55 protein-coding genes (2 of these 55 only partly in view) are annotated in these 54,866 nt (G+C 65.1%); 36 read left to right on the top strand and 19 right to left on the bottom strand.

The annotated features are described in order from the left end of the window. The 9 genes in view from KQ693_RS07475 to KQ693_RS07435 are tightly spaced (at most 18 nt apart) and all read left to right on the top strand, a layout consistent with a single transcriptional unit that may run on beyond the window. Nucleotides 1–921 carry the 3' portion of a class I adenylate-forming enzyme family protein gene (locus KQ693_RS07475; RefSeq protein ID WP_267260792.1) on the top strand. Its footprint begins 558 nt before the window's first position, so 921 of the gene's 1,479 nt are visible here — the last part of the coding sequence; its start codon lies beyond the left edge, outside the window; it ends in the stop codon at nt 919–921. Continuing rightward, complete coding sequence (locus tag KQ693_RS07470) at nt 908–1,681, top strand: alpha/beta fold hydrolase (RefSeq protein ID WP_267260791.1); 774 nt, start codon at nt 908–910, stop codon at nt 1,679–1,681. The genes KQ693_RS07475 and KQ693_RS07470 overlap by 14 nt, the downstream gene beginning before the upstream one ends. Further along, nucleotides 1,674–2,423, top strand: coding sequence for an alpha/beta fold hydrolase (locus tag KQ693_RS07465; protein WP_267260790.1), 750 nt, complete (start codon nt 1,674–1,676; stop codon nt 2,421–2,423). The genes KQ693_RS07470 and KQ693_RS07465 overlap by 8 nt, the downstream gene beginning before the upstream one ends. Beyond that, nucleotides 2,401–2,826 (top strand): MaoC family dehydratase, encoded by a 426-nt coding sequence (locus tag KQ693_RS07460; protein ID WP_028493220.1) that lies wholly within the window; start codon nt 2,401–2,403, stop codon nt 2,824–2,826. Before KQ693_RS07465 ends, KQ693_RS07460 begins: the two co-directional genes overlap by 23 nt. A gap of 16 nt (nt 2,827–2,842) precedes the next feature. After that, nucleotides 2,843–4,018: an ABC transporter substrate-binding protein gene (locus KQ693_RS07455; RefSeq protein WP_038029116.1), complete on the top strand. Its 1,176-nt coding sequence runs from the start codon at nt 2,843–2,845 to the stop codon at nt 4,016–4,018. 18 nt (nt 4,019–4,036) lie between these two features. Then, nucleotides 4,037–4,894: a branched-chain amino acid ABC transporter permease gene (locus KQ693_RS07450; RefSeq protein WP_038068818.1), complete on the top strand. Its 858-nt coding sequence runs from the start codon at nt 4,037–4,039 to the stop codon at nt 4,892–4,894. Further along, the gene (locus tag KQ693_RS07445) at nt 4,891–5,808 is read left to right on the top strand and encodes a branched-chain amino acid ABC transporter permease (protein ID WP_267260789.1); all 918 of its coding nucleotides are present in this window, start codon (nt 4,891–4,893) and stop codon (nt 5,806–5,808) included. The genes KQ693_RS07450 and KQ693_RS07445 overlap by 4 nt, the downstream gene beginning before the upstream one ends. Further along, nucleotides 5,801–6,526, top strand: a complete 726-nt coding sequence (locus KQ693_RS07440) for an ABC transporter ATP-binding protein (RefSeq protein ID WP_267260788.1) — start codon at nt 5,801–5,803, stop codon at nt 6,524–6,526. Before KQ693_RS07445 ends, KQ693_RS07440 begins: the two co-directional genes overlap by 8 nt. After that, entirely contained in the window at nt 6,523–7,227 is a 705-nt protein-coding gene (locus KQ693_RS07435; RefSeq protein WP_267260787.1) for an ABC transporter ATP-binding protein, read from the top strand. Before KQ693_RS07440 ends, KQ693_RS07435 begins: the two co-directional genes overlap by 4 nt. A gap of 23 nt (nt 7,228–7,250) precedes the next feature. Here the strand turns inward: KQ693_RS07435 and KQ693_RS07430 are convergent, their stop codons facing one another. Next, on the bottom strand, nt 7,251–8,189 hold the full coding sequence (locus tag KQ693_RS07430) for a PucR family transcriptional regulator (protein WP_219758713.1): 939 nt from the start codon (nt 8,187–8,189) through the stop codon (nt 7,251–7,253). Between the two features lie 207 nt (nt 8,190–8,396). Here KQ693_RS07430 and KQ693_RS07425 point away from each other — a divergent pair, with 207 nt between their 5' ends. The 8 genes from KQ693_RS07425 to KQ693_RS07390 all read left to right on the top strand — a co-directional run bounded on the left by KQ693_RS07425 (nt 8,397) and on the right by KQ693_RS07390 (nt 16,165). Further along, nucleotides 8,397–9,821 (top strand): CoA-acylating methylmalonate-semialdehyde dehydrogenase, encoded by a 1,425-nt coding sequence (locus KQ693_RS07425; protein WP_267260786.1) that lies wholly within the window; start codon nt 8,397–8,399, stop codon nt 9,819–9,821. Next, nucleotides 9,821–10,915: a zinc-binding dehydrogenase gene (locus KQ693_RS07420; RefSeq protein WP_267260785.1), complete on the top strand. Its 1,095-nt coding sequence runs from the start codon at nt 9,821–9,823 to the stop codon at nt 10,913–10,915. The genes KQ693_RS07425 and KQ693_RS07420 overlap by 1 nt, the downstream gene beginning before the upstream one ends. Nucleotides 10,916–10,918: 3 nt before the next feature. Continuing rightward, nucleotides 10,919–12,145 carry an ABC transporter substrate-binding protein gene (locus KQ693_RS07415; protein ID WP_267260784.1) on the top strand — a complete coding sequence of 409 codons (1,227 nt, stop codon included), beginning with the start codon at nt 10,919–10,921 and terminating at the stop codon, nt 12,143–12,145. 2 nt (nt 12,146–12,147) lie between these two features. Further along, a complete protein-coding gene (locus tag KQ693_RS07410) occupies nt 12,148–13,020 on the top strand; it encodes a branched-chain amino acid ABC transporter permease (protein ID WP_038029439.1) in 873 nt (290 codons plus the stop codon). Beyond that, the gene (locus KQ693_RS07405) at nt 13,017–13,946 is read left to right on the top strand and encodes a branched-chain amino acid ABC transporter permease (RefSeq protein ID WP_267260783.1); all 930 of its coding nucleotides are present in this window, start codon (nt 13,017–13,019) and stop codon (nt 13,944–13,946) included. Before KQ693_RS07410 ends, KQ693_RS07405 begins: the two co-directional genes overlap by 4 nt. A 62-nt stretch (nt 13,947–14,008) precedes the next feature. After that, nucleotides 14,009–14,698, top strand: a complete 690-nt coding sequence (locus tag KQ693_RS07400) for an ABC transporter ATP-binding protein (protein WP_267260782.1) — start codon at nt 14,009–14,011, stop codon at nt 14,696–14,698. Further along, complete coding sequence (locus KQ693_RS07395) at nt 14,695–15,423, top strand: ABC transporter ATP-binding protein (RefSeq protein WP_038029434.1); 729 nt, start codon at nt 14,695–14,697, stop codon at nt 15,421–15,423. Before KQ693_RS07400 ends, KQ693_RS07395 begins: the two co-directional genes overlap by 4 nt. Continuing rightward, the gene (locus KQ693_RS07390; protein ID WP_267260781.1) at nt 15,413–16,165 is read left to right on the top strand and encodes a 3-hydroxybutyrate dehydrogenase; all 753 of its coding nucleotides are present in this window, start codon (nt 15,413–15,415) and stop codon (nt 16,163–16,165) included. The genes KQ693_RS07395 and KQ693_RS07390 overlap by 11 nt, the downstream gene beginning before the upstream one ends. Here KQ693_RS07390 and KQ693_RS07385 read toward each other — a convergent pair. Genes KQ693_RS07385 through KQ693_RS07365 form a run of 5 tightly spaced genes read right to left on the bottom strand, consistent with a single transcriptional unit; the run spans nt 16,162 to nt 20,940 of the window. Then, entirely contained in the window at nt 16,162–16,995 is an 834-nt protein-coding gene (locus tag KQ693_RS07385) for a CoA transferase (RefSeq protein WP_267260780.1), read from the bottom strand. The two genes, KQ693_RS07390 and KQ693_RS07385, sit on opposite strands and share 4 nt — an antisense overlap. Then, nucleotides 16,967–17,698 carry a 3-hydroxyacyl-CoA dehydrogenase gene (locus tag KQ693_RS07380; protein WP_267260779.1) on the bottom strand — a complete coding sequence of 244 codons (732 nt, stop codon included), beginning with the start codon at nt 17,696–17,698 and terminating at the stop codon, nt 16,967–16,969. The genes KQ693_RS07385 and KQ693_RS07380 overlap by 29 nt, the downstream gene beginning before the upstream one ends. A 9-nt stretch (nt 17,699–17,707) precedes the next feature. Further along, entirely contained in the window at nt 17,708–18,862 is a 1,155-nt protein-coding gene (locus tag KQ693_RS07375; RefSeq protein WP_267260778.1) for a thiolase family protein, read from the bottom strand. Further along, a complete protein-coding gene (locus KQ693_RS07370; RefSeq protein WP_416376375.1) occupies nt 18,847–19,959 on the bottom strand; it encodes an acyl-CoA dehydrogenase family protein in 1,113 nt (370 codons plus the stop codon). Before KQ693_RS07370 ends, KQ693_RS07375 begins: the two co-directional genes overlap by 16 nt. Before the next feature lie 57 nt (nt 19,960–20,016). Further along, nucleotides 20,017–20,940: a GGDEF domain-containing protein gene (locus KQ693_RS07365; protein WP_267260777.1), complete on the bottom strand. Its 924-nt coding sequence runs from the start codon at nt 20,938–20,940 to the stop codon at nt 20,017–20,019. Between the two features lie 69 nt (nt 20,941–21,009). Between KQ693_RS07365 and lepA the strand changes: the two genes are divergently transcribed. Together lepA and KQ693_RS07355 are read left to right on the top strand one after the other, a co-directional pair. Next, on the top strand, nt 21,010–22,836 hold the full coding sequence (lepA, locus tag KQ693_RS07360) for a translation elongation factor 4 (protein WP_267260776.1): 1,827 nt from the start codon (nt 21,010–21,012) through the stop codon (nt 22,834–22,836). Beyond that, nucleotides 22,826–23,809 carry a sensor histidine kinase gene (locus KQ693_RS07355; RefSeq protein WP_267260775.1) on the top strand — a complete coding sequence of 328 codons (984 nt, stop codon included), beginning with the start codon at nt 22,826–22,828 and terminating at the stop codon, nt 23,807–23,809. The genes lepA and KQ693_RS07355 overlap by 11 nt, the downstream gene beginning before the upstream one ends. Here KQ693_RS07355 and sdaAB read toward each other — a convergent pair. Beyond that, nucleotides 23,806–24,468, bottom strand: coding sequence for an L-serine ammonia-lyase, iron-sulfur-dependent subunit beta (gene sdaAB, locus KQ693_RS07350; RefSeq protein ID WP_267260774.1), 663 nt, complete (start codon nt 24,466–24,468; stop codon nt 23,806–23,808). The genes KQ693_RS07355 and sdaAB overlap by 4 nt on opposite strands. Before the next feature lie 17 nt (nt 24,469–24,485). On the opposite strand from sdaAB, the gene KQ693_RS07345 reads away from it, so the two are divergent. From KQ693_RS07345 to KQ693_RS07335, 3 genes are read left to right on the top strand one after another with little or no spacing between them, the layout of a single operon-like run. Further along, complete coding sequence (locus tag KQ693_RS07345) at nt 24,486–26,417, top strand: hypothetical protein (RefSeq protein ID WP_267260773.1); 1,932 nt, start codon at nt 24,486–24,488, stop codon at nt 26,415–26,417. Next, nucleotides 26,414–27,268 (top strand): dihydrodipicolinate synthase family protein, encoded by an 855-nt coding sequence (locus tag KQ693_RS07340; RefSeq protein WP_267260772.1) that lies wholly within the window; start codon nt 26,414–26,416, stop codon nt 27,266–27,268. Before KQ693_RS07345 ends, KQ693_RS07340 begins: the two co-directional genes overlap by 4 nt. Continuing rightward, nucleotides 27,256–27,924 (top strand): hypothetical protein, encoded by a 669-nt coding sequence (locus KQ693_RS07335; RefSeq protein ID WP_267260771.1) that lies wholly within the window; start codon nt 27,256–27,258, stop codon nt 27,922–27,924. The genes KQ693_RS07340 and KQ693_RS07335 overlap by 13 nt, the downstream gene beginning before the upstream one ends. Here KQ693_RS07335 and cdd read toward each other — a convergent pair. Both cdd and KQ693_RS07325 read right to left on the bottom strand, forming a co-directional pair. Then, the gene (cdd, locus tag KQ693_RS07330; protein ID WP_267260770.1) at nt 27,921–28,289 is read right to left on the bottom strand and encodes a cytidine deaminase; all 369 of its coding nucleotides are present in this window, start codon (nt 28,287–28,289) and stop codon (nt 27,921–27,923) included. The genes KQ693_RS07335 and cdd overlap by 4 nt on opposite strands. Then, nucleotides 28,276–29,601 (bottom strand): hemolysin family protein, encoded by a 1,326-nt coding sequence (locus tag KQ693_RS07325; RefSeq protein ID WP_219759963.1) that lies wholly within the window; start codon nt 29,599–29,601, stop codon nt 28,276–28,278. Before KQ693_RS07325 ends, cdd begins: the two co-directional genes overlap by 14 nt. 81 nt (nt 29,602–29,682) lie before the next feature. Here KQ693_RS07325 and KQ693_RS07320 point away from each other — a divergent pair, with 81 nt between their 5' ends. From KQ693_RS07320 to acnA, 7 genes are all read left to right on the top strand, one after another. Further along, the gene (locus KQ693_RS07320; protein ID WP_267260769.1) at nt 29,683–30,117 is read left to right on the top strand and encodes a MarR family winged helix-turn-helix transcriptional regulator; all 435 of its coding nucleotides are present in this window, start codon (nt 29,683–29,685) and stop codon (nt 30,115–30,117) included. After that, nucleotides 30,110–31,378, top strand: coding sequence for a TolC family protein (locus KQ693_RS07315; protein WP_267260768.1), 1,269 nt, complete (start codon nt 30,110–30,112; stop codon nt 31,376–31,378). Before KQ693_RS07320 ends, KQ693_RS07315 begins: the two co-directional genes overlap by 8 nt. Beyond that, nucleotides 31,375–32,343, top strand: a complete 969-nt coding sequence (locus KQ693_RS07310) for a TolC family protein (RefSeq protein WP_267260767.1) — start codon at nt 31,375–31,377, stop codon at nt 32,341–32,343. The genes KQ693_RS07315 and KQ693_RS07310 overlap by 4 nt, the downstream gene beginning before the upstream one ends. Nucleotides 32,344–32,353: 10 nt before the next feature. Then, nucleotides 32,354–33,541, top strand: coding sequence for an efflux RND transporter periplasmic adaptor subunit (locus KQ693_RS07305; RefSeq protein WP_416376353.1), 1,188 nt, complete (start codon nt 32,354–32,356; stop codon nt 33,539–33,541). Continuing rightward, entirely contained in the window at nt 33,538–36,837 is a 3,300-nt protein-coding gene (locus tag KQ693_RS07300) for an efflux RND transporter permease subunit (RefSeq protein WP_267260766.1), read from the top strand. The genes KQ693_RS07305 and KQ693_RS07300 overlap by 4 nt, the downstream gene beginning before the upstream one ends. 3 nt (nt 36,838–36,840) lie before the next feature. Further along, a complete protein-coding gene (locus tag KQ693_RS07295) occupies nt 36,841–37,593 on the top strand; it encodes an alpha/beta hydrolase (protein ID WP_267260765.1) in 753 nt (250 codons plus the stop codon). A gap of 162 nt (nt 37,594–37,755) precedes the next feature. Further along, entirely contained in the window at nt 37,756–40,461 is a 2,706-nt protein-coding gene (gene acnA / locus KQ693_RS07290) for an aconitate hydratase AcnA (protein WP_267260764.1), read from the top strand. 63 nt (nt 40,462–40,524) lie between these two features. Here the strand turns inward: acnA and atpD are convergent, their stop codons facing one another. Genes atpD through KQ693_RS07245 form a run of 9 tightly spaced genes read right to left on the bottom strand, consistent with a single transcriptional unit; the run spans nt 40,525 to nt 48,898 of the window. After that, complete coding sequence (gene atpD / locus KQ693_RS07285) at nt 40,525–41,196, bottom strand: V-type ATP synthase subunit D (RefSeq protein WP_267260763.1); 672 nt, start codon at nt 41,194–41,196, stop codon at nt 40,525–40,527. A 9-nt stretch (nt 41,197–41,205) separates the two neighbouring features. Then, nucleotides 41,206–42,642 carry a V-type ATP synthase subunit B gene (locus KQ693_RS07280; RefSeq protein WP_019550082.1) on the bottom strand — a complete coding sequence of 479 codons (1,437 nt, stop codon included), beginning with the start codon at nt 42,640–42,642 and terminating at the stop codon, nt 41,206–41,208. A gap of 11 nt (nt 42,643–42,653) precedes the next feature. Beyond that, complete coding sequence (locus KQ693_RS07275) at nt 42,654–44,390, bottom strand: V-type ATP synthase subunit A (protein WP_267260762.1); 1,737 nt, start codon at nt 44,388–44,390, stop codon at nt 42,654–42,656. A gap of 12 nt (nt 44,391–44,402) precedes the next feature. Continuing rightward, nucleotides 44,403–44,717, bottom strand: a complete 315-nt coding sequence (gene atpF, locus KQ693_RS07270) for a V-type ATP synthase subunit F (protein WP_172640102.1) — start codon at nt 44,715–44,717, stop codon at nt 44,403–44,405. Between the two features lie 2 nt (nt 44,718–44,719). Continuing rightward, a complete protein-coding gene (locus KQ693_RS07265) occupies nt 44,720–45,691 on the bottom strand; it encodes a V-type ATPase subunit (RefSeq protein ID WP_267260761.1) in 972 nt (323 codons plus the stop codon). Between the two features lie 3 nt (nt 45,692–45,694). Then, the gene (locus KQ693_RS07260; protein WP_267260760.1) at nt 45,695–46,261 is read right to left on the bottom strand and encodes a V-type ATP synthase subunit E; all 567 of its coding nucleotides are present in this window, start codon (nt 46,259–46,261) and stop codon (nt 45,695–45,697) included. Nucleotides 46,262–46,316: 55 nt separating this feature from the next. Then, the gene (locus KQ693_RS07255; protein ID WP_038029369.1) at nt 46,317–46,616 is read right to left on the bottom strand and encodes an ATP synthase subunit K; all 300 of its coding nucleotides are present in this window, start codon (nt 46,614–46,616) and stop codon (nt 46,317–46,319) included. Between the two features lie 12 nt (nt 46,617–46,628). Further along, complete coding sequence (locus KQ693_RS07250) at nt 46,629–48,587, bottom strand: V-type ATP synthase subunit I (RefSeq protein WP_267260759.1); 1,959 nt, start codon at nt 48,585–48,587, stop codon at nt 46,629–46,631. Next, nucleotides 48,584–48,898 (bottom strand): V-type ATPase subunit subunit G family protein, encoded by a 315-nt coding sequence (locus tag KQ693_RS07245; RefSeq protein ID WP_219759951.1) that lies wholly within the window; start codon nt 48,896–48,898, stop codon nt 48,584–48,586. The genes KQ693_RS07250 and KQ693_RS07245 overlap by 4 nt, the downstream gene beginning before the upstream one ends. A 101-nt stretch (nt 48,899–48,999) precedes the next feature. Here KQ693_RS07245 and KQ693_RS07240 point away from each other — a divergent pair, with 101 nt between their 5' ends. Further along, nucleotides 49,000–50,145, top strand: a complete 1,146-nt coding sequence (locus tag KQ693_RS07240; protein WP_267260758.1) for a 23S rRNA (cytosine(1962)-C(5))-methyltransferase — start codon at nt 49,000–49,002, stop codon at nt 50,143–50,145. On the opposite strand, the gene KQ693_RS07235 is transcribed toward KQ693_RS07240, so the two are convergent. After that, nucleotides 50,093–50,506 (bottom strand): hypothetical protein, encoded by a 414-nt coding sequence (locus KQ693_RS07235; RefSeq protein WP_267260757.1) that lies wholly within the window; start codon nt 50,504–50,506, stop codon nt 50,093–50,095. The two genes, KQ693_RS07240 and KQ693_RS07235, sit on opposite strands and share 53 nt — an antisense overlap. A 39-nt stretch (nt 50,507–50,545) precedes the next feature. On the opposite strand from KQ693_RS07235, the gene KQ693_RS07230 reads away from it, so the two are divergent. The 6 genes in view from KQ693_RS07230 to KQ693_RS07205 are tightly spaced (at most 21 nt apart) and all read left to right on the top strand, a layout consistent with a single transcriptional unit that may run on beyond the window. Further along, complete coding sequence (locus KQ693_RS07230; protein ID WP_015716772.1) at nt 50,546–50,755, top strand: DUF3248 domain-containing protein; 210 nt, start codon at nt 50,546–50,548, stop codon at nt 50,753–50,755. Continuing rightward, nucleotides 50,752–51,123, top strand: coding sequence for a DUF3809 family protein (locus KQ693_RS07225; RefSeq protein ID WP_267260756.1), 372 nt, complete (start codon nt 50,752–50,754; stop codon nt 51,121–51,123). The genes KQ693_RS07230 and KQ693_RS07225 overlap by 4 nt, the downstream gene beginning before the upstream one ends. A gap of 21 nt (nt 51,124–51,144) precedes the next feature. Continuing rightward, nucleotides 51,145–51,819 carry a metal-dependent hydrolase gene (locus tag KQ693_RS07220; RefSeq protein WP_267260755.1) on the top strand — a complete coding sequence of 225 codons (675 nt, stop codon included), beginning with the start codon at nt 51,145–51,147 and terminating at the stop codon, nt 51,817–51,819. Continuing rightward, nucleotides 51,812–52,648 carry a serine/threonine-protein kinase gene (locus KQ693_RS07215; RefSeq protein ID WP_267260754.1) on the top strand — a complete coding sequence of 279 codons (837 nt, stop codon included), beginning with the start codon at nt 51,812–51,814 and terminating at the stop codon, nt 52,646–52,648. The genes KQ693_RS07220 and KQ693_RS07215 overlap by 8 nt, the downstream gene beginning before the upstream one ends. After that, nucleotides 52,649–54,547, top strand: a complete 1,899-nt coding sequence (locus tag KQ693_RS07210) for an AMP-binding protein (protein WP_267260753.1) — start codon at nt 52,649–52,651, stop codon at nt 54,545–54,547. A gap of 3 nt (nt 54,548–54,550) precedes the next feature. Further along, a protein-coding gene (locus KQ693_RS07205; protein WP_267260752.1) for a tetratricopeptide repeat protein crosses the window boundary here: on the top strand, nt 54,551–54,866 show its start. 2,048 nt of this gene lie beyond the right edge of the window; the window shows 316 of its 2,364 coding nt (coding positions 1–316); the start codon lies at nt 54,551–54,553; its stop codon lies beyond the right edge, outside the window.

Genomic DNA, 54,866 nt, shown 5'->3' with positions numbered 1-54,866 from the left:
GCCACCCCCATGTTCCACGCCGCCTTGAACGCCCTGGCCACTCCCCTCCTCTATCTGGGCGGGAGCGTGGTGATCCAGGAGCGTTTCCGGCCCGAGGAGTACCTGGACCTCGCCCTGACCCACCGCCCCACCCTCCTCTTCCTGGTACCCACCATGTTCCAGATGCTCCTGGAAACCCCGGGCTTCGCCGAGGCCGATCTCTCCTTCGTGCGTTTCGCCATCTCCGGCGGGGCTCCTTGTCCGGCCCCGGTCCGGGAAGCCTTTCGCAGGAAGGGCGTCCGCTTCAAGCAGGGGTACGGCCTCACCGAATGCGGGGTGAACTGCTTCACCCTGGAGCTGGAGGAAGCAGAGGCGTATCCCGAAAGCGTGGGCCGCCCCATGCCCCACCTGAAGGCCCGGCTGGTGCGGGAGGATGGGGAGGAGGCCAAGGCAGGGGAAACCGGAGAACTTTGGCTTTCGGGAAGCGTGGTCATGAAAGGGTATTTCCGCCGCCCCGAGGAGAACGCCAAGGTCTTTGCTCACGACGGGGAAAGGCTCTGGCTCAGGACCGGGGACCTGGCCTTTCAGGATGAGGGGGGGCGTTTCTACATCGTGGGGCGCAGGAAGGAGATGTTCATTTCCGGAGGGGAAAACGTCTACCCCGTGGAAGTGGAGCGGGCCTTATACGACCACCCGGCGGTGCGGGAGGCAGCGGTGGTGGGCGTGCCGGATCCCAAGTGGGGCGAGGTGGGGGTGGCCTTCGTGGTCCTTAAGGAACCCCTGGAGGCGGAAGCCCTCCGCGCCTTTCTCCGGGAGCGGCTGGCGGGGTACAAAGTACCCAAGCACATCCTCTTCTTGCCGGAGCTACCCAAGTCCGGGCCCGGGAAGGTGCAGAAGGAGGCTCTGAAAAGGATGTGGGAGGCGGAACATGGCCAGGCTTAGGTACCGCGTGGAGGGAGAGGGGCCAAAGGTAGTGCTCCTCAACGGGCTCTTCCAACGCCTGGAAAGCTGGGACCCCGTGGTGCCCCTCCTTGGGGGCTACACCCTCCTCCGCTACGACATGCGGGGCCAGGGGGAAAGCGAGGCCCCCGAGGGCCCCTACACCCCAAAGGCGCACGCTCAAGATCTCCTCGCCCTCTTGCAGGAACTGGGCTGGGAGGAGGCCTCCTTGGTAGGTCTTTCCAACGGGGGCATCGTGGCCCTGCAGGCCGCCCTCATGGCTCCTACACGCTTCCGGGGCTTGGTCCTGGCCTGCACCACCCCTTACCTGGACCCCGCCCTAAGGGCCAAGGTGGGTAGCTGGCTTCACGCCCTGAAGGCCGGAGGCACCCCCTTGCGCCTAAGGGTGGCCATGCCTTGGGTCTATGGGGCAGGCTTCCTCAATGCCCATCCCGAACTCCTCGCGGAGGAAGGCCTCGCTTCCCTCATCGCCCAGGCCCCGGACGAGAGGGCCCAGGAAAGGCTCCTTCAAGGGTTTCTTAGCCTCGAGGACCTCAGGCCCCGCCTTCACAGCCTGGCCCTGCCCGCCCTGGTCCTCTACGGAAAGGAGGACCTGCTCTTCCCCAAGCCCTACGCCCAGGCCCTGGCCGAGGCCCTGGGAGCGGAGCTTCAAGCCCTGCCCACAGGCCACGCGGCCCCCCTGGAGGACCCCTTGGCCTTCGCCCAAGCCGCAAGGAAGTTTCTGGAGGAGATCCATGCTTAGCTACCTAGAAAGCGGAAAGGGAGTCCCCGTGGTGCTGGTCCATGGAAACTTTGCCTGCAAGGAGTGGTGGCGGGAGGTTTTGCAGAACCCTCCCGAGGGGACCTGGCTTCTGGCCCCCGACCTCCCGGGTTTCGGGGAAAGCCAGGCACCCCGGGATTTCACCCCTTCCATCCCCGCCTACGCCCAGGCCCTAAGGGCCTTCCTCCGGGAAAAGGGTGCGGAAGAAGCCATCCTGGTGGGCCACTCCCTGGGGGGTGCGGTGGTGATGGAAGCAGCGGGCGAGAAGACCCGGGGACTCGTCCTCATCAACCCCGCCCCGCCCTCCGGGTTGCAAACCCCTGAGGCCTACTACCCCATCCTGGAAGGCTACCGGCACAACCGGGAGGCCCTGGCCCAGGCCCTGGCGGCCATGGCGCCCACCCGCAGGCCTCCCTGGTTCCCTGAGCTGGTGGAGAAGGCGCAGGGGATGCACCCCGCCCACTTCCAGGGCAACGCCCGGGCCCTGGCGGCCTGGCGGCTGGAAAGGGCCTATCCCGGGCCGGTCCTGGTGGTCTACGGCACCCTGGACCCCCTCGTCACCCGGGTTATGGCGGAGGAAACCGCAGCCTTCTTCCCCAGGGGGAGGCTTCTTGTCCTCGAGGGGGTGGGCCACTCGGTGAACCTGGAAAGCCCGGAACTCTTGAAAGACATTCTGAAGGACTTTGTAAAGGAGGTGTACGGTGAGGTTCAAGGTAGGGGATAAGGCCAGTTACACCCAGACCATCTCCGAGGCCCACGTGGCCCTCTTCGTGGGGGCGGTGGGGGACACCAACCCCCTGCACGTGGACGAGGCCTATGCCAAAGGAAGCCGCTTCGGCAAACGCATCGCCCAGGGCATCCTGGTGGCGGGCCTCATCTCCACGGTGATCGGCACGAAACTGCCGGGCACCGGGGCCATCTACCTCTCCCAGACCCTGCGCTTCCTTAAACCCACCTACCTGGGGGACACCATCACCGCCACCGCCATCGTCAAGGCGGTGCGGGAGAGGGAGAAGGGCGGCCTGGTCCTCACCCTGGATACCTTCTGCGAAAACCAGCGGGGGGAGAGGGTTATCGAGGGTGAGGCGGTGGTGCTCTACGAGGAACCTACGGGCGCAAGGCCCTAGGGAAAGGAGGTACGGGATGCGAAAGGTGTTGGGATTTCTGGCTCTCGTGACAGGTCTGGCCTTTGCCCAGACCTCCCTGAAGGTGGGGGTCATCCTGCCCCTCTCCGGGGCTTCGGCGGTTTCGGGCAAGGCGGCGCTGAACGGCATCCAGCTGGCCGCCGACGAGGTGAACACCGCCGGCAAGGTCCGGTTGGAGCTGGTGGTGGTGGACGACGGCACCGATGCGGCCAAAGCCGTCCCTGCCTTCACCAAGCTCATGACCGTGGACAAGGTGGACATCGTGATCGGAGGCCTGGCTAGCGGCGTCACCTTTGCCCTTTCCGGCCCCGTGAAGCAGTACGGGCCCCTCTTCTTGGCCATCGGGGCCGCCAGCTCCGTGGTGGAGCAGGCCTTCGAGGGGTACCCCCTCCTCTTCCACTACCACCCCTGGGACTACCACAACGTGGCCGCCGCCCTGCAGTTCTTCCAGTACCTAAACCGGGAGCACGGGGCAAGAAAGGTGGCCATCCTCTACGAGGATGGGCCCTTTGGTTCTGCGGGCATCGGGGTCTACAAACAGCAGCTGGAAAAACTGGGCTACCAGGTCCAGGCGGAACCCTTCAAGGCGGGAAGCGGCCAGTTCACCGCCATCCTCACCCGCTTCCGGGCCTTCGCCCCGGACATCCTCTATTGGATCGGGTACGACGTGGATGCCTTGCCCATCGCCACCCAGGCAAGGCAGGTGGGGCTCAGGCCCAAGCTGATCTACGGCGCCCCGCCCTCCTGGCCCATCGGTTTCGAAAAGAACCCGCTTTCCAATGACATCGCCGGCATGACCGCCTGGTTGCCCACGGTGGCCAACCCCGAGTCCCGTCGCTTCGTGGACGCCTACCGCAAGAAGTACGGGGAGGTCACGGAGGAATACATGGCCCCCATGGGCTACACCATTGTCAAGAGCCTGGCCCTGGCGGCGGAAAAGGCAGGTAGCGCCGACAAGAACCGCATCGCCGAGGCCCTGGCCAGCCTCAAGATGAACACCCCCTTCGGCCCTCTATCCTTTAAGCCCTCGGACACGGGCCGCACCAAGTACCAGGGGTTTGGTCCGGAGATCTGGTTCCAGTTCCAGTACCTGCAGGGAAGCCGCCGGCCCGTGTTCCCTAAGGAAGTGGCCACAAGGCCCTTGCGCTACCCCGGGGAGTACTACCTGAGATAAGGAGTTGGCGGGAAGACCATGGAGCTCCTGCTGCAAACCCTCCTGAACGGCCTCCTCATGAGCGGGATCTACGCCTTGGTGGCCACGGGATTAGCCCTCTCCTTGGGGGTGGTGGGGATCGTTAACTTCGCCCACGGGGAGTTTTTGATGATGGGGGCCTTCCTCTCCTACCTCCTCTTCGCCTTCCGGGGGGTGGACCCCCTCCTCTCCTTGGGCCTCGCCTTCCTGGCTGCCTTTTTGGTGGGAGGCCTGGCCTACCAGGGCCTGATCCGGCCGGTGCTAAAGGCCCCAGAACTCAACCAAATGCTCCTCACCTTCGGGCTGGCCATCCTCCTGCAAAACCTAGCCCTCCTCCTTTTCGGTGCCGACACCCGGGTGGTGGCCCCACCCTACCAGGCAACCACCCTCTCCCTGGGTCCCTTCTTCTTGGGAGCCGTACCCTTGGGGGCCTTTTTGCTCTCCCTCGCCATCCTCTTGCTGCTCCAGGTCTTCCTCACCCGAAGCCGGCTAGGCCTGGCCATGCGGGCCGTGGCCCAAAACCGCCTGGCCCCCGGGCTTCTGGGGATTGAGGCGGAAAGGGTCTACCTCCTGGCCTTCGGCCTGGCCGCTGCCTTGGCCGGGGTAGCTGGGGTCATGCTCTCGGTGATGCTGTACGCCAGCCCCACCGTGGGCTTCACCTTTACCCTCAAATCCTTCGCCATCGTGGCCCTGGCCGGGCTTGGCAACCTCAAGGGGGTGGTGCCCGCCAGCTTTGTTCTGGCCCTGGCCGAGGCCTTGGTGAGCACCTATCTACCGGGAGGCGGAGGGCTCGTGGAGGCGGTCTTCTTTTTGGTGCTCTTCCTCGCCCTGGTGGGCCGGGCCTGGAGGGAGGCATGAAGGGTTTCGGCCACCTCACCCTGATCCTCCTCTTCCTGCTCTTCTTCGCCTTGCTACCCTACCTTCCCTTAGGGATCTGGCGGGCCTTCCTCCTGGACGTGGGTTTTTTCGTCCTCCTCTTTACCGCATTGGCCCTCTCCTGGGACCTGGTGGCCCGCACCGGCCAGCTTTCCTTGGCCCACGGTGCCTTCTTCGGTTTAGGGGCGTATGGAGCCGGGCTCTTGGCCCCCCAGGTGGGCACGCTCCCCGCCCTTTTCCTGGGAGCCCTGGCAGCGGGGGCCGGGGCCCTGGTCCTGGGGTGGGTAACCTTGCGCCTCCACGGCCTGTACTTCGCCATGGCCAGCCTGGCCTTCAGCGAGGTGCTCCGCACCCTGGCCCTGAAACTCCCCTTTACCGGCGGACCCATCGGCCTTCCGGTCTTGCCCCCCTTTGGAGGGAATTGGCCTTTGGCCGCTTATTACCTGGGCTTCAGCGTACTCCTCCTGGCCACAGCCCTAAGCCTTTGGGCGGAAAGGAGCCCATTCCGCCTCGCCCAGGCGGCTACCCGGCAATCGGAGGCGGTGGCCCGGGTCCTGGGCGTGCAGGTGGTGCGGGTAAAGCTCTGGTCCCTGTTCTTGGGAAGTGTTGTGGCCGGGCTCGCTGGCGGCGTCTATGGGATGAAAACCCTCTTCCTCTCCCCTTATGACGCCTTCAGCCTGGCAAGAGCCGTGGAAGCCCTGGTTATCCCCATCTTCGGCGGGCTTTACACCACCTTGGGGCCCCTGCTGGGCGGCGTGGCCTTGGTAAGCCTCGAGCAGGCCCTTAGGCTTTGGATCCAGGAGGGATACCTGGTGGTCTACGGAGCCATCCTCATCCTGGTCATCCTCTTCCTGCCCCGCGGCCTGGTGGGCGTTTTGGGGAGGCACCGTGGGTAAGGTTCTGGAAGTCATAAGGGTGAGCAAACGCTTCCTGGGGCTACAGGCCCTTAAGGAAGTGAGCCTTCACCTGGAGGAAGGGGAGATCCTGGCGGTCATCGGCCCCAACGGAGCCGGAAAAAGCACCCTCTTGAACCTTCTTTCAGGCCTACTAAGGCCCGACTCGGGCCGGATCCTATTCCAAGGGCAGGACATCACCCATCTCCCCCCGGAGGCCCGCACCCACCTGGGTCTCGGACGGGCCTTCCAGATCGTGCAGCCCCTCCCCGAGCTCACCGTGCGGGAGAACCTGCTGGTGGGGGCGCGCTTTGGCAAACCCAAGGTGCGGCAGATGGAGGCGGAGGCCTGGGTGGAGGAGGTGCTGCGCCTCACGGGATTGAAGGCACGGGCGGAGGCTTTGGCCGGAGAGCTCACCCTTCTAGAGGACAAGCGGCTAGAGCTGGCCCGGGCCCTGGCCACCCGGCCCAGGGTGCTCCTCCTGGATGAGGTCATGGCCGGCCTGCGCCCCAAGGAAGCCGAAGAAGCCGTGGCCCTGGTGCGGCGGATCCGCGACGCCGGGGTCAGCATCCTGTTCATCGAGCATCTCATGCCCGTGGTGCGCGCTTTGGCCGACCGGGTGGTGGTTCTGGACTACGGCGAGGTGATCGCCGAGGGAACCTACCAGAAGGTAGCCCAGGACCAGAGGGTACGGGAGGCCTACCTGGGGAGGGGAGCATGAAGCTCAGGGTAGAGGGCCTGGAAACCGGCTATGGCAAGGCCCAGGTGCTCTTCGGCATGGACCTCGAGGTGCGCGAAGGGGAACTGGTGGCCCTCCTAGGGGCCAACGGGGCGGGCAAGACCACCCTGCTCCGGACCATTTCCGGCCTGATCCGCCCCTGGGGGGGCAGGATCCTTTGGGATGGGCAGGACCTCACGGGTCTTTCCCCCGCCAAAAGAGCCAGGCTGGGGCTCGGCCACGTGCCCGAGGGCAGGCAGCTCTTTCCCCTGATGACCGTGGAGGAGAACCTTCGCCTGGGAGCGGCCTTCCTGGCCCCTGGCCAGGAAAAAGAGGGTTTTGAACGGGTCTGCACCCTCTTTCCCCGGCTTGCGGAGCGAAGGAGGCAGCTTGCCGGCACCCTCTCCGGCGGGGAACAGCAAATGCTGGCCATCGCCCGGGCCCTCATGGGCTTCCCGAGAATCCTTCTGGTGGACGAACCCTCCTTAGGCCTGGCACCCCGGCTGGCCGAGGAGGTGCTCAGGACCCTCAACCGGGTGGCGGAGGAGGGGGTGGGGATTTTGCTGGTGGAACAGAATGTGGCCCTTTCCCTGGAGGTGGCGGCCAGGGCCTATGTGGTGGAACACGGGCGCATCATGCTCCACGGCTCAGCCCATGTGGTGATGGGGGACCCCCGGATCCGGGAGGCTTACCTAAGCTTGTAAGGCCACATCAAAGCCGCTGTTCGCTAGTCTCCCACCGCACGATACAGGTACAAGGCCATGCTCACCAGACACAAATCCTCCGCCCGACCCAGGTGAAGGCCAGTCAGTTCTTCGGCGCGATGAAGCCTATAGAGAACAGAGTTGGGATGGAGGCCCAGGCGATGGGCTGTCTTCTTGAGGGAAAACCCCGCCTGCAAATAGACCTCCAGGGTAGCCAAAAGCTCTGGATGGGGCTCGAGGGGAGCCAGGAGCCTCAATAGCCGCTCCCTTCCCTTGGGCGAATCCAAGGCAATGGCCAAGGGCCACAAATAGCGGGTTGGGTAGAGGCCGGGCGGCAACCGCAAGCAACTACCCAGGGCCAAAGCCTCCTCCAGGTCCGCCCCGACCCTTGAGGCATCCGTCCCTTCCTCTATCCAAAGCACCGCCTGGCACTTGCGGGCTAGGCCCCTAAGCTCCTGCTCTACCTCGGCCAAGGGTGCAGCCAAAAAAAGAAGGGCACCGAAGGGGCTTGGCTCGTAGAACATGGCCTCGGAGGGGAGGCTTAAGTGGCGCGGGGCCAGGGCTATGGCCCCGGCATCGGCAAACCCCACCCCAATGCCCACAACCGATCCACGGGGAAGCCTACCCTCCAGGGCCAAGCGGTATCCCTGAGCCGAGGCCTCGCTTACCCGGTCCAGAAGTTCCACCACCCGGGGGGCCAGCTCCGCCAAGCGGTTTGGCGTCGAGTCCTTTAGAGCCTCGAGGGCATCTTTGGCCCAGAGGCGGTAAGCCCGGAGCAGGGCCGGGAGGGATACGCCTTGGCTCCGCCGGCGCTGGCCCACCGCCAAGGCCAGGTCCTCCACGTTCCCGCCCTCCTCGAGGGCCCGCAAGTACTCAAAGGAAACTACAGCCACATCCCGCTCGAGGATGCGCGTATCCAGCCGGGCGTAATCAGGGATTTCCTGGGCATAGTGCCAGGCCATAGTTTCAGCCCAGGACCAAAGAGTCCGGTGAAGGGCACCCATGCCTTTCCCCTCCTCGGCGTCTCCCTAGTATACAGGGACCTTCCACTTGAGGTCTAACACAAAACCCCCGGGCCCTACCTTGGATGAAGTCACAGTAGACGAGGCTTGGCCCTACCTTTACGCTTAAACACGAAACCTAGAGCCGTTGACCCCAAGGAGGAGGGAATGGTCAAGAACCTAATCGGTGCTGAGTGGCAGGAGGTTTCCCGCCCCACGTTGCCCGTGTACAACCCTGCCACCGGGGAGGTGATCGAGGAGGTTCCCCTTTCGGGGAAGGAGGAGGTGGACCGGGCGGTGGCTGCGGCCCAGAGAGCCTTTGAGGTGTGGAGCCGCACCCCCCTCATGGAGCGGGTCCGCCTCATGTTCCGCTTCAAGGAACTTCTGGAGAAGTACTTTGAAGACCTGGCCCGCCTGGTCACCCTCCACCACGGCAAGACCCTGGAGGAGGCCCGCGGGGAGGTGCGCCGGGGCATCGAGGTGGTGGACTTCGCCTGCAGCGCTCCCACCCTCCTTCAGGGCCGCACCCTGCGGGAGGTCACGGGTGGGGTGGACCAGAACCTCTTCCACTACCCCTTGGGGGTGGTAGCCGGGATCCCCCCCTTCAACTTCCCGGTGATGATCCCCTTGTGGATGTTCCCCATCGCCGTGGTGGCGGGGAACACCTTCGTGCTCAAGCCCTCGGAGAGAACCCCCTTGGGGGCGGTGCGCCTGGCGGAGCTCTTCCTGGAGGCGGGCTTCCCCGAGGGAGTCCTCAACCTGGTCCACGGGGCCCAGGAGGCCGCGGAGGCCCTGGTGAGCCACCCGGAGGTGAAGGCGGTGCAGTTCGTGGGCTCCGAGCCCGTGGCCCGGAGGATCTACCAGCTGGCCGCCCAGCACGGCAAGAGGGTCTCGGCGGCCGGGGGAGCCAAGAACCACCTGGTGGTGATGCCCGACGCCAACCTGGACCAGGCCATCCCCGCCATCCTCAACTCCGCCTTCGGCAACGCCGGGGAAAGGTGCCTGGCAGGGAGCGTGGCCGTAGGGGTGGGGGGCGTTGGCCCCGAACTCTTGGAGAGGATTGTGGAGAGCGCCCGCAGGCTCAGGGTGGGTCCGGGATGGGAGGAGGGGGTGCAGGTGGGTCCCCTGATCCGGGAGGAGCACCGGAGACGGGTGGTGGGGTACATCCAAAAGGGCCTGGAGGAGGGGGCCAGGCTGGCCCTGGACGGCCGGGGGATCGAGGGCAAAGGCTTCTTCCTGGGGCCCACGGTGCTGGACCGGGTCTCCCCCCGCATGGCGGTGGGGCGGGAGGAGATCTTCGGCCCCGTGCTCTCCGTCTCCTACGCCCAGGACCTGGAAGAGGCCATCGCCCAGGCCAACGCCGTGCCCTATGGCAACATGGCCACCCTCTTCACCCAAAGCGGCCGGGCGGCCCGGGAGTTCAGGGAAAGGGTCCAGGCGGGCATGGTGGGGATCAACGTGGGCGTGGCCCAACCCTTTGCCTTCTACCCCTTCTCCGGATGGCGCAATTCCTTCTTCGGCGACCTACACCCCCACGGCCCCGACGCCTTCCTCTTCTACACCCAAAGGAAGGTGGTGGTGGAAAGATGGTGATGCGGGCTGTGGTTTTGGAGCGGGTGGGGGAACCCTTGAGGGTTGAGGAGGTTCCCATCCCCGAACCCAAAGCCGGGGAGGTACTGGTACGGGTAGCAGCCTGCGGGGTATGCCACACGGATCTCCATGTGATCAAAGGAGAAGTAGCCTTCCCTACCCCTAGCGTGCTAGGACATGAGATCTCGGGTACGGTGGCCGCTTTAGGCCCGGGAGTGGAGGGCCTAAAGGTGGGTGAAAAGGTGGTTTCCAGCTTTATCATGCCCTGCGGCCAGTGCCCCTACTGCCTCCGGGGAGAGGAGGATCTCTGCGAGCGCTTCTTCAGCTTTAACCGCCTCAGGGGCGTGCTCTACGACGGCGCCACCCGGCTCTTCCGCAAGGACGGGACTCCTCTATGGATGTACTCCATGGGTGGCCTGGCAGAGTATGCCGTGGTTCCCGCCACGGATGTCTTCCCCCTGCCTGAAGGCATTGCCTTGGAGGATGCGGCCATCCTCGGCTGTGCCCTCTTCACCGCCTATGGTGCGGTGAAAACCGCTGGCCTCGAGGGTGGGGAGTCGGTGGCCGTGGTGGCCACCGGCGGGGTGGGTTTAGGGATCGTCCAAATCGCCCGGGCTTTCGGCGCCTACCCTGTGGTGGCCATAGACCTCCGGCCCGAGAAACTCGCTAAGGCAAGGACCCTTGGCGCTACCCATGCCTTCACCCCGGAGGAAGCCCCCCAAGCCATTCTAGACCTGACGGGCGGGCGGGGAGTAGACGTGGCCTTCGAGGCATTAGGGAGACCGGAAACCTTCCGTTTGGCCCTAAACCTCCTCCGGGATGGGGGAAGGATGGTACCCGTGGGCATCGCCCCTCAAGGGATGGAGGCCGGGGTGGAAATCACCCGCTTGGTCCGGCGCAAGCTCAAAATCCTAGGCTCCTACGGGGCCAAGCCCCGTAAGGACATGCCCATCCTCCTCAAGCTGGCGCAAGCCGGCATCGTGGGGGTGGGTGCAGAAGTTACTGATCGCTTCACTTTGGAGGAAGCCGACCTAGCCTACCGACGGCTGGACAAGGGGCAGATCGTGGGCCGGGCGGTGGTGGCGATGGGAGGTTAGGGTATGCTGAGGTACAAGCTTACGCGTAGAGGGGTTTTGAAGTTAGGTTTAGGCTCCGCCTTCTTCACCCTGAACAGCCTGGGGCAAGGGCGGGAGGCCATCCGCATCGGGCTCGTCGATCCTTTTTCTGGTGTGTACGCTGCCCTGGGTCGCAGTGAACTCGAAGGCGCTCGCATGGCGGTAGACGACGTGAACGTGAGGGGTGGAGTCCTGGGCAGGCCCTTAGAGCTTTTGCCCGAAGACTCGGCCGCAAAAACTGACGTGGGGGTACAGAAGCTGAGAAAGCTGGTGGAGCGGGATAAAATCCAGTTCTCCCTGGGGGAGGTATCCAGTGGGGTGTCCTTAGCCCTGAGTCAAACCGCCGCCGAATACAAGATGCTCCACATTGTTACCGGGGGACACGCTGACGCCATTACAGGCCAAAGCTGCCGGTGGAACACCTTCCGCATCCCCACGAGTGGGTCCATGGAAGCCAATGCTATTGGTCGGCTTTTGGCCGAACGCTTTGGGAAAAACTGGTACATCATCACCCCCGACTACGCCTATGGCTGGTCCTTACAGGAGAGCTTTACCAAGGTGGCGGAGCGCCTGGGCGGCAAGGTGCTTGGAGCCGACCGATTGCCCTTGGGCACAGTGGACTACTCCGCCGTTCTCCTCAAAGCAGCTAGGGCTAAACCTGATGTACTTCTCGTGTTCCAAGCAGGTGATGATGCGGTAGCCATTCTCAAACAAATCGTTCAGTTCGGCCTGGACAAACAGATGGCCATCGCCGGAGGACTTCAGGAATGGGAGAATATTGTAGCCCTGCCTAAAGAAGCCCGGATCGGCTGGTGGACCTTCGAGTGGTACTGGATCCAGCCCAATGTCCCTGAGGTTAAAACCTTTGTGGACCGGTACCGTCGGCGCTACCGCAAGGTACCCACTGCACGAAGCTGGTTCGGATACACTGCTATATGGAGCCTGGCTCTAGCCATAAACAAGGCCAAGAGCCTGGATGCTGCTAAGGTAGCTCAGGCCATGGAGGGTCTGGAGCTACCTCGTAGCGTAGCCCTTCAGCCAGGGCGGGTCTACTATCGAAAAGAGGATCACCAGCTGATGACTGGGGTCTTCGTGGGGTATGTGCGCCAAGGCCAAGACCCCGATGACATATTTGAGGTGGTACGGGTAGTGCCAGGAGAAGAGGCCGCACCACCTCCCCAGGAAACGGGTTGCCGTATCGTCTACCCCTAGGTATGGACCTCCTCTTGATCCAGCTTCTAAATGGCTTGGTGAGCGGAGCTTTTTATGCCCTCCTAGCTCTGGGCCTAGCCCTAATCTTATCTTTGACCCGCATCATCAACCTCGCCCATGGGGGCTTCCTGGTGGTAGGAGCTTACATGGGCTACGTGCTTTCCGGATTGGTGGGATTCTACTGGTCTCTACTCCTAGCTCCCTTAGGCCTTGCCCTCCTGGCGGTCATCCTAGAAATCAGCATCATGCGTCCCCTTTACCGCCGCGACCCCTTAGAGAGCCTTCTCCTTACCTTTGGGCTAGCCTTGGCCCTTGAGGAGACTGTGCGCATCCTCTTCGGTCCTGTGGCGGTACCCTTCCGGATTCCAGAGGGCCTGGGAAGCTCTTTATTCCCCGGAACCAGCCTCTTCTTCCTCACCCGCTACCGGATCCTGGTCCTAGCCATAGCGCTAATGGCTGGACTAGGGGTTTATCTCCTTCTGCGCTTTACCCGTTTGGGCCTTTACCTCCGAGCAGGAGCCCAGGACCGGGAAACCCTCAACGCGCTTGGCACGGACGTAAGGCGCCTGTACACCCTGGCCTTTGCCCTGGGAGCCTTCTTGGCTGGCTTAGCTGGGGTTCTGGCCGCTGGCCAGCTGGGCCTTTCGCCCACCATGGGAACTGGCCTCCTTATGCCCAGTTTCGTGGCCCTCATTTTAGGTGGGGTGGGAAGCCTGGGAGGTAGTTACCTTGGAGGCCTTCTGGTGGGTATGGCCACCGGTCTAGCCGGAAACTTTTTGGCCCTGGCTAGCGAACTGGCCATTTATCTTATACTTGTTCTCGTTCTTTTGTTGCGTCCTAGAGGACTTTTCGGACAGGAGGGGTTTTTCGAATGAGAACCTGGATCCTTCTCTTGGCCGTGCTCCTTCCCTTACCCTGGGTGCTCAAAGCCCTGGGCAGCTATGCAGCGATCGCTAGCTACATCCTCATATGGGGCTTAGCTGCCATGGGGCTCAATCTCCTCATAGGGTATGCCGGCCAGGTGTCCTTTGGGCACGCCGCCTTCTTAGGCCTGGGAGCCTATGGGGCAGGCCTCACCCTAAAACACATCCTCCCAAGCACACTCCTGGCCGTAACCTGCGGTTTCCTTCTTGCTGGTATCGCCGCTGCCCTACTTGGCCTGCTTATCACTCGGCTGAGAGGAATCTACTTCGCCACCTTTACCATCGCTTTCAGCCAGTTCTTCTACTTTATAGCCTTCCAGTGGAGCGATCTTACCGGGGGGGATGACGGCCTAAGGGGGTTTGCCCGACAGCCCTTGCATTTACCAGGCTTCACCTTGGATCTCTCCAGCAGCGAGGCCTACTATTACTTTGTCCTCCCCATCTTTCTTCTCTCCAGCTTCCTCCTCTGGCAACTGGTCCAGTCGCCGCTAGGTAGATCCTTTTTGGCCCTACGAGAGAATATGCTTCGGGCACGCTTCCTGAGCCTGAAACCAGAACGCTATCTCTGGATAGCCTTCACGATATCAGGAGCAATAGCAGGCATCGCAGGTGCCCTTCTTGCCCTCCAAATCAACTTCGCCCAACCCAGCTTCTTCCATTGGACCACGTCTGGAACCTTGGTAATGATGGCCTTTCTGGGGGGCAGGTGGCACTTTTTCGGCCCCTTAATTGGTGCGGCCCTCTACGTGCTCCTTGAGGAACTTCTTAGCTCCTACACACAGGAATGGATGCTATTCATCGGAATCCTCTTCATCCTAGCCGTCCTATTCTTCCCCGGTGGGGTCGCTGGCCTTGCAACCAAGAGGAGGTCAACGTGAGGCCCATCCTGAGAGCAGAAGGTCTAAGCAAGGCCTTCGGCCGCTTACTAGCGGTATCAGGGGTGAACCTGGAAGTGGCAGCAGGCAGCATCCACGCCATCATTGGTCCCAACGGTGCCGGAAAGTCAACGCTCTTCGACCTGCTCTCCGGGGCCAAAAGACCTGATAGGGGGAGGGTTTACTTCCTGGACAAGGAAATCACCCACATCGCCGTCGAGGAACGAATTCGCTTGGGCCTTTCCCGCACCTTTCAGGTACCCCAGGTCTTTACCAATTTGACGGCCAGGGAAAACCTAATCATTGCCTTGGAGGCAGCCCACAGCCTCTCCTCCTACCCCTGGCCCCGGAAATCCCGTTTTCTGGAAGAGGAAGCATCCGCTCTCCTAGAGCGCCTAGGTCTGGAAGAACAGGCCAGCCGCCTTGTGGGAGAGTTAGCCCATGGGGACCAGCGCCTGGTGGAAATTGGCTTGGCTCTTTGTTTACGTCCTAAACTTCTTCTCCTCGACGAACCTACAGCGGGGATGAGCGATGCCGAAACCTGGCGCACGGTACAAACGCTTAAAAGCCTTCACCGTGAGGAAGGGCTCACCCTCCTCTTCATAGAGCACGACATGGCCGTGGTCTTTGGCATTGCCGATCGGGTCACCGTGCTTCACCTAGGGGAGGTCCTTGCAGAGGGGACCCCCGACGAAATCGCCAAGGACGAAAAGGTCCAAGCGGCTTACCTGGGGGAGGAGGTGATGGCAGGGTGAACGCCCTGCAACTGGATAGGGTCAACGCCTTTTACGGCAAAAGCCATATCCTGCACTCGGTTTCCTTACAGGTCAAAGCAGGAACGCTTGTTGCCCTCCTTGGACGAAATGGGGCTGGAAAAACCACCACCATCCGTGCAATTCTGGGTCTCACCCCTCCCAGGAAAGAGGGTCAAGTTCTTCTCTTTGGACAGGACATCACCCACGCGCCGCCCCACCAGATTGCCATGCTGGGCGTAGGCTATGTGCCTGAGGGGCGGAGGGTATTCCCCAACCTTAGCGTGGAGGAGAACCTGCGCATCACTTTGGGTAAGCGCCCCGGACCCTTTGACCTCGACCGTATATACCAGCTCTTCCCCAGACTCCAAGAAAGGCGGCATCACTCTGGACGCCAGCTATCCGGAGGAGAACAGCAGATGCTAGCCATCGCCAGAGCCTTGCTCCTAAACCCCCGCCTTCTGATCCTAGACGAGCCCTCCCAAGGCCTCGCGCCACTTGTGGTCCGCTTGGTTGGGGAAACTTTGCAAAAGTTTAAGGGAGAAGGGGTTTCCATACTTCTGGCAGAACAAAATGCCCGCTTGGCCCTCGAGCTGGCCGACTGGGTCTACATCCTGGACGACGGTCGGATAGTCCATTCGGGCCCTGCCATGGAACTCCGCCATGATCCCGAGCGGGTCCGGGCCTTAACCGGTGTAAAGGAGGGGTCTAACTACCGTGAACTTTAAAGAGCGTACAGTTCTAATCACTGGCGCAGCAAGCGGCATCGGCCTAGCCCTGGCCCGGGCCTTCGCCCGGGAGGGAGCCAGGGTCCTGGTCCATGATCTTCAAGATGCCTCGGCTTTGGCTAAGGAGCTCGGCGGGATCTTCCTGCAGGCGGATCTGGCCGATCCCCAAGCCGTGGAGGAACTCGGGAAGCAAGCAACCCAGTACGGCGTGGACATCCTGGTAAACAACGCAGGCTTCCAGCACATTGACCCGGTGGAGGACTTTCCCCTGGAAACCTGGCAAAGGATGATCCAGGTGATGCTCATCGCCCCTTTCCAGCTCATCAAGGCCCTTCTCCCGGGGATGAAGGCGAAGGGCTGGGGGCGGATCCTCAACATCGCCAGCGTCCACGGCCTGGTGGCCAGCCCCTACAAGTCCGCCTACATCTCCGCCAAGCACGGCCTCTTGGGCCTCACCAAGACCGTGGCCCTCGAGGCGGGTCCCTATGGCATCACCGTGAACGCCATCGCCCCCGCCTACGTGCGCACCCCCTTGGTGGAGAACCAGATCGCCGACCAAGCCCGCACCCTTTCCCTCCCTGAAAGCGAGGTGGTGGAAAAGGTCTTCCTAGCCCAAGCGGCCATCAAGCGCCTCATCGAACCCGAGGAGGTGGCGGCCTTGGCCCTCTTCCTGGCCTCGGAAAAGGCCTCGGCCATCACCGGGGCCGTCTTCCCCATCGACCTGGGCTGGACCGCCCGCTAGCCCCGCACCGCCCGCAGGGGAATCCCCTTCTCCTTGGCCCAGGCCTCCCATTCCCGAGCGGTCCTGCCTTGGAAGAAGGCCAGGAGCCGCTCGTAAGGCGGAAGGCCGGGCCTAGCCGGATCGAAAGCTGAGGAAAGAAGCTCCCTAAGGCCCGCCTCCTCGCAAAACCGGGCCCAGAAATGGGGCTCCAACGCCGCCAGGGCCACCTCCCCCTCCCGGGTGGGGTAAATCCCATAGCACAGGACGGAGCCATCCAGGAAGGGAATGGGGGGATAGGCCATGGCCTTCACCGCCTCGGAGAGGGCCACCTCGTACACCCCACCTCCAAGAAGCAGCCCCTTCAAGGCCACCAGGACCAGGGCATAGGCCCCGGCCAAGTCGGCGAACTGGAAGGACCTCCAGGGAAAGCGCCCGAGAAGCCCAGCCTCCGCCAGGTAGGTGAGGTCGTGGCCGGGGTCCGGGGCATCCGGGTAGCCCCGAAGCCGGGCATAGACCAGGTGGGGGTTGATCCCAAGGAGCACCTCAGGCCCGAGGCCCAGCCGCTCCATGACCCCGGGGCGGTTGGCCTCGAGGAGGATGGCGACCTCGGGAACCAAGGCCAGGAAACGTTCCCGATCCTCCCCCCTCTTCAGGTCCAGGATCAGGATCTCCTTTTTCCCATTCAAGAAGCGGTAGGCCTCCGGGGCCCAGTCCCTGAGGGGGTCCCCTCGAGGGGGCTCCACCTTGAGGACGGGAAAGCCCAGATCCCCAAGGAACTTTCCCGCCAAGGGCCCGGGAAGAAGCCGGGTGAGATCCAGAACCCTACCTGGGGGCCATGCGCAAGGCGCCATCCAGGCGGATCACCTCCCCGTTCAGCATGGGGTTTTCCAGGATGTGGAGGACCAGTAAGGCGTACTCCTCCGGCCGGCCCAGGCGCCTGGGAAAGGGCACCTGTTCGGCCAGCGAGGCCTTGGCCTTTTCAGGAAGCCCTTGAAGGAGGGGGGTATCGAAGAGGCCCGGGGCAATGGTCACCACCCGGATTCCCCAGTCCGCAAGCTCCCGGGCCACGGGAAGGGTGAGGCCCACCACACCCCCCTTGCTGGCGGCGTAGGCCGCCTGGCCCACCTGGCCCTCAAAAGCCGCCACGCTGGCGGTGTTCACCACCACCCCCCGCTGCCCCTCGGCATCGGGAGGGTTCTCCCGCATGGCCCAAGCCGCAAGGCGCAAGACGTTAAAGGTGCCGATGAGGTTCACCTCCACCACCTTGCGGAAACCTTCCAGGTCGTGGGGACCTTCGCGCCCCAGAACCCTGCGGGCCAAGCCGATGCCCGCCGCATTCACCAGCGCAAAAAGGGGAGCCTGGGAGGCCGCAAGCTCCACCGCCCGCTTAGCATCCTCCTCCCGGGTCACGTCCCCCTCCAGGTAAACCAGACTCGGATCCTCTCCCCGCCTGAGGTCCAAGACCACCACCTTGTAGCCCCTATCCCTTAAGGCCAAGGCCGTAGCCCTTCCGAGCCCCGAGGCCCCACCCGTCACCAAAGCGCTTCTTTCCATGGTCCACCCCTAGATCCGTTGGATGATGGTGGCCGTGGCCTGCCCGTGGCCGATGCACATCACCTGCAGGCCAAACTCCCCCCCGGTGCGCTCCAGCTCGTAAAGGAGCTTGGTCATGAGGATGGCCCCCGTGGCCCCCAAGGGGTGCCCGTGGGCGATGGCCCCGCCATTGGGGTTCACCCTTTCCGGGTCGGGGCCAAACTCCCGCAGGAAGGCCAGAACCACGCTAGCGAAGGCCTCGTTGATCTCGATGACGTCCAGGTCCTTAAGGGAAAGCCCGGCCTTCTCCAGGGCCTTTTGGGTGGCGGGGATCACCTCCAAGAGTTGCAGGGTGGGATCCCCCGCCACCACCACCCGGGCAAGGAAACGGGCCCGGGGGCGGAGGCCCAAGGCCAAGGCCTTTTCCCTATCCCCCAGGAGCAGGGCCGCCGCCCCGTCGGAAACCTGGCTGGAGTTGCCGGCGGTCACCACCCCGTCCTCCCGGAAGACGGGCTTCAAGGCCAGCATCCGCTCGTAGTCCACGTCGAAACGCACCCCTTCATCGCGGTCCAGCAGGAAGGGCCTTCCCTCCCCATCCACCCCCTCCAGGGGAAGGATCTGGCTCCGGAAGCGCCCCTCCTGGATGGCCCGGGCCGCCCGCCTGTGGGAGAGATAGCCCCACTCGTCCAGCTCCTCCCGGCAGAGGCCATACTTCTTTGCGATGCGCTCCGCGCTTTCCCCTTGGTGGACGAGCTCGTACCGCTGAAAAAGCGCTGGATTCAAGGTGTGGAAGCCTCCCCCGATATCGGAGAACATGGGGGATCGGGTCATGCTCTCCACCCCGCCGGCAATGGCAAAGTCCAGGTCGCCGGCAGCGATGGCCTGGGCGGCGAAGTGCACAGCCTGCTGGCTGGAGCCGCACATGCGGTTCAGGCTTACCGCAGGAACCTCCTGGGGTAGGCGGGAAAGGAGGACGGCAAGCCGTCCTATGTTGGCCCCCTGCTCCCCGGTTTGGGTCACGCAACCCGTGACCACATCCCCGATGAGCCCAGGGTCGATACCCGTCCGCTCCAGGAGGGCGTCCAAGACCTGGGCGTAAAGGGCATCGGGCCGCCACTCCCGCAAGGCTCCATTTCTCTTGCCGATGGGGGTGCGAACCGCCTCGAGGATCACGGGCTCTCCCATATCCGCCTCCTTACCAGCTCCCGCAGGATGATGAGCCTTTGGATCTCGGAGGTTCCCTCATAGATCTGGAGCACCTTGGCATCGCGGTACAGCTTGGCCAAGGGATACTCCTCGCTGTAGCCGTTTCCGCCAAAGACCTGGAGGGCCTCCGACACCCCCCGCACGGCGGCGTCGGCGGCAAAGGCCTTGGCCGTGGCTGCCTCCAAGGCATTCTCCTCCCCCCGTTCCGCGAGCTCGGCGGCCCTTAAGGTGAGGAGGCGGGCGGCCTCCAGGTCCATGTGCACCTCCGCCAGCTTAAACCCCACCCCCTGGTGCTCCAGAAGAGGCCTGCCGAAAGCCTCCCGCATGGCAGCATAGGCCAGGGCCTCGTCCAAGGCCCTCCGCAATAGCCCCACCGCCAAGGCCGCCACCATGGGCCGGGAGCGGTTGAACACCCGCATGGCCAGGGCAAACCCCTCCCGGGCGATCAAGCCCTCCTCGGGCACCAGGACGCCGTCCAGGTACACCTCCGCCGCCGGGGAGGCCTTCTGCCCCAGCTTGGGCAAAGGTGGCGCCACCTCCACCCCCATCCCACGCTCCACCAGGAAAGCGGCGATCCCCTCCCGGCCCTCCGCCACCTTGGCAAAGACCACAAAAAAGGAGGCCTCCGGGGCATGGCTGATCCAGGTTTTGCGTCCGTAGAGGCGGTATCCGCCCGGCACCCTTTCCGCCCGGGTGCGGATGGCGGCCACATCCGAGCCCGCGTGGGGCTCGGTGAGGGCGTAGGAGGCCACCTCCTCCCTGAGCCGGGGTAGAAAGCTTCGGGCGTGGGCACTTCCCGAGAGGAGAAGGGCGTCCGCCACCAGGTTGTTGAGGAGCAAGGCCGCCGCCACCCCGGTGCAGGCATAGGCCAGTTCCTCCGCCACCAGGACCAGGCTCCTGGGCCCAAGCCCGGCCCCGCCCAGCTCCTCCGGGACCACCAGTACCGGAAAACCAAGCCCTGCCGCCTCCCGAAACAGGGGCCAGGGAAACCGGGCCTCCTGGTCCAGATGCCTGGCCTGGGGCAGGATGCGCTCCCGGGCAAAGCGCCGGGCCAGCTCCCGAACGGATTTCTCCAGGTCCACGGGAACCCCCGGCAAAAGTTTACCCGGTCCAAAACCCCGGGGCAAGGGCCCTCATCTCCCCTTCTTCCGGTACATGAGCCCATCGGCCGCCTCGAGGGCCTGCACCAGCTCCTTTCCCTCCACCTGGCTGAAGCCCACGGAAACCGAGGGGAAACGGGCATGGACCCGCGCCTCCAGGGAGGCTCCATCCCTTAAGCCCAGGTGCAGGCCCACGAACTCGTCCCCGCCCACCCGGTAAAGGGCATCCCCCTCACGGGCCTCCTCCCGCAGGACCCTGGCGAAGCGGACCAGATGGGCATCCCCCGCCTTATGCCCCTCCCGGTCGTTCACCGCCTTCAGGTCGTCCAGGTCCCAGAGCGAAAGGACCAGGGAAAGCCCCTCCCGGGCGGCCAGGGCCTGGAGCCGGGGAAACTCCCGCTCCAGGGAACGGCGGTTGGCCAGGCCCGTGAGGGGGTCGGTGAGGGCCTCGCTCTGGATGAGGCTTTGCAAAGCCTGAAGTCGACGGATCATGGCCGCCACGCTGAGGCCCGCTATGCTGGCCAAAAGCCCCCCCGCCGCCACCAGGAAGCGGGTTTCCTCCTGGGGCCAAGGGGCGAGGAGGACATAGGCCAAGGCCAGCCAAAGCCCGGGCCAGCCAGCGAAGGCGGCAAAGGCGTAGGTGCCCACGGTGAAGAAGGCCATGACCCCAAGCCGCCAATCCTCCCCGGAAAGCCCCGTGACCACCGCCTCCGGTGGGGCTACCAGGCTCATGAGGGCGGTGAATAGGGCCACCCCCAGGTGCAGGGACACGGCCAGGCGCCCCATGCCCGTGACCCTGCCCAGGATGTAAGCCACGGGAAGGCTTAACCAGTAAAGGAGCGTGGCAGCGTACATCACCCGGCCCCCATAAAGCACCACCACCGGGATCCACACCAAAGGGATCAGGGCCAGGCGCCAGTACAGGCGAACCAGCCCCGGCCAGATCTCAGGGGACATGCCGCATTCTACCCATACCACCCAAACCACCGGGAGGACAGCTTGACTTTGCCCCCTCCACCCTGGACGATGAGAAGGATGGATGACAAGCGCATCCGCAACTTCTCCATCATCGCCCATGTGGACCACGGGAAGTCCACCCTGGCTGACCGAATCCTGCAGCTGACCCATGCGGTGAGCGAACGGGAGATGCGGGAGCAGTTTCTGGACTCCCTGGAACTGGAGCGCGAACGGGGCATCACCATCAAGGCCAGCGCCGTGCGGGTGGAGTACCGGGCCAAGGACGGGGAAACCTATATCTTCAACCTGATCGACACCCCGGGCCACGTGGACTTCACCTACGAGGTCTCCCGGGCCTTGGCGGCGGTGGAAGGAGTCCTTCTGGTGGTAGACGCCAGCCAAGGAGTGGAGGCGGAAACCCTGGCCAAGTTCTACATGGCCCTGGAGCACGGCCATGTGATGATCCCCGTCATCAATAAGATCGACCTTCCCAACGCCAGGCCCCTGGAGGTAGCCCTCGAGGTGGAGGAGGTGCTGGGCCTTCCCGCCGACGAGGCCATCTTCGCCTCGGGGAAGACGGGGGAAGGCGTGGAGGAGATCCTCGAGGCCATCGTAAAGCGCATCCCACCCCCCAAGGGCGACCCGGAAGCTCCCCTTAAGGCCCTCATCTTCGACTCCCTTTACGACGCCTACCAGGGGGTCATCCCCTACCTCCGCCTCTTTGAGGGCCGGGTGCGCCCGGGGGACCGGATCCGCATCTACTCCACCGGCAAGGAGTTCACCGTGGACAAGGTGGGGATTTTCACCCCCCAGGGGCTCATCCCCGTGGAGGAGCTTACCGCAGGGGAGGTGGGCTGGCTGGTGGCCGCCATCCGGGACATCCACGACGTGCAGGTGGGGGATACCATCACCCACGCCCATAGGCCCACCGACGCTCCCTACCCCGGCTTCCGCCCCGCCAAACCCGTGGTCTTCGCCGGCCTCTACCCCGTGGACTCCGGGGACTACGGAAGGCTCAGGGATGCCCTGGAAAAGCTCAAGCTCAACGACGCCGCCCTTACCTTTGAGCCGGAAACCTCCACCGCCTTGGGCTTCGGTTTCCGCTGCGGCTTCCTGGGGCTTCTCCATGCGGAAATCGTGCAGGAGCGCTTGGAGCGGGAGTTCGGCCTGGAGCTCATCGCCACCGCCCCCAGCGTGGTCTACAGGGTGCGCCTGAAAAACGGGGAGGAGATGGAGGTGCTAAACCCCGCCGACCTCCCCGACCCCACAAAGATCGAAGAGATCCTCGAGCCCTACGTGAAGCTCACCGTATTTACCCCCGAGGAATACGTGGGGGCCATCATGCAACTCGTCCAGGAAAAGCGGGGCCGCCTGGTGAACATGACCTACCTTCCCGGGGAAACCAAGCGGGTGGAGCTGGTCTACGAGGTGCCCTTCGCCGAGATCCTCTACGACTTCCACGACCGCCTGAAAAGCCTCTCCCGGGGCTACGCCTCCATGGACTACGAGCAGGTCGGTTACCAGCCTGGGGACCTGGTCAAGGTCAACGTGCTGGTGCACGGGGAGCCCGTGGACGCCCTCACCTTCATCGCCCACCGGGACAAGGCCTACGCCATGGCCCGGACCATCGTGGACAAGCTGGCAGAGGTCATCCCCCGTCAGCTTTTTGAGGTACCCATCCAGGCGGCCATCGGGGGCAAGATCATCGCCCGGGCCACGGTGAAGGCCCTGCGTAAGGATGTGCTGGCCAAGTGCTACGGCGGGGACGTAACCCGGAAGAAGAAGCTTCTGGAAAAGCAAAAGGAGGGGAAGAAGCGGCTCAAGGCCATCGGCAAGGTGGAGGTGCCCCAGGAGGCCTTCCTGGCGGTGCTCTCGGCGGGGCGGGATGAGTCTTAGGGCAAGGCTCGCCCTGGTTATCGCCCTTCTGGCTTTTCTGCCCAACCTGGTCCTGGCCCTCACCCTGGGCCTCATGGGGGAGGGTCCCTGGCTGCCCTTGGTGCTTTGGCTTCTTCTCATCGCCGTGGTTTCCGGGGCGGTGGGGTATTTCCTGGCCCGAAGCCTCCTCAGGCCCCTCGAGGAGTTCACCCGCGCCCTGGCCTACCTCTCCGTCAAGGAGGGACCGGTGAACGAGCTCAGGCTACCCGCCCCCAAGGAGCCTCCCCCCATGGAGATCGCCCTGCTCCGCGCCCGCTTCGGGGAGCTTCTTCAACGCCTCCAGCGCCTCATGGAGGCCCGGGAAGCCTTCTACGGGGCCCTGGCCCACGATCTGAAAACCCCCCTGCTTTCCGCCATCCGGGCCCTGGAGTACCTGGAAAGGGCGGACCACCTGGGACGGGAGAAGCGGGTGGAGCTCCTTCTGGCCTTGAGGCGGGAGCTCTTCCAAGCTCACCTTCTCGTGGAAAACCTCCTGGCCCTCTCCCGCCTGGAGGCCCGCACCCCCCAGCGGGAAACCCTGAACCTAAGGGCCTTGGCCGAGGATCTCCTTCTGCGTTACCGGGAGGAAGCGGGAAGGCGGGGGCTTGGCCTCACGGTGGAGGGGGCGGGTCTCGCCCGGGGGGAGCGGCTCCTTTTGGAAAGGGCCCTGGCCAACCTTCTGGACAACGCCCTGCGGCACGCCAAAACCCAGGTGCGCATCCGGGTGGAGGAAGGAGCCTTGCAGGTGGAGGACGACGGGGAAGGGCTTCCCCTACCCCTGGAGACCCTGGCCCAGCCCTTCCGCCAAGGAGGCCCGAACCGGGGAAGCGCGGGGCTTGGCCTCTACACCGCCAAGCGGGTGGCCGAGGCCCACGGGGGGAGGCTTTTAACCTGCAAAAGCCCCTTGGGCGGGGCGTGTTTGCGCCTGGAACTCCCCTCGGCTAAGGAGCTTTAGTCCATAACCGGAGGGATCTGTCGCACCCAGAGGATGTAGGAGAGGTGCTCCAGGTACCTCAAGGGAACCTCGGGAAGGGGACGGTCCACCTCGAGGCTCATCATGGCCTCCCCGCCCCGCTTCTTGCGGCTCACCGTGAGGTAGGCGATGTTCACCTCGTCATCGGCCAGGATGCGGGCCACCCGGGCCACCACCCCCGGGGTGTCCACGTTGCGGATCACCAGGGTGGGGGCGGCTCCGGTGATGCGCACCTCGAAGCCATCCAGGTCAAAGATGCGCACCAATCCGCCTCCCAGGGAGCTTCCGGTCACGGTGATGCGCTCCTTCTCCCCCTCCAGGACCATGCGCACGGTGTTGGGGTGCACATCCCCTAGCTCCACCGCCTTAAAGGCCACCTCGAGGCCTTCTTTCTCCGCCAGGGAAAGGCTTTCCTTAAGCCGCTCGTCGTCGGGGGTAAAGCCCAAAACCCCCGCCACCAGGGCCACGTGGGTGCCGTGGCCCTTTCCCGTCTTGGCGAAGGAACCGTGCAGGCCAAACTCCACCCGCCTGGGCCTTTCCCCCAAAAGGTGGCGGGCCAGAAGGGCCAGGCGGCAGGCCCCGGCGGTGTGGCTGGAGGAAGGCCCCACCATCACCGGGCCGATCATGTCCAGTAGACCCATGCCTGTAGAATAACCCCATGCGCGCGTTCCTGACCCGGGCCATCGGCTTCCTCTTGGCCCTGGGACTCCCGGTTTTAGGCCAAAGCCTGGTGGTCCCGAAGGAAGTCCAGGCGGGAAGGTCCGTGGTCCTGGAGGGGCGGGACCTGCCCGAGGGGCGCTTCCCCATGGTGCTGGAGGGTCCCGAGGGACAGGAAACCTTGGAGGTGGAGGCCCAGAAGGGAAGGTTCCAGCTGGAGCTACACCCCAAGGTCCCCGGGGAGTACCGCATCCGCCTTTCCCTGCCCGCCGGTGCCTTGGAAGCCCGCTTCACCGCTCTGGCTCCCGCCATCTCCGAGCTGACCCGGGAAGGGCTCAAGCTCCCATGGGGCCTCCTGCCCCTACCCCCGGGGGATTGGCTGGGACCTTTGGTCCAAGGGGATAAGGTGTACGTGGCCCAGGGGCTTTTGGTGGTTGAAACCAGCGCGAAGGAGAAAACCTTCTCCTTCCATTTTGCCCCGGCCCGCATCCTGGCCCTCAGGCCAGGCCCCGAAGCCCTCCTCGAGGGGGACTGGGTCCTGCCTATCCCCTTCCCCCGGGTGCCCTTTGAAGGCAAGGAGGAGGACCTAAAGGTCCTGGGCTCCCTCCTGGAAGCCCTCAACCCCCCAAAGCCCTGGCCCTACTATGCCTACTGGACCCTGGACCCCGCCACCCTCACCCCGGAGGACCTGGAGGCCTACGGCCAGGACCTCCTGGCCCGGGGCCATAGGCCGGAACTCTTCTTCGGCCAACCGGGAGTGGCCCGCATGGCGGAGGCCTCCCGCCTTCTGCAGAAGAAGGACCCCGAAAAGGCCCTTCTCCTGGCCAAGGCCCTCCTCCGCTACACCCCTCTGTTCCCAGGCTCGCTGGCTTTTTTCCAGGAGACTGCCCAGTACCTCGAGGCCCAGGGCCACCCTGCCCAAGCCCTGACCTTCTTCGAGGCGGAAAAGATCCTGCGCGCCTGGCTTCCCCCCAGGCTTTCCCTGCTTCCCATGGCCCTCTGGACCCTGGGCCTCGCCTACCTGGGCCTCATGCTCTACCTCTTCCTCTACTACCTGCCCGCCCAGCTAAAGGACCTGAAGCCCATCGGCGGCTACCTAGGCGGGTTCTGGCGGCACCCCCTCCTGCGCCTTCGGCACCTTCACCTGGCCTACGCCAGCCTGGGGGAACGGGTGTTGGCCCTGGCCCTCTTCCTAGCCCTCAGCCTGGGCTTCCTTCTTCAGGGACTGGACGCCCAGGTGCGAAAAGAGCTTTTCGCCCCCCCCTTGGACCAAGGCACCCTCCGTACCCAAAAAGCCCAGGACTGGCTCCGCACCCTGCCCCCCACTCCTGAGGTCAAGGCCCTTCTGGGCTACGCCCTCCTTTCGGAGGCCCCCAAGGAGGCCCAAGGCCTCCTGCGGGAAGCCTCTTTACCCTTCGCCCTGGCCCTTAGGGGAGACGAAACCGCCTTGGCCCAAGCCTACCGTAAGGCTCCCCTCGAGGGACCCATCCGCACAGCCCTCCAACTGGGGCAGGATCCCTGGGGGGCCAGGGAGCCAGGTCCCAGCCTGCGCACCCTTTACCTGGCCCTCCTCCAGGTGGAGGTAAAGCGCCTCCAGGAGGACCCCTTCCGGGAGTTCCTGCGCCTAGGCACCTCCCTTCCTGAAGGGGTGAAGCCCTGGGCCTTCGCTGGCTTCTGGCTCCTTCTCCTCTACCACCTCCTCACCTTCCTCCTGCCCCGGCGCAGGACCCCGGTCCCCCCCTCCTGGGCCCTTGGAGTGCGCCTCCTGGTACCGGGAAGCCTGGGCTTCTCCTCGGGCCTGGGCCTCGTCCTCCTCCTCCTGGCCGCCTATGGGCTCCTTGCCCTCCTGGAGGGCCAGAAACCCACCCTCCTGATCCTGGCCTACGGGCTCCACCTCCTGGTGTTAGTCTTTAGCCTGAGGAGGCCCGCATGATCCTTCCACCCATCCCCACTCCCTTTGACCGGGAAGGCCGCCTGGACACGGAGGCCTTTCGGGAACTGGCGGAAGCCCTAGAACCTTTGGTGGACGGGCTTCTCATCTACGGCTCCAACGGGGAAGGCGTCCACCTGACCCCTGAGGAACGGGCCAGGGGGCTTCGGGCCCTAAAACCCCGGAAGCCTTTCCTGGTGGGCCTCATGGAGGAAACCCTGCCCCAGGCGGAACGGGCCCTCCTCGAGGCCCAGGAGGCAGGCGCCATGGCCCTTCTGGCCACGCCTCCCCGCTACTACCACGCAAGCCTCGGCGAGGGGCTCGTGGCCTACTACCAAGCCCTGGCGGAAAGGATGCCCATCTTCCTCTACCACGTGCCCCAGAACACCAAGGTGGACCTGCCCCTTTCCGCGGTGGAAACCCTGGCCCAACACCCCAGGATCACGGGAATCAAGGACTCCAGCGGAGACCTAACCCGCCTGGCCTTTTACCAGGCCCATCTGAGGGATGACTTCCGGGTCTTTACCGGCCACGCCCCCACCTTCCTGGGGGCCTTGGCCCTGGGAGCTGAAGGAGGCATCCTGGCGGCGGCCAACCTGGCCCCCAGGGCCTACCGTGCCCTCCTGGAAGCCTTCCGGACCGGCCGCCTCAGCGAAGCCCAGGCCCTGCAAAAGCGACTCTTTCCCTTGGGGAACCTCCTTTCCAGGGGTGGAGTACCCCTCCTCAAGCAGGCCATGAGGCACCTGGGCCTACCCGCCGGTTACCCAAGGCCTCCCTATCCCCAGGAAAGCCCTATCTGGAAGGAGTTTTTGCCCGTCTTGGAAGCCCTCAAGGGGGAGGGATGGCTCCTGTGAGAATCCTTTTGGGCCTCTTGACCCTGGGCCTTTTGGCCGCCTGCGCCCCCAGGGCCTTGACCCCTGAGGCCCGTTTTCTCGCAGCCGAAGTCCGGGGCTTGGAAATAAGCCAAGAGCCTGCCCTCCTCCTGGGCCTGAGGGTAGAGTTCCACAACCCCAACCCCTTCCCCTTGCCCCTTTCCGCCTTCGGTACCCGGCTCAGGGTGGGGGAGGTGGCGGTGCCCCTGGACCTCACCCTGCCTCCCGGAAGGAAGGAGGAGGTCCTCCTGGTGCGCCTGACCCCGGGGGAAGCCCTTGCCACCGCAAGGGCCCTCCTTTCCCGAGAAGGGGTGGAGGTGGCCCTGGAAGGCGCCACCCTGGGCCAGCACCTCACCTTTTTCCGCACCCGCTTAAGCTTTCCCCTGGAGCCCCCAAGGGTTCGCCGGGCTGGGGTGAACTTCTTCCTGGAAAACCCCAACCCCTTCCCCCTCCGGGTGGAGGGCAACCTGGTTCTTCTGGGCCAAAGCTTCCGGGTGCAGGTGGACCTCCCCGCCCGGGGCGAGAGCCGGCTTCAGGTGGTGGGCTTCAGGCCAGGCTTGGAACGGGACTCTGGAAGGCTGGAACTCACCCTCGAGGTCCCGGGCTTTTTCCGCCAAAGCCTGGTTTTACCCCTCTAGAGCCTAAAACCCAGGGGCAAAAGCTCTCCCAGGGTCCTCACCACATATCCCTCGGGCCCGTGCATGACCACCTCGGTCCCGGGGGAGCCAAATTCAAAAAGCACCTGGCGGCATCCCCCGCAAGGGGGGATGGGGCCCTTCGGACTATAGATGTGCACCCGGTCTATCCGCCTCTTCCCCGCCAAGACCATGGCGGCCACCGCATTGCGCTCCGCACACTGGGAAAGAGGAAAGGAGGCGTTTTCCACGTTGACCCCAAGGAAGCTTTCCCCCTCCGCCTCCACCAGGGCCACCACGGGAAAGCCGGAGTAAGGAGCGTACGCCCGCTCCACATGGGCCTTGAGGATGGCCCTAACCCTCTCCATGCTCCACCAACCTCTCCACCCGCACCCGTTCTATCCGGCGCTGGTCGGCGCTTTCCACCACGAACCGAAACCCCTGCCACTCCACGCTCTCCCCCACGCCGGGGATGCGGCCGAACTGCTCGTAGAGGAAACCGGAAAGGGTGTCGTACTCCCCTTCTGGAAGCTCCACCCCCAGGGCCTCGGAAACCTCGTCCACGGGGGTTTGGGCCTGGATGGAGAAGGAGCCGTCAGGAAGCCTGCGAATGGCCAGGTCCTCCGGCTCGTCGGTCTCGTCGTAGATCTCCCCCACGATCTCCTCCATCACGTCCTCCAAGGTGACCAAGCCCGCCGTGCCCCCGAACTCGTCCACCACGATGGCCATGTGCACCTTCCGCCGGCGAAGCTCCCTCAGAAGCGACCAGGCATCCATGTTCTCGGGGACGAAGTAGGGAGGGTGGGCGATGGAGGCCACGGTACGCCCTTTAAGATCCTCCTCGCAGTAGTAGTCCAGTAGGTCCTTGGCGTAGGCCACCCCCACGATGTGGTCCACGTTCTCCTTGTAGACGGGAACCCGGCTGTAGCGGTGCTCCCGGAAGAGGTGGAGGAAGTCCTCCAAGCTGGCCTCCGCCTCAATGGCCACCATCTCCACCCGGGGGGTCATGATCTCCCGCACGGGGGTTTCCTCCAGCTCCAGGATGGAGTGGATCATCTCCTCCTCCTGGGCCTCGATGGTGCCAGACTCCTCCGCTCCCGCCAGGATGAGCTTGAGCTCGCGCTCGGACACCAGGGGGGTGTCCCGGGGCTCCAGGCCCAGCACCCTGAGCAGGAAAACGGAGACCAAGCTGAAGAAGCGGCCCACGGGGTAGAGGAGGACGGAGAGGAGGTAGATGGGCCAGGCCCCCACCCGGGCCAGGGCCACCGCGTGGTGCACAGCGAGGGACTTGGGGGTGATCTCCCCGAAGAACAGGATGAGGAAGGTCATGAGCCCCGTGGCCAGGCCCACCCCAGCCGAGCCGAAGGCCCGGGTAGCCAGGTCCGTCACCAAAGCGGTGGCGGCGATGTTCACCAGGTTGTTCCCCACCAGGATGGTGGTGAGGAAGCGGGTGATGTCCTGGGCTAGGAGCCGGAAGGGGCCCCCCTGGATTTCCGCCAGCTCCCGCACCTTCCAGGGGTAAAGGGTGGTGAAGGCGGTTTCGGTAGCGGAGAAAAAGGCGGAGAAGGCCAAGAGGAGGACCAAAAGAAAAAGGTCCCCAGGGCTTGGGGCTTGGGACTGGGCCAGGGCTAGGGAACCGAAGGGCAGGAAGAAGAGCCACCGACTGGGAGGTCTGTCCATATCACCTTTTGTCATTCTACACCAGGAAGACGCCCAAGCGCCCTCACGCTTTTCATTGATATCCATGTATAGTTTACGCATATGAAGGGTCCGCCCACCCCTTTAGTGGAGGAGCTATCCCGCCTGGGCTACGCCCTGATGCGCCTTTTGCTCTCCCGGGCCAAGGAGACCTTCGCTCAGGAGGGGGTTTCCCTCCTGCAGGCGGAGGTGCTCCGCCGGGTAAAGGAGGGAGTCCAGCTTCCCTCCCGCCTGGCGGAGCATCTGGAGGTCCTCCCCTCCCAGGTATCCCACCTCCTTGCCTCCTTGGAGGAAGCCGGCCTCCTGGAGCGCCACCCAGACCCCCAGGACCGCCGCAGGGTCCTCCTCCGCCTCACCCCCAAGGGGGAGGCCGTGCACAGGCGCCTCCAAGAAGCCTGGCTTCAGGCCTACGGGCAGCACCTGGCCCGGCTCAGCCCAAAGGAACTCCTCCTTTTCCGCGACCTCCTGCGCAAGCTCACGGAGGTGGAAGGTGGCTAAAGCCCTCGCCCTCTTCCTCTTTCTCCTCCCCGCATTGGCCCAGGGGGCACTGAGCCCCCTCAAGGACCACCCCCTGGCCCGGCAGGCCCAGGCCCTCTTGCAGGCTGCTGCCAAGGCCCTCGAGGCCCAGGCCTCCCCCTTGGCCCTGAACGTGCAGGGAAACTACACCCGCCTGGGATACGAGTGTACTCCTCCCTCCCTCTGCCAAAGCCTGCCCGCCACGGGAGGAAGCCTCACCCTGGCCCTGGTCCTCACTCCCTTCCCTTTTGGGGAAGTGCAGGACAGCCTGGAACGGACCCGGATCGCCTACCGAAGAGCGGAGCTCGGCTACCGCAAGGCCCTCACCGCCCTGCAAACCCAGGCGGTGGCCGCATACGGGCGCTACCAGCTGGCCCTCTTGGGGGAAAAGCTGGCGCAAAAGGGAGTAGAACTGGCCCAGGCAGCCCTGGAGGCGGCCCGGAAACGCCAGGCCAACCCCAAGGAGCTCCGGGAGGCGGAGCTTGCCCTGAAGGAAGCGGAAAACCGCCTCCTGGAGGCCCAGAGGAACGTGGAACTGGCCAGGAAGGGGGCGGAGGGGCTGGTGGACCTCACCAAGCCCCTTCCCGAGATCCCCCCACCCCGGGGCACCACGCCCCTCTCCCTGGAGGAAGCCCGCCTGGGCCTGGAGGAGGCCAGGATCGCCCACATGAGCGCCCTCCGCACCCTCTTCCCCGAGGTCAAGGCCAGCTACCTCCTCTACCCAAGCGGGAACGACACCCTGGCCCTGAGCCTTTCCAGCCGGACCCTGCAACCCACCCTGGCCTACACCCGGCAGGATCCCGCGCAAAGGCCCACCAGCCTACCCGGAGGGGGTAGCTACCGCACCCTGGAGGAAATGAGGCTCTCCTTTTCCCTCACCCTCTCCCCGGGTCTCTTCGCCGCCCTGGAGGCCACAGAGGCCCAGGTGCGGGGGGCGGAGGAAGCCTTAAAGGCAACTGAAAGGCAAGCCCGGCTCCAGGAGGAGACCCTGAATAACTCCCTGAAAACCCTGAGGACGTCCCTGGAACTAGCCCGCCTTCGCCTAGAGACCCAGGAAAGGACCCTGGCGGAAACGAAAAAGCGCCTGGAACTGGGCCTGGAAAGCCCCCTGGCCCTGTTGCAGGCGGAGCTTTCCCTTGCCCAGGCGGAACTGGCCCTGGCCCAGGCGGAAAGCGACCTGAGAACCAAGTGGATGGAGCTTTACCAGTTCTACGGCGAACTCCTACCGGAGGTGACCCCATGAGAAAAAGCGCCCTAGCCTTACTCGTGCTTCTGGCCCCTGGCTTAGCCCAGCCCCTCCCCGAGGCCCTGAAAAAGGCACCGGAGGTGGCGGCGGTGGTCACGGCCCGCTTGGACTACCAAACCAAGCAGAAAGAGCTGGCCCGCACCCTCCAGGACCCTTTGCGCACCGCCTTGGCCGAGTTGCAAGCGCGCCAGGCCAGGGATCTGGCCGAGGCTAGGTTCCAACGGGCCCTGGCCCAGGCGGAAAGCGAGATCGTCTCCGCTTACACCCAGGCCTATGAAGCCCTCCTGCAGGTGGATCTGGCGGAAAAGGCCGTGGAGGTGGCCGAGCTGGGACTCAAGGCCACGGAGATCCGCCTCAGGGGAGGCGGGGCCACCAGCCTGGACCTCCTCGAGGCGCAAAACCGGCTTCTGGAGGCCAGGAAGAACCTGGAGCTGGCCCAACGGGGGCGGGATACCGCCCTGGCCGCCCTGGCGAACCTGGTGGGGGATTGGAAGCCGGAAGGCGTCAAGGAACTGCCAGCCCTCCCCGAGGTGAAGGTGGTGGAGACCCTTCTTCAGGAGCACGCCGATCTCCTTCAGCTGAAGCAGTCCTTGGCCCTTCTCCGCTTCCAGCGGGGCCTCTTGGACGAAAGCTTCGTCCCGAGGAAGGAGATCGAGGCCCTGGAGGACCAGATCCAAACCCTCGAGGCCAACCTGGCCAACCTGGAGCGCTCCCTAAGGCTGGGCCTGGAGGCCAGGTACCGCCAGCTATCCCCCCTCCTGCAAGGGGTGAAAACGGCGGAGGAAGCTTACCGGGCAGCCCAGGAGCGCTACCGGGCCGAGGAGAAGCGCTTCCAGGCCGGCCTCACCAGCCGGTTAGGCCTTCTACAACAGGAACTCGCCCTCAAGCAGGCGGCGCTTTCCCTGGAGCAGGCCAAGCACGCCTACCTGAAGGCTTACTACAGCCTTCTGGCGAGCCGCTAAGGAGGAAACCATGCGCCCGATGGCAAGCCTTGCCCTAAGCCTCATCCTCCTCAGCGCCTGCGCCCCCAAGGAGGCCAAAGCCCCCGAGGCCCCTCCCACCCCTACCCTGGCCACGGAGGTGCGCACCGTGCGGGCAAAGTTTGGAATCCTGGAGCGGGAGGTGCGGGCCTCCGCCACCTTGCAGGCGGAAAAGGAGAGCCTGGTAGCAGCAGGCGCCTCCGGCCGGGTCCTACGAACCCTTCCCGCCGGCACCCGGGTGCAGGCGGGGGAAGGTGTGGTCCACCTGGACCCAGCTCCCTTCCAGGAGGCCTTAGAGGCCGCAAGGCTTAACCTAAAACAAGCCGAGGCCAACCTGGAGCGCGCCCGAAACCAGCTGGCGGGGAACCGGGCCACCCTCAAGGCCCAGCTCCAGGCGGCAGAAGCCCAGCTTCAGGCGGCCAAGAAGCGCTACGAGGAAGGTCAGGCCCTGCTTTCGGCGGGGGCCTTGGCCCCATTGGACCTCAAGGCCCTTGAGGCCCAGTACCGCCAGGCGGAAAGCAACTACCAGAACGCCCTCGAGGCCCTATCCCGCCTGGAGCGGGGGGAGGACCTCCGGCTTCTTGAGCTTCAGGTGGAGGCCGCCCGGCTCCAGGTGCGCCAGGCGGAAAGGAACCTCAAGGAAAGCACGCTGCGGGCTCCCTTCGCCGGGGAGGTGGTGGAGGTTTTCGTAAGGGAAGGGGAGTTCGTGGGAACGGGAAGCCGGGCCTTCCGGTTGGCCACCACGGACCGCCTTTTGGCCAAGGTCTACCTCCCCCCCGACCAAGCCAGCGCCCTCACCCCAGAAACGCCCTTCCTCCTCAGGCAAAACGGGCGGGAGGTGCGGGCACGCCTCCTGCGCAAGACGGACCTCCCGGGACAGACCCGCCTGGTGGAGGTGGTCCTGAAGCCGGAAGACACCCTTCTCCCGGGTCCCGCCGAGGTGCGCTACCGGGTAAAGCTGGCCGAAGGCTTCCTCATCCCCGCAGCGAGCCTCCAGGTCCAGGAGGGGGAAACCCTGGTCTACCAGGTGAAGGAGGGGAAGGCGAGAAAAACCCCCGTGCGCCTTCTCGCCCAAGAAGGCGGACAAGCGGTGGTGGAGGGCCTTGACGAGGGTGCCGAGGTCATCCATCCCGTGCCCGTGGGCCTCAAGGATGGGGATCCTGTGGAGGTGGTCCGGTGAGGACCAACCCCCTGGTGGCCTTCTTCGTGGAGCGGTTCGTCTTCGCCACCGCCATCTTCGTGGGCCTGGTTCTGGTGGGTCTGCTCCTGGGCCTTGGACTTGGGGTGGAGCTCCTGCCCCGCTTCAGCGTGCCCGTGGTGGCGGTTTCCACCAGCTACCCCGGGGCCGGTCCCGAGGAGGTGGCGGAGCAAGTATCCAAGCCCCTCGAGGACGCCCTTTCCACCCTAAGCGGGGTGGACACCATCGGAAGCAGCTCCACCGAGGGCTTCAGCCTGGTCTTCGTCCAGTTCCAGCAAGGGGTGGACGTGGACCGGGTGGCGGTGGAGGTGAGCCAGAAGGTGGCCGCCGCCCGCGCCCTGCTTCCCAAGGATGCCTCGCCCCCCGTGGTACAGAAGTTTGACCCCTCGGCAAGCCCCATCCTCTACGTGGCCCTCGAGGCGCCCGGGGAGGATCTCTCCCAGGTGTTGCGCTACGCCGAGCGAACCCTAAAGCCCCGCCTCCAGCTGGTGCCGGGGGTGGCGGACATCCGCCTCACCGGGGCACCCAAGCGGGCCATCCGGGTCTACCTGGACCCAGCCCGCCTCGAGGCCTTAGGGGTAGCCCCTGGCCAGGTGGTGCAGGCGCTTTCCACCTCGGCCCTGAACCTGCCCTTGGGAAGCCTCACCGAGGGGGAAAAGCGCCTGGTCTACACCCTGCGCAACACCCCCGCCACCGCCGAGGAGGTGGCGGATTTGGTCCTGGACCCCACCCGGGGCCTCAGGATCCGGGACGTGGCCCGGGTGGAGGAACGGGCGGAGGAGCCCAGTACCCTAAACCGCCTGAACGGCCGCCCCGCCGTCCTCCTGGCGGTGGTGAAGACCCCCGACTCCAACGCCGTGGCCGTGGCGGACGGGGTCAAAAAGACCCTGGCGGAAACCAAACTCCCCGCAGGCTACCGGGCGGAAATCGCCCTGGACTCCACCCGCTTTATCCGGGCCGCCGTTTTGGACACGGCGCGGGAGGCCTTCCTAGCTGCCTTGGCGGTGTCCTTGGTGGTGCTGGTCTTTTTGGGGAAGCTGAACTCCGTCTTCTCCGTGATCCTGGCCATCCCCATCACCCTCTCCGGAGCCATCCTCCTTTTCGGCCTTCTGGGCTTCACCTACAACCTGATCAGCCTTCTCGCCCTCACCGTGGCGGTGGGCATCGTGGTGGACGACTCCATCGTGGTGGCGGAGAACATCGACCGCTACCGGCGCATGGGGTACGGCCTCAAGGAAGCAGTGCTGAAGGGAGCCAGCGAGGTTTCCGTGGCGGTGGCCGCCGCCACCCTGAGCCTCCTGGCGGTATTCCTCCCCATCAGCTTCCTCCCGGGCATCATCGGCCAGATCTTTCAGCAGTTCGGCCTGGGGATGGCCGCCGCCATCGCCGTGAGCTGGCTGGAGGCCCTCCTCTTCCTCACCGTGCGCCTGGCCTACTTCCCGGACCCCGAGCCCCCAAGCCCCAAGGAAGCCCTTCTGGCCCTACGCCTCCTGCCCCAGGACCTCCGCTTCGCTTACCGAAGGGGCTTCCGCTCCCCAGTGGGCCTTCTCTTCGGAGCCCTGGCCGCCTTCCTCCTCTACCGGCAGGGGCCCCTTTGGCTCCTCCTCCTTCCCCTGTACCCCGCCCTCCTCGGCCTCGGGCGCTACCTGGGCCGCTTTTTCCTGGACCTGGCGGGAGCCCTCACTCACCTCCTCCACGCCAGCTCCGAGGCCTTGATGCACCGCCTCACCGAGGCCTACGCCCGAAGCCTTGGCCAGGTCCTAAGGCGGCCTTGGGTGGTCCTGGGCCTCGCCACCCTGGCCTTCCTCTCCCTCTTCCCCATCCTGCCCAGGATCCCCTTCAACTTCACCCCCCGCTCCGACACCGGGGTCCTCACCGCCACCTTGCTCCTGCCCAAGGACACCCCCCTGGCGGTCTCCGACCGGGCGGCAAGGGCCCTCGAGGCCTACTTCCTCTCCCACCCGGCGGTGAAGCGGGTGGTCACCACCGTGGGGGCCAGCGCCACCGGCGGGGCCCAGGTGGGGGACCCCAGCCGGGTGCAGCTCCAGATCGTCCTGAAACCCAAGAACGAGCGCCAGGACATCTTCACCCTCACCGAGGTCTTCAACCGCCAAGGACGGGAGGCCCTTAAGGACTTCCCTGGGGCCGACCTGCGGGTCCTGGCCCAGACCGGCCCCGAGGCCGGGGATGCGGACCTGCAGTTTTTCGTCACCAGCCCCGACCGGGCCCTTTTGGAGGAGCGGGTGAGGGAGATCACCCAGCTGATTGCGGAAAAACCCTATGTCCTCAACGTGAAGAACACCCTCGAGGCCACCCAGCGGGAACGGGTCTTCGTGCCGGATCCTGCCCGGCTTTCCGGCACCGGCCTCACTCCCTTGGACGTGGCCCAGACCCTGCGCCTTTACCTCTCGGGCAGCCAGGCGGCCACCGCCAGGAGGGGCGGCGAGGAACTGGCCATCGTGGTCCAGGTGGATCCCCTACGCCTCGGGGGCGAGTCCGACCTCCTCTCCCTGCCCATCTACGCCCCTGCCCAGGGAGCCTTCCTGCCCCTGGGAAGCCTGGGGCGGTTCGTGGAGCGGCCGGGGCCCACCCTGATCTCGAGGCGCAACCAAGCCTACGCCGCCGGCATCAACATCAACCTGAAGCCCGATGCCCCCGGAAGCTTCCAGATCCAACAGGAGCTTCAGGCGGAGTTTAAGGAAAAGGGGCTTTTGGATGGTGGGGTGGAGCTTCTGGCCACGGGTCTGGGAAGCTTCACCGAGGAGCTGGCCAGGCTGGCCCCCCTGGCCTTCGCCCTGGCCCTGGTGCTCAACTACCTGGTCATCGCCAGCCAGTTCAACGCCTGGCGCTACCCCCTTTACCTCCTCCTCCCCGTTCCCTTAGCCTTGGTGGGGGCCTTCTGGCTCACCTACCTTTTGGGAACCGGCCTGGACGTGATCAGCGTGCTGGGGGTGGTGATGCTCATTGGTCTGGTCACCAAAAACGCCATCCTGCTCCTGGACTTCGCCGTGCAGCGCATGCGGGAAAAGCCCTTAAGGGAAGCCCTGGTGGAGGCGGCCCGGCTCCGCTTAAGGCCGATCCTCATGACCACCCTCACCGTGCTCATCATCAGCCTGCCCCTGCTCCTGGGCACCGGGGAAGGGGCGGAGTACCGCAGGCCTCTAGGGGTGATCATCCTGGGGGGGCTTCTTTCCTCTACCCTCCTCACCCTCTTCGTGGTGCCCGCGGCCTTCTACGCCTTTGAAGGGCGAAGGGCCCAGGAAGCGATCCTGAGGTGATCCATGAGCGCCAGAAAGCTCCTTCTCCTCTTTCTGGTGGCGGCCTTCCTCATCGCCCTGGCCGTGGTTGGGGTGGCCCACTACTTCCTCAGGCCCTTAAAGGCGGAGGCCGTGGCCCAGGAAGCTTTGAAGCAAGCTGGCCTCGAGGTGCGGGAGGCTTCTTACGGCCTAGAGCTCATCCCCAAAGCCCCCAAGGCCCTTTTGGCCTTCTACCCCGGGGCCCGGGTGGAGCCCTTGGCCTACGCCCCGGTCCTGGCCCCGGTGGCGGAGGCGGGGTACCTGGTGGTCCTTTTGAAGGTTCCCTCGGGCATCGCCCTCCTGGGAAAGGAAAGGGCCCTGGAGGCCCACCAGGCCCATTCCGGGCTCCCTTGGGTGGGGGGCGGGCACAGCCTAGGCGGGGTGGCGGCGGCAGAGCTGGCCGCCTCGGAAGGGCTTCCCCTCATCCTCTTCGCCAGCTACCCGGAAAAGGATCTTTCCCAGGAAAACCTTCCCGTCCTGGCCCTTTTCGGCACGGAAGACGGCCTCCTCCCCCCGGAAAAAGCCCGGGAGAAGGCCCGGCTCCTTCCCAAAAACGCCCGGGTGGTCTTCGTGGAAGGGCTGAACCATGCGGGCTTTGGCGCCTACGGCCCCCAGAAGGGGGACCGGCCCGCCCAAAGGCCCCGGGAAGCCCTATGGCGGGAGATCCAGGAGGAGGTCCTGCTTTTCTTGGAGGGCCTGGGCCTGGACGCCCCTCCCCCGCCCCAGGCCCACCGCTGAGGGCCAAGGTGGTATAGTGGAAAAAGCCGGGGCGGGCGCCCCCCCTCGGAACACTTCCCCCCAAAACCCACACCCGTCCGAAACCCTGGCTTTGGCGCCCGGGTACCGGGGTTTGCGACCCGCTGGGTGTGGTTTGGAAAGGGGGAAGGGAAAGGAGCAACCATGAAGGATAGCTTCCAAACCCTTAAGACCCTTAACACCCCAAGCGGCACCTACGCCTACTTTGACCTCACGGAACTGGAAAGGAAAGGGATTGCCGAGGTAAGCCGCCTTCCCTTCTCCATCCGCATCATGCTGGAAAGCCTCCTCAGAAACGAGGACGGCTACCAGGTAACCCGTGAGGACATCGAGGCCCTGGCCCGCTGGACCCCTGAGCCGGGGGAGATCAACGTGCCCCTGAAGCTGGCCCGGGTCATCCTCCAGGACTTCACCGGGGTACCGGCGGTGGTGGACCTGGCCGCCATGCGGGATGCCGTGGCCGAGCGGGGCGGGGACCCCAAGCGCATTAACCCCGTGGTGCCCGCCGACCTGGTCATCGACCACTCCGTGCAGGTGGACGCCTTCGGCACCGCGTACGCCTTCTTCTACAACGTGGAGAAGGAATACGAGCGGAACCGGGAGCGCTACCTGCTCCTCAAGTGGGCCCAGGGAGCCCTGGAAAACTTCCGGGTGGTGCCCCCCGGCACCGGCATCGTCCACCAGGTGAACCTGGAGTACCTGGCCAAGGTGGTGATGACCAAGGAGGAAGGGGGCCTCACCTTAGCCTTCCCCGACAGCCTGGTGGGCACCGACAGCCACACCACCATGGTGAACAGCCTCGGGGTTCTGGGCTGGGGCGTGGGGGGCATCGAGGCCGAGGCGGTGATGCTGGGCCAGCCCTACTACATGCTGGCCCCCAAGGTGGTGGGCTTCAAGCTCTACGGGGAGCTTCCCGAGGGAGCCACCGCCACTGACCTGGTCCTGACCATCACCGAGATCCTCCGCAAGCACGGGGTGGTGGGCAAGTTCGTGGAGTTCTATGGGCCTGGGGTGGCCAAGCTTTCCCTGGCGGACCGGGCCACCATCGCCAACATGGCCCCCGAGTACGGGGCCACCATGGGCTTCTTCCCGGTGGACGAGGAAACCCTAAACTACCTGAGGCTCACGGGCCGCCCGGAGGAGCTCATCGCGTTGGTGGAGGCCTACACCAAGGCCAACGGGCTTTTCCGCACGCCTGAGGCGGAGGAACGGGTGCGCTACTCCGAGTACCTGGAGCTGGACCTCTCCACGGTGGAACCCTCCCTGGCCGGCCCCAAGCGGCCCCAGGATCGGGTGGCCCTCAAGGAGGTAAAGCAGAGCTTCCTGGCCCACCTCACCAAGCCCGTGAAGGAAAGGGGCTTCGGGCTCACCCCGGACCAGCTGAACAAGAAGGTGCTGGTGAAGCGCCAGGACGAGGAGTTTGAGCTCACCCACGGCTCCGTGGTCATCGCCGCCATCACCAGCTGCACCAACACCTCCAACCCCACGGTGATGCTGGGAGCCGGGCTTTTGGCCAAGAAGGCGGTGGAAGCGGGCCTGGACACCAAGCCCTGGGTGAAGAGCTCCTTGGCCCCGGGTTCCAAGGTGGTCACCGACTACCTGGAGGCCAGCGGGCTCCTTCCCTTCCTCGAGGCCCTGCGCTTCCACGTGGTGGGCTACGGGTGCACCACCTGCATCGGCAACTCCGGCCCCCTGCCCGAGGACATCGCCAAGACGGTGGAGGAGGGGAACCTGGTGGTGGCCGCCGTCCTCTCTGGCAACCGCAACTTTGAAGGGCGCATCAACCCCCACGTGAAGGCCAACTACCTGGCGAGCCCCATGCTGGTGGTGGCCTACGCCCTGGCGGGCCGCATGGACATCGACTTCACCACGGAGCCCCTGGGCTACGACCCCAACGGCAGGCCTGTCTACCTCAAGGACATCTGGCCCTCCATGGAGGAGATCCGGGAGGCCATGGCCAAGACCCTGGACCCCGAGCTCTTCAAGAAGGAGTACGCCCGGGTCTTCCAGGGGGACGAGCGCTGGCAGGCCCTGCCCGCCCCCACGGGGGAACTCTTCGGCTGGGATCCCGAGAGCACCTACATCCAGAAGCCCCCCTTCTTCCAGAACCTGGGCCAGCACCAGGTGGGGGACATCCGGGGAGCCCGGGTGCTCTTGGTCCTCGGGGATTCCGTGACCACCGACCACATCTCCCCCGCCGGGGCCATCCCGGTGAAAAGCCCAGCGGGCCAGTACCTGATCTCCAAGGGGGTCAAACCCGAAGACTTTAACTCCTACGGTTCCCGGCGCGGCAACCACGAGGTGATGATGCGGGGCACCTTCGCCAACATCCGCATCAAGAACCTGATGCTGGATGGGGTGGAGGGGGGCTACGCCAAGAAGCTTCCCGAGGGAGAGGTGGACTTCGTGTACCACGTGGCCATGCGCTACCAAGAGGAGGGTACCCCCCTTGTGGTCATCGCCGGCAAGGAGTACGGCACCGGTTCTAGCCGCGACTGGGCCGCCAAGGGTACCTTCCTCCTGGGCATCAAGGCGGTGCTGGCGGAAAGCTTTGAAAGGATCCACCGCTCCAACCTGGTGGGGATGGGGGTCCTGCCCCTGGAGTTCTTGCCGGGCGAGAACCGGGAAACCCTGGGCCTTACCGGCTACGAGGTCTACGACATCCTGGGCCTTGAGGACCTCACCCCCCGCAAGAGGGTGGAGGTGGTAGCGAGAAGGGAGGACGGCACGGAGGTTCGCTTCCAGGCCATCGCCCGCCTGGACACCCCGGTGGAGGTGGACTACTACAAGAATGGCGGCATCCTCCAGACCGTGCTCCTCAACATGCTGAAGAAGGCGAAGGCCCAGTAGGGAAGCGCGCAAGGCCCCGGGTTATAACCCCGGGGCCTTTTTTTCTACCCCTCTAGGAAGGTGTTAAAGCCCTGCCCCGATCTCCAGCTGGGGGTTGGGGCAGCTTCCCTCCGCCTCCGCCTCCCGGGCCTCGATCTTGCCCTTGATGCGCTTTAGCCGGAAGGTATCCTCCCGCTCCCGCTGCTCCAGAACCTGCTGGATGAAGCGGATCTGGGAGCGGATCCCGGGGATCACCACCTGCTCCAGGGCGTTCACCCGTCGGGTGGTCTTCTTGATCTCCTCCCCGATCTTCTTCAGGCGGGTTTCCGTGTTGGCCACCTGGATCAAGGCCTCGGCGTAGCGGCGGAAGGCACGGGCGGCTTCCAGGGTGTAGGCCGGGGTGCCCACCGGGGAGAGCAAGGCCCCATCGGGGAAGGTGGCCTTGAGCCTCGGCACCTTGCTCCCCCAGACGTTTTCCACCTCCGCCTCCACCTCCTCGAGGGGCCTCACCCCCAAGGCCGCGGCGGAAACACTCTCCGGCCCGTCAAAGGCCTGGGCGAGAAGCAAGGCCCCATAGGCCTCCTGCGCCGCCTGGTTCAGGGCCTTGCGGGCCTCCAAGGCCTCCCTTACCAGGCCGAAGAACTCCGCCACCAAGGCATCCCGCTTCTTCTTGAGGAGGTCCACCCCCTTCTGCGCCAGGCGCATCTGGCTGCGCCGTTGCAGAAGGTTCATGCGGGTGGGGCTTACCTGGCTCATCTAACCTCCTTAGTCCAGGGCTTGAGGAGCACCCCAGATCTCTTCCAGCTTCTGCCCGTAGTACTTGCCGATGTGGTCCTTGGAAATCCGCTTGAGCTCCCCCTGGGGCAGCATGGAAAGAAGCGCCCAGGCGATCTGCAGGCTCTCCTCAATGGAGCGGTTCTGCTGGCCCTGGTTGATGAAGTGCTTCTCAAAGGCATCGGCGAACTGCAAGTAGCGGCGGTCGTTCTCGGTGAGGGCGTCCTCGCCGATGATGGCCACCAGCTTGCGGATGTCCACCCCGTTGGCGTAGGCGGAGTAGAGCTGGTCGGAAACCTGCTTGTGGTCCTCCCGGGTCTTGCCCTTGCCCACGCCGTTGTTCATAAGCCGGGAAAGGGAGGGCAGGGGGTCGATGGGCGGGTAGATGCCCTTGCGGTGGAGCTCCCGGGAAAGCTGGATCTGCCCCTCGGTGATGTAGCCGGTGAGGTCGGGAATGGGGTGGGTGCGGTCGTCGTCGGGCATGGAGAGGATGGGAATCTGGGTCACGGAGCCCTTCTTGCCCACCACCACCCCGGCCCGCTCGTAGATGGTGGCCAGGTCCGTGTACATGTAGCCCGGGTAACCGCGCCGGCCCGGGATCTCCTCGCGGCTCGCCCCGATCTCCCGCAGGGCCTCGCAGTAGTTGGTCATGTCCGTGAGGATGACCAGCACGTGGTAGTCGTGCTCAAAGGCCAGGTACTCGGCCACGGTGAGGGCCATGCGGGGGGTGAGGATGCGCTCGATGGTGGGGTCGTCCGCCTTGTTCAGGAAGAGGACGGAGCGGCTTAAGGCCCCGGTGCGCTCGAACTCCTGGATGAAGTAGGAGAGCTCCCGCTGGGTGATGCCCATGGCGGCGAAGACCACGGCGAAGGGCTCCTCCTTCTCCCCTTCCCCCGAGAGGTCGGGGCGCACCGTGGCCTGACGGGCGATCTGGGCCGCAATCTCGTTGGCGGGAAGGCCCGAGCCCGAGAAGATGGGAAGCTTCTGCCCCCTCACCAGGGTGTTCATCACGTCGATGGTGGAGATCCCCGTCTGGATGAACTCCTCGGGCTTCCTGCGGGCCACGGGGTTCAGGGGAAGGCCCACGATAGGAAGCCGCTTCTCCGGGGTGATGGGGGGCAGGCCGTCGATGGGCTTGCCGATCCCGTTAAAGCGCCGGCCCAGCATCTCCTTGGAAACCCCGAGCCGGGCCACGTCCTCCACCAGGCTCACGCTGGTGGTGGCCAGATCCAGCCCCGTGGTCTCCTCAAACACCTGGATGACCGCGTATTCCTCGGAAACCTCGATCACCTGGCCGCCGCGCACCCGGCCCGTGCCGTCCTTGATGTCCACGATGGCGCCGTAGGCCAGGTCCTTGGCGTTCTCCACGAAGAGGAGAGGTCCCGAGATGTAGGTGATGCCCGTGTATTCCTTCTTAAGAAGATCCATCCTTCCCTCCCCTAGGCCAAGGCCTTGAAGACTCCCTCGATCTCCCGCATGGCTTCCTCAAAGTAACGGGGGAAGTCCTGCTCGCTCACGTAGCGGGCCCGGCCGATGCGCTCGATCACCGGGAGCTGCAGGATCTCGTCCACGGTAACCCCCCGCCGGATGGCCGCCTCAGCCTCCTTGTAGAGGCTCAGGATCATCTTCATGATGCCGTAGGCCTTCTGCATGGAGCAGTAGGCGTCGATCTCGTGAAAGGCGTTCTGCTGCAGGAAGTCCTCGCGGATGATCCGCCCCACCTCGATGACCAGGCGCTCGGCATCCTGGAGGGCATCGGGACCCACCAGCTGCACGATCTCCTGCAGGCCCGCTTCCCTCTGCAGGAGCTCGGAGATGGCGTCGCGAAGCTCAGGGTAGTCGGGGGCCACGTGCTCCCGGTACCAGGGGTCCAGGGCCGGGGTGAAGAGGGAGTAGGACCCGTTCCAGTTGATGGCCGGGAAGTGGCGCCGGAAGGCCAAGGAGGCATCCAGCCGCCAGAAGGCCCCCACGATGCGCAGGGTGGACTGGGTAACGGGCTCGGACATGTCGCCGCCGGGAGGGGAAACCGCCCCCACGATGGTGATGGCTCCCTCCTCGCCCCCCAGGGTGACCACCTTGCCGGAGCGCTCGTAGAAGGCGGCCAGACGGGCAGCCAGGTAAGGAGGGTAGCCCTCTTCCGCGGGCATCTCCTCGAGGCGGCTGGAAATCTCCCGCAGGGCCTCGGCCCAGCGGCTGGTGGAGTCCGCCATGAGGGCCACGGAGAAACCCTGGTCGCGGAAGTACTCGGCGATGGTGACCCCCACGTAAATGCTGGCCTCGCGGGCGGCCACGGGCATGTTGGAGGTGTTGGCGATGAGCACCGTGCGGTGCATCAAAGGCCCTCCGGTCTTGGGGTCGGTGAGCTCGGGGAACTCCACCAAGACGTCGGTCATCTCGTTGCCCCGCTCCCCGCAACCCACGTAAACCACCACGTCGGCGTTGGACCACTTGGCCAGGGCCTGCTGGGTCACGGTCTTGCCGCTACCAAAGGGCCCGGGGATGGCCGCGGTGCCCCCCATGGCCACGGGGAAGAGGACATCCAGGATGCGCATCCCCGTGAGGAAGGGGGTGTTGGGGTCCAGCTTGCGCTGGACGGGGCGGGCCCGACGCACCGGCCAGGTGTGGTACATCTTGAGCTCGGTGCCGTCCTCCAGTACCACCACCGGTTCCTCCACCGTGTACTCCCCGGCGGGCTTAACCTCCTTGACCCGGCCCCTCACATCCGGGGGCACCAGGATCTTGTGGGTGAAGTTGAACTCCGGCACGGTGCCCAGGACCATGCCCCCCTTCACCTCATCCCCCGGCTTGACCTTCGGGGTCCAGGCCCACTTCCTCTCCCGGTCCAGGGGATGCACCACCACCCCCCGGGTGATGTAGATCCCGGTCCGTTCCTGGATACGCTCCAGGGGGCGCTGGATGCCGTCGTAGATGCCGTTCAGCATCCCGGGGCCGAGCTCCACCGCCAGGGGAAGGCCCGTGGACACCACGGGTTCCCCCACCTTGAGGCCCGAGGTATCCTCGTAAACCTGGACGAAGGCGGTATCCCCGTCCAGGCGGATGATCTCCCCCACCAGGCCCTCGTGGCCCACCTTGCAGATGTCGTACATGCGGGCTCCGGTCATGCCCTTGGCAATCACCGCCGGGCCCGCAATCTTCTGGATCACGCCCTGGATCATCGTCCCTCCATTCTACAGCTTGATGTCAAAGCCTATGGTCCTCTTGACCAGCTCCCGCATGTACCCCTCCACATCGGGGTTCTGGAAGGCTTCCTTCAACCCGGCTATGGGCAGGAGCACGGGAAGGTCCTTGCCCCGCATGAGCCGCTCCACCGCCTTTTCCGGCTCCGGCAAAAGCCCCTGGTCCACGGCCACCAGGGCGTACCCCCCGGCCTGGACCAGGTTTTCCAGCCGGGCCCGGGCCTCCTCTGCCGAGGTGGCGGCGTAGGCCTCGAGGCCCGCCAACCTAAACCCCTGCGCCGCTTCGGGGTCGGCGATCACGGCGATCCTCATGAGCAGACCACCTCCTCCTCCACCTGGGCCCGGGGAAGCCCGAAGTAGGCCCGCCTGGCCAGGAGCCTAAGCCGCACGGCCTCCCACTCCCGCTCCTTCACATAGGCCAGCACCAATCCCACGCCCAGGGGGTCGGCGGCTCCCTTCCTGGCCTCCTTCAGGAGGAGGCACCTGAGCCGCCTTTCCAGGGTCTTGAGGTCCCGGGCGCCCGCTAAAGGGGCGAAGGGAGTGCCCGAAAGCTCGTCCAAGACAGCGTAATCCCCCTCGAGGAGCCGGGTGAAGCGGACCCTGTCCACGAACCGCCCACCCCGTATGAAGACGGTTTCCACCGGCACATCCTGCCCCTGGAGCTTGAAGGCGGTGCGCAGGTTCTCCGCATCCACCTCGAGGGCCAGGTAATCCCTCAAGGCCGTCTCCTCCAGGGCCTTAGAAGCCTTGGCCACCCCTTCAAAGAAGCGCTTGGCCAAAAGGGCCTCGATGCGCGCCAGATCCTGGGTTTCCCGGAGCACCGACCTTAAGGCCCGGGCCAGGGGATGGCCGGGCACGGAAAGCACCTGGGCCATCCCCGCCGCATCCTGGGCCTCGTAGGCCTGCCGCCAAAGGGCTTCCTTTAAGGTACCCGGGAGAAGCACCACCTCCTCAAAGGGCTTCCCCGTGGCCTTGGCCCGGAGAACGGCCTGGAGGTTGGTGAGATCGTTCCTGAGGAGGAGAAGCCGCACCGCCTCCCGAGCCTCCCCCGTGACCAACCCCGCCAGGTCCCCCACCAACCGGGCCTGGGTGAGGGCAATGGCCCGGTCCACCTCGGGAAGGCCCTGGCCGGCCAGGTCCTGGCCGTAGACGCTCTCGGAAAGCAGGCGCAGGAAATCGGGATAGGAAAGGTCCAAGGCCTCCTGGAAGAAGCTCTCCTTGAGGAGGGTGCTCCTCCTGGCCCGCACCCGGGCGTTTAGGTAGCCGAAGTCGTCCGCCATGTCCTAGCCCCACACCACCTGGGCCACCTTGGAGGAAAGGGCATCCCAGGCCCGTTCCAGACGGCTTAACAGGGCGTTCTCCACCTGGGTCCTGCCTCCCTTGCCGATGGCCCTCACCCCAAGGCGCAAGGCAGGATCGGCCCTAAGCTCCAGGCCCCGCTCCCGCGCCAGACCCTCGAGGTGCGGAAGATTGTCCGGATGGGAGGCCAGGGCCTCGGGCTCGCCCAAGGCCGCAAGGGCCTCCTCGGCCAGTTTCCGCAACACCTGAGGCCAGTCGGGGCTATCCGGCAAGGCCCTGAGGGCCTCCTCCACCTTGGCCTTCACCTGGGAGAGCACCTCCCCCTTGGCCTCGGTACGGGCTGTGGCCAGGAGGAGTTCCCCGGCGCTTTCTGCCCGGCGGATGGCGGCCTGCAGGCTGGCCTCGAGGGCCCGCCTTCTGGCGGAAAGCAAGCCCTCCGCCTTGGCCTTGGCCTCGGACCTCAAGGCCTCGGCCTTGGCCTTGGCCTCTTGCAGGACGGCCTGGATCTCCGCCTCCACCTCCTGGCTCAAAATGGCTTCCAGTTTGGACATCTGCCCTCCTTGGAAAAAGGCCCCACCCCACAAGGGGCAGGGCCCTAAAAACCCCTTACAGCTTGCCGTTCAGGATGAAGGCGATGAGAAGGCCGAAGATCACCAGCGTCTCGGGCAAGAGGAGGAAGATCAGGGCGGTACCGAAGTTGCTCCGGTCCTCGGCGATGGCCCCCACGCCCGCCGCACCGATGCGGGCCTGGGCCACGCCGGTACCCAAAGCCGCCAGGCCTACCGCCAGGCCCATCCCCACGGCGATAAGGCCTCGGTCCAAGCCCCCGGAGGCCGCCGCCTCCTCCGCCGCAAAAGCCAGAGCGCCGAAAACCGCCACCAGAACCGTAACCAGAAGCTTCTTCATCTCTTTCCCTCCCTAAAGCGTCTCGCGGACGCTCTTGAACGGCCGGTAAGGCCTGCCGTTCTCCTCGTAGAAACCGAACTTGGTGAAGAACTCCACCCAGATAAGACGGATGGGCTGGAGCATGTGGCCCAGGGTGGTGAGAAGCAGGATCAGGAGATGCAAAACCCCCGCCACCCCAATGCCCAGAAGCACGCCCAGAAGCCCGATCCGCTCCGCCAGGGCGAAGCCCACATCGGTGAGCAGACCCGCCAGGATACCCCCAGCAGCCCCCACCGCATAGATACGGATGTGGGAGAGGACGTGCCCCGCCTGGGTGAAGATCTCCGGGATCATGAGCCACATACGGCTCATGAGAACCGCAAGCAAGAACACGCCAAAGCCCAGGTACATGAGCCCGGACAGCCACCCGGCCTGGAGGTTCCCCAGGTACCCCGCCGCCAGGGCCAGGATGCCCACCAAGCCTCCCAGGTACCCCACGCCCTCCCAGAAGTGGCCCATGTGGTGGTGCTTCAGACCCAGGTAGGCCCTCAAGGCCAGGCCCCAGAAGACCATGACCACCCCGAAGGCCACGGAAAGGAGGATGAGCAGGTTGGCGGTCTTGGCCGTGTCGATGCGGGGAATGAGGATGGGGATGAGACCCGGGTGCTCGGGGGTGCCAAACACCCCCAGGTGCTCCAGGAAGGTGCCGAAGAACTCCCCGTAGACGAAGCCCCAGACCACCGTCCAGAAGACCATCCAGTTAAGGATGTAGACCAGCTTCCCAATGACGGCGGGCTTAAGCCTCAGGGCGAAAAGGTCGATGACCAGAGGCTCATTCCGTTTCACGAACCCGGAGAGCCAGCGCCCGAGGAGCAGGAAAAGAAGGGCATACCCTATGTCCCCCACGATCATGCCAAACCAGAAGGGGAAGAAGAGGGGCACCACCGGGGTGGGGTCCAGGGAGCCATACTTGGGGGTGTTGAGGAAGCTCACCAGAAGCTCGAAGGGCTTGACCCAAGGAGGGTTGTCCAGGGCTACGGGTACCCGATCCGCCTCGTGGTGCTCGTCCACCGGCTCAAAGGCGTAGATCACCTGGTCCTTGTGGCGGGCCAAGGCCTCCTCCACCCGGCCCTTGGCCTTCACCGGCACGTAGCCCAAAAGGGCAAAGCCGAACCGGCCTGAGGCCAGCTCCTCCAGGGCCTTAAGCCGGGCCGCCTCGTCCTTGGCCCGGGTCCAGAGGCTTTGCAGGGTGGAGGCTGCCTCCTGGGCCAGCCGGTATAGGGCCTGGCGCACCTCGGAAAGCTCCTTGGGAGCAGCCTCGGCCCGCTCCTTCAACCGGCGGGTGGCCTCGCTGAGGGGAAGATCCCCGTAGTTACCAGGGAGGCGGAGCTCCGCCACCCCGGCCCGGGAAAGGGCAGCCTTGGCCGCCTCGAGGTCCTTCCGGTGCACCACGAGAAGCCCCGCAACCCCTTTGGAGTAGGGCTCGCTGGCCAGGATGAACCGGTCCTCCAGGGCCTTTTTCAAGGCCTCCTCCACCAGGGGAAGCTCCTTTTCCGTGATCAAAAAAGGCACCACCCGGAAGAAAGCGCTTCGGTCCAGGCCCTGGGCCATGGCAGCAAGCTTCTCCAAGGGTTCCAGGTAGGCCTGGGCCAGGGCAAGCTCCTCCTCCAGCTCCTGCCTCTGCCGGGCAAGGCCCTCAGCGTGGGCCTGGATGGGGGAAAGGGCCCTTTCCGCCGCCTCTAGCCCATCGGGGAAGGGCCTTGTGGGCTCCATCTCCCGGCCCAGGAGGGTGAGGGTATGCTCGGCTCCCGCCGCCACCCCCTCCCAGCGCCTGAGTTCCTCCCGTTCCTCCTGGGAAAGCCTGTACTCGGCAAGCTCCTCCACCCGGAGGGTTTCCAGGTGGACCACCCCCGCTTGCTGGAGGCTGTGGAGAAGCTCCTGGGCCTTGGCCTTGGGCCCGGCCAGGACCAGCTTCTCCATGGGGGCGATCACGGCAAAACCTCCTTCAGAACCAGGGTGACGGCCTCCTCCAACCGGGCCCCTGCTTTCTCCTTCACCGCCTTGGCCTCGGCCTCCGCCTGGGCCCGGTAGCGGGCCAGGATGGCCCCCGTTTCCTTGGCCTCCCGTTCCCGGTACTCGGCCTCCAGGGCCTTAGCCTTGGCCTCGGCCTCCTCCAGGAGGGCCCTGGCCTCCGCCTCGGCCTGCCCCACCAGGACCTCGGCCTCCTTCTTGGCGGCCTCGAGGCGGGCCAGCAGCTCCCTTTCCTTTTCCGCCAGGCTCTTGATAAGTCCCAGGCCTCCCATCGCCCCTCCCTTCGTGAAAAGATGCGCAAACTGCGCCTGCCGGATAGGATACCGGCCTTTGGGGCAAACGTCAACCAACCCCGCTTAAGTATACTTAAGCGATGCGGATTCTCGTCAACGAAAAAGGAGCCCAGCGCCTCCTGGCCCGGCACCTTTGGGTCTTTCGCCGCGATGTGCTTTCGGGCCCCGAGGAGCCGGGCCTTTACCCTGTTTACTGGGGCAAGCGCTTTCTGGCCCTGGCCCTCTTCAACCCCACCAGCGACCTAAGCGTGCGGGCCTATCGCTTCCGACCCGCAAGGGACCCGGCGGAGGCGCTTTTGGACAACCTGGACAAAGCCTTGGCCCGGCGTCTCCCCGCACTGGAAAAGGAGCCCGAAGGAGGCTTCCGCCTGGCCCACGCCGAAGGGGATTTCCTGCCGGGTCTGGTGCTGGACTACTACGCCGGCCACCTGGTCCTGCAGACCACCGCCTACGCCTGGGAAGCCCTCTTGCCCCAGGTGGCCGAGAGGCTCAAACCCCTGGCCCAAAGCCTCCTGGCCAAAAACGACGCCAGAGTCCGGGAACTCGAGGGTCTCCCCCTTTACGTCCGGCCCCTCCTGGGCTACGCCCCCGAACGGGTAGCGGTGAAGGAGGGCCGGATACGCTACCTGGTGGACCTCACGGGAGGCCAGAAGACCGGGGCCTACCTGGACCAGCGGGACAACCGGATCCTCATGGAAAGCTTCCGTGGGGAAAGGGCCCTGGACGTGTTCAGCTATGCGGGTAGCTTCGGCCTCCACCTGGCCTTGGGCTTCAAGGAGGTGATCAGCGTGGACAGCTCCGCCGAGGCCCTGAGGCAGGCGGAGGAAAACGCCAGGCTGAATGGGCTTTCCCTCAAGACGGTGGAAGCCAACGCCTTCGACCACCTGAGGGCCCTGGAAAAGGCAGGGGAGCGGTTTGACCTCATCGTGCTGGACCCACCCGCCTTTGCCAAGGGGAAAAAGGATCTGGAAAGGGCCTACAGGGCCTACAAGGAGGTGAACCTCCGGGCCATCAAGCTCCTCAAGGAAGGGGGCCTGCTGGCCACCAGCAGCTGTAGCCACCACCTGACCGAGCCCCTCTTCTACCAGATGCTCGCCGAGGCCGCAGAAGACGCCCATCGCAGCCTGAGGGTGGTGGAGAAACGGGGGCAGGGATGGGACCATCCCATCCTCCTCAACCACCCCGAAACCCACTACCTGAAGTTCGCCCTTTTAGAAGTTCTCTGATCCGGGCCGCCAGGGCCTCGGGATCGGGTACGGGAAGGGGTACTCCCTCCCCGTTCTCCAGGTGGAGAACCAAAGCCCGTCTTCCCCGGGAAAAGGGCCCTGCCGGCCAGTAGGCCACCTCCACCTCCCGCACCCCCTCCAGGGGGATCCGGCGGCTGAAACCCAAAGGAGGGTGAAGGCTCAGGTGATCGGGGAAAAGCCTTAACCGCCAGCCCTGCCTGAGCCGCCACCAGGGGTAAAGGAGAACCAGGGCAAGCCAGGAAGCCTCCTCGAGGACAAAGCCCGAAACCATAAGCCCCACCCCTGCCCAGAAAACCCAGGGGGAAAGGCCAGCGAAGGCCACCTCCAGGAGCATCCCCATCCATTATCCCCCAAGGCCACCCCGGGATAGACTAAGGGGGTGGAGAAGGACCTGTTGGAAGCCCTGGGCCAGCACCTGGTCTGGCGGATCGGCCGGGCCGAGGAGGAAGAGGTCCTGGTGGTGCGGGTGGGCCTGGCCTCGGCCACACCCCGTTTCCGGGAGTTGCCCAGGCTCTTGAACATCCCGGATGCCGAGGTGGCCCGCCTGGCCAAGGAAGGCCGGGTGCGGGTGGAGTGGGTGGAAGGATGAAGGCCAGGCTGCACCTCGTCCTGAACGGACATCCCTCCCAGGGTTTACCCCTGGAACTCCAGCTGGAAGGAGACGAGGTCCGTGGAGTCTTCCGGCAGGAAAACCCCGTGCTGGGGGAGGTGGCCCTTCCCTTCGCCTCGAGGCTTAGAGGAGAGAACCTCGAGGCCAAGCTCCTCCCTCCACCTTCCCTTAAGGTGGAGGGGCGGGTGCTTTCGGGCACGAAGGGGCTGGAGCTGGAACTGGAGCTCAGTTTGGTCCTCCCCGAGGGACAAACCTGGGGGGAGCGGGCCTTTGCCCGCATCCTGGAACTCCTCTTTTATAAAAGCCTAGAGCGGTCCCTTTCCCAAATGCCCTCTTCTCCGGTATAGTGCCTTTTAAAGGAGGTGCCTATGCTGGAGATCCGGTACCTGGGCCACTCGGCGGTCTGGCTTTCCGACGGCAAGACCAAGGTGGTCATCGATCCCTTCCTCACCGGGAACCCCGTGGCCCCGGTGGGGGTGGGGGAGGTGCAGGCGGACCTGATCCTGGTTACCCACGCCCACGGGGACCACTTCGGCGACGCCGTGGCCCTGTCCAAGAAAGGAGGCACGGTGGTTTCCACCTTTGAGATCGCCACCTATGCGGAGAAGCACGGGGCCAAGGCGCTGCCCATGAACATCGGAGGCACCTACCGCTTCCCCGGAGGCTGGCTCAAATGGTTCCCCGCCTGGCACTCCTCTAGCTTCCCCGACGGCACCTACGGGGGCATGCCCATGGGGGTGGTGGTGGAACTTGGCGGCAAGCGCATCTACCATGCCGGGGACACCGCCCTCTTTTCCGACATGCGCCTCATCGGGGAGCTGGGCCTGGACTTGGCCTTCCTGCCCATCGGCGACCACTTCACCATGGGACCGGAAGACGCCCTCAAGGCCCTGGAGCTCCTAAAACCCAAGCGGGTGGTGCCCATCCACTACAACACCTTCCCCCCTATCCGTCAGGACGGGGATGCCTTCGCCGAGAGGACCAAGGAAAAGGGCGTGGAGGGCCACGCCCTGAAACCGGGAGGTGTGTTGGTCCTTGACTAGCCTGAAGCGCAAGGACTTCCGCTTGCGCATGCTCCTGGGTTTGGGGCAGACTGCCCAGGTTTACCTGGCGGAGGCTCCCGATGGGCAAAAAGTAGCCCTCAAGCTTCCCCGCAAGGAGGTAAGGCAGGATCCCAAACTTGCCGAGCGGTTTGCCCGGGAGGTTTCCCTTAGCCTTTCCCTGAAGCACCCCCACCTGGTGCAGGGGCTTTACGGGATACCCTTCGGCGAGGAAGCCTTTTTGGCCCTGGAGTACCTGGAGGAAGGCACCCTGGAGGAACGCCTCCTCAGGGGTCCCCTGAGCCAGGAGGAGGCTATGCGGGCGCTTTTGCAGGTGGGGCAGGCTTTGCTCTTCCTGCACGAAAAGGGCTTCCTCCACCAGGATGTCAAGCCCTCCAACGTGTTCGTGGGAAAAGAAGGCTACAAGCTCGGGGATCTGGGCACCGTGCGCCCCCTGGCGGAGGCTTCCTTGGAGTATGCGGGAAGCCCCCACTACCTGGCCCCCGAACTCTTCCTAGGGGCCAAGCCCAGCCCCAAAAGCGACGCCTACAGCTTTGGGGTAATGGCCTACGAGCTCCTCACGGGAAGGCGACCCTTCCAGGGGGAAACCCTGGAAGCTCTCCGCAACGCCCACCTCTTCCTGCCTCCCCCTCCCACTTCCCTTCCCCCCAGGCTGGACAAGGCCTTGAGGCGCCTCTTGGCCAAAAATCCGGAGGAGCGCCTGGACATCAAGGGTTTCGTGGAGGTACTCAAAGACCCCAAGCGCCAAACGAATGTGGAGGCCCCAAGCAAACGCAAAGGAGTCCTTTTCCGATTGTTTAGGAGGAAATAGATGGAGCCCATTTGGTATCCCAATCCGGAGGAGATCCAGGCCACCAGGCTCTTCCGATTCATGGAGGCCCTGGGTTTCCGGGACTACGAGGCCTTCTACCGCTATAGCGTGGAGGAACTCGAGGATTTCTACCACCAGTTCCTCACCCACCTGGGCCTACCCTGGCGCAAACCCTACGAGCGGGTCATAGAAGGTGGGTTCCCCCTTCCTCGCTTCTTCGTGGGGGGGCGGCTCAACCTGGTGGAGGCGGCCCTCAGCCGCGAGCCCTCCGCCTTAGCCCTCGTCTACGAAACCGAGGAGGGTGGGGTGCGCACCCTCACCTATGGGGAGCTTTTAAAAGAAGTGGAACGGGTAGCGGCAGGGCTTCGGGCCCTGGGCGTGGATCGGGGGGACCGGGTGGGCCTGTGGTTCCCCATGGGCCTCGAGGCGGCCATCCTCCTCCTGGCCACCGCCTGGCTTGGGGCCATCGCCATCCCCATCTTCTCCGGCTACGCCGCCGAGGCGGCGGCGGTGCGGCTTAAGGACGCCAAGGCCAAGCTCCTGGCGGTGCAGGATGGCTTCCACCGCCGGGGAAGAAAGGTGGAGCTCCTCCTCGAGGCCCGCAAGGCCCAGGCCCTGGCAGAAACCCCTCATCTTTTGGTGGTGCGCCGGCTGGGCCTGCCCCTGGAAACCGGGGAGGTGGACTACGAATCCTTAAGGGGCGAGCCCTTCCCCCCGGAGGAGATGGAGAGCATGGACCCCTTCATGCTCATCTACACCTCCGGCACCACGGGCCGGCCCAAGGGAACCGTCCACTACCATGCGGGCTTCCCCCTCAAGGCCGCCCTTGACCTGGCCCTTCTCTTTGACCTGAGAGAAGGGGATCGCCTCTTCTGGTTCACGGACCTGGGCTGGATGATGGGGCCCTGGGCCATCCTGGGAGGGCTGATCCTGGGGGCCACGGTGTACCTTTACGACGGCGCCCCCGACTACCCGGGACCGGAAAGGCTTTGGCGGATAGTGGAAGCGCACCGCCTCACCCACTTAGGCCTCTCCCCCACCCTGGTGCGGGCCTTGATCCCCTTAGGGGAGGAGCCCATCCGGGCCCATGACCTGAGCTCCCTTCGGGTTCTCGGCTCCACCGGGGAGCCCTGGAACCTCGAGCCCTACCTCTGGTTCTTCCGGGCGGTGGGAGAGGAACAGAGGCCCATCGTGAACTACTCGGGGGGAACGGAGGTCTCCGGAGGCATCCTGGGCAATGTTCTGGTCAAACCCATCAAGCCCATGGGCTTCAACACCGCCGTGCCCGGGATGGCCGCGGCGGTGCTGGACCAGGAGGGAAGGCCTGTGGTGGGCCAGGTGGGGGAGCTTGCGGTGCTCAAGCCCTGGCCCGGCATGACCAAGGGGTTCTGGCAGGACGAGGCCCGCTACCTGGACACCTATTTCTCCCGCGTCCCCGGGGTTTGGATTCACGGGGATCTGGCCCTACAGGATGAGGAAGGCCACTTCTTCATCCTGGGCCGGAGCGACGACACCCTTAAGGTGGCGGGCAAGCGGGTGGGGCCCGCCGAGGTGGAAACCGCCGCCATCGCCCACCCCGCCCTCAAGGAATGCGCCGCCATCGGGGTACCCCATCCGGTCAAGGGGGAGGCCATCGTGCTCTTCGCCGTGCTGAAGCCCGGCTTCTCCCCTACCCCCGAGCTGGCCCAGGCGGTGGCCGACCGGGTGGCGGAGGCCCTGGGCAAACCCTTAAAGCCGGAAAGGGTTCTCTTCGTCCCCGACCTGCCCAAAACCCGAAACGCCAAGGTGATGCGCCGGGTGGTGCGGGCGGTCTACTTGGGCCAGGACCCCGGGGATCTCTCGGCCCTGGAGAACCCCGAGGCGGTGGAGGCCATCCGCCAGGCTTCCCGGGAAAGTTAGCCCTTGCGCACCCTAGGCTTTCTGCTCCTCCTCGGCCTCGCCCTGGCCACACCTTTGGAGGACGCTCGCAGGCTCTACGCCCAAGGGGATATGGCCGGGGTCCTGGCCCGGCTTGGCCCGCTTCTCAAGGGCTACGACCCCCCGGAGGAGGCCTTGCTCCTTGCGGGTTTTGCCCAGTACCGCTTAGGACGCCTGGAGGAAGCCCTCTTCACCTTTAGCCGCCTGGTGGGCACCTTGAAGGGAGGTGGCGAGGCCCTCTATGGCTTTGGCCTGGTCCTGAGGGCGTTGGGGGATTGGGAAGGAGCCAGAAGCGCCCTGG

Source organism: Thermus brevis (genome assembly GCF_026427635.1).
Taxonomy (GTDB): domain Bacteria; phylum Deinococcota; class Deinococci; order Deinococcales; family Thermaceae; genus Thermus; species Thermus antranikianii.
The sequence above is the reverse complement of the archived record's forward strand: the minus strand, read 5'-3'. Positions and strand labels throughout refer to the sequence as shown.

What these genes read in the sequence shown, in the direction of transcription:
- KQ693_RS07430 (WP_219758713.1), bottom strand. Translation starts at nt 8,189, where the DNA reads ATGGCCTGGCACTATGCCCAGGAAATCCCTGATTACGCCCGGCTGGAT.
- KQ693_RS07225 (WP_267260756.1), top strand. Translation starts at nt 50,752, where the DNA reads ATGAAGGCCAGGCTGCACCTCGTCCTGAACGGACATCCCTCCCAGGGT.
- KQ693_RS07450 (WP_038068818.1), top strand. Translation starts at nt 4,037, where the DNA reads ATGGAGCTCCTGCTGCAAACCCTCCTGAACGGCCTCCTCATGAGCGGG.
- KQ693_RS07320 (WP_267260769.1), top strand. Translation starts at nt 29,683, where the DNA reads ATGAAGGGTCCGCCCACCCCTTTAGTGGAGGAGCTATCCCGCCTGGGC.
- KQ693_RS07305 (WP_416376353.1), top strand. Translation starts at nt 32,354, where the DNA reads ATGCGCCCGATGGCAAGCCTTGCCCTAAGCCTCATCCTCCTCAGCGCC.
- KQ693_RS07420 (WP_267260785.1), top strand. Translation starts at nt 9,821, where the DNA reads ATGCGGGCTGTGGTTTTGGAGCGGGTGGGGGAACCCTTGAGGGTTGAG.
- KQ693_RS07385 (WP_267260780.1), bottom strand. Translation starts at nt 16,995, where the DNA reads ATGGCGCCTTGCGCATGGCCCCCAGGTAGGGTTCTGGATCTCACCCGG.
- KQ693_RS07465 (WP_267260790.1), top strand. Translation starts at nt 1,674, where the DNA reads ATGCTTAGCTACCTAGAAAGCGGAAAGGGAGTCCCCGTGGTGCTGGTC.
- KQ693_RS07470 (WP_267260791.1), top strand. Translation starts at nt 908, where the DNA reads ATGGCCAGGCTTAGGTACCGCGTGGAGGGAGAGGGGCCAAAGGTAGTG.
- KQ693_RS07455 (WP_038029116.1), top strand. Translation starts at nt 2,843, where the DNA reads ATGCGAAAGGTGTTGGGATTTCTGGCTCTCGTGACAGGTCTGGCCTTT.
- KQ693_RS07240 (WP_267260758.1), top strand. Translation starts at nt 49,000, where the DNA reads ATGCGGATTCTCGTCAACGAAAAAGGAGCCCAGCGCCTCCTGGCCCGG.
- atpD (WP_267260763.1), bottom strand. Translation starts at nt 41,196, where the DNA reads ATGAGCCAGGTAAGCCCCACCCGCATGAACCTTCTGCAACGGCGCAGC.
- KQ693_RS07220 (WP_267260755.1), top strand. Translation starts at nt 51,145, where the DNA reads ATGCTGGAGATCCGGTACCTGGGCCACTCGGCGGTCTGGCTTTCCGAC.
- KQ693_RS07410 (WP_038029439.1), top strand. Translation starts at nt 12,148, where the DNA reads ATGGACCTCCTCTTGATCCAGCTTCTAAATGGCTTGGTGAGCGGAGCT.
- KQ693_RS07280 (WP_019550082.1), bottom strand. Translation starts at nt 42,642, where the DNA reads ATGGATCTTCTTAAGAAGGAATACACGGGCATCACCTACATCTCGGGA.
- KQ693_RS07380 (WP_267260779.1), bottom strand. Translation starts at nt 17,698, where the DNA reads ATGGAAAGAAGCGCTTTGGTGACGGGTGGGGCCTCGGGGCTCGGAAGG.
- KQ693_RS07425 (WP_267260786.1), top strand. Translation starts at nt 8,397, where the DNA reads ATGGTCAAGAACCTAATCGGTGCTGAGTGGCAGGAGGTTTCCCGCCCC.
- KQ693_RS07260 (WP_267260760.1), bottom strand. Translation starts at nt 46,261, where the DNA reads ATGTCCAAACTGGAAGCCATTTTGAGCCAGGAGGTGGAGGCGGAGATC.
- KQ693_RS07340 (WP_267260772.1), top strand. Translation starts at nt 26,414, where the DNA reads ATGATCCTTCCACCCATCCCCACTCCCTTTGACCGGGAAGGCCGCCTG.
- KQ693_RS07295 (WP_267260765.1), top strand. Translation starts at nt 36,841, where the DNA reads ATGAGCGCCAGAAAGCTCCTTCTCCTCTTTCTGGTGGCGGCCTTCCTC.
- KQ693_RS07365 (WP_267260777.1), bottom strand. Translation starts at nt 20,940, where the DNA reads ATGTCCCCTGAGATCTGGCCGGGGCTGGTTCGCCTGTACTGGCGCCTG.
- KQ693_RS07325 (WP_219759963.1), bottom strand. Translation starts at nt 29,601, where the DNA reads ATGGACAGACCTCCCAGTCGGTGGCTCTTCTTCCTGCCCTTCGGTTCC.
- KQ693_RS07375 (WP_267260778.1), bottom strand. Translation starts at nt 18,862, where the DNA reads ATGGGAGAGCCCGTGATCCTCGAGGCGGTTCGCACCCCCATCGGCAAG.
- KQ693_RS07405 (WP_267260783.1), top strand. Translation starts at nt 13,017, where the DNA reads ATGAGAACCTGGATCCTTCTCTTGGCCGTGCTCCTTCCCTTACCCTGG.
- KQ693_RS07355 (WP_267260775.1), top strand. Translation starts at nt 22,826, where the DNA reads ATGAGTCTTAGGGCAAGGCTCGCCCTGGTTATCGCCCTTCTGGCTTTT.
- KQ693_RS07445 (WP_267260789.1), top strand. Translation starts at nt 4,891, where the DNA reads ATGAAGGGTTTCGGCCACCTCACCCTGATCCTCCTCTTCCTGCTCTTC.
- sdaAB (WP_267260774.1), bottom strand. Translation starts at nt 24,468, where the DNA reads ATGGGTCTACTGGACATGATCGGCCCGGTGATGGTGGGGCCTTCCTCC.
- cdd (WP_267260770.1), bottom strand. Translation starts at nt 28,289, where the DNA reads ATGGAGAGGGTTAGGGCCATCCTCAAGGCCCATGTGGAGCGGGCGTAC.
- KQ693_RS07435 (WP_267260787.1), top strand. Translation starts at nt 6,523, where the DNA reads ATGAAGCTCAGGGTAGAGGGCCTGGAAACCGGCTATGGCAAGGCCCAG.
- KQ693_RS07345 (WP_267260773.1), top strand. Translation starts at nt 24,486, where the DNA reads ATGCGCGCGTTCCTGACCCGGGCCATCGGCTTCCTCTTGGCCCTGGGA.
- KQ693_RS07255 (WP_038029369.1), bottom strand. Translation starts at nt 46,616, where the DNA reads ATGAAGAAGCTTCTGGTTACGGTTCTGGTGGCGGTTTTCGGCGCTCTG.
- KQ693_RS07310 (WP_267260767.1), top strand. Translation starts at nt 31,375, where the DNA reads ATGAGAAAAAGCGCCCTAGCCTTACTCGTGCTTCTGGCCCCTGGCTTA.
- acnA (WP_267260764.1), top strand. Translation starts at nt 37,756, where the DNA reads ATGAAGGATAGCTTCCAAACCCTTAAGACCCTTAACACCCCAAGCGGC.
- KQ693_RS07335 (WP_267260771.1), top strand. Translation starts at nt 27,256, where the DNA reads ATGGCTCCTGTGAGAATCCTTTTGGGCCTCTTGACCCTGGGCCTTTTG.
- lepA (WP_267260776.1), top strand. Translation starts at nt 21,010, where the DNA reads ATGAGAAGGATGGATGACAAGCGCATCCGCAACTTCTCCATCATCGCC.
- KQ693_RS07265 (WP_267260761.1), bottom strand. Translation starts at nt 45,691, where the DNA reads ATGGCGGACGACTTCGGCTACCTAAACGCCCGGGTGCGGGCCAGGAGG.
- KQ693_RS07245 (WP_219759951.1), bottom strand. Translation starts at nt 48,898, where the DNA reads ATGGGAGGCCTGGGACTTATCAAGAGCCTGGCGGAAAAGGAAAGGGAG.
- KQ693_RS07235 (WP_267260757.1), bottom strand. Translation starts at nt 50,506, where the DNA reads ATGGGGATGCTCCTGGAGGTGGCCTTCGCTGGCCTTTCCCCCTGGGTT.
- KQ693_RS07210 (WP_267260753.1), top strand. Translation starts at nt 52,649, where the DNA reads ATGGAGCCCATTTGGTATCCCAATCCGGAGGAGATCCAGGCCACCAGG.
- KQ693_RS07415 (WP_267260784.1), top strand. Translation starts at nt 10,919, where the DNA reads ATGCTGAGGTACAAGCTTACGCGTAGAGGGGTTTTGAAGTTAGGTTTA.
- KQ693_RS07275 (WP_267260762.1), bottom strand. Translation starts at nt 44,390, where the DNA reads ATGATCCAGGGCGTGATCCAGAAGATTGCGGGCCCGGCGGTGATTGCC.